The sequence below is a fragment of the Aliicoccus persicus genome (genome assembly GCF_900110815.1).
GTDB classification, from domain to species: domain Bacteria; phylum Bacillota; class Bacilli; order Staphylococcales; family Salinicoccaceae; genus Aliicoccus; species Aliicoccus persicus.
Map to the genome: position 1 here is coordinate 177213 of NZ_FOIT01000003.1, position 57031 is coordinate 234243.

The window sequence follows — 57031 nt, forward strand, 5'->3', positions numbered from 1 at the left end:
GGAGTTGCCGCACACTTGGGTCTTTGAACTGTGCGTCAGCTCGGATTTTTCAGAGTTGCCGCACACTTTGGACTTCGAACTGTGCGTCAGTCCGGGAAAATATGAGCTGAATACACTTTACGTTCCAATGAGAGTCGCTCACTGACACGCAGATGGAAAAAATAATCCTGTGTTACTGATCTTTATCTCGTGAGGAACAGTAACCGACAAAAGTGTTCCACAACCCTTGATTTTTTCCTATGAGGAACACTTCACAACTAAAATTGTTCCACAGCTACCGATTTCAGCTACCCGTGGAACCCCAACCACCTCAACCCCAAGCACTTATCACAATATATCCATTGATTAAACGACAAAACATTCTTAAAATAGAATATAGATAGTAGTGGAGGGATTTTATGAGTCATATTAGATTGGATATTACAAATGTACGTGATTACTTAAATATTGAAGAAATTGAAAATCTTGAGCCATTCGTGCGCACGACTGAAACGATGATTCAAGATAAGTCGGGTCCTGGCCATGAATTTTTAGGATGGGTAGATCAACCTTCTAATCATGACAAAGATGAGCTCAACAGAATTAAAAATGCAGTCGATAAAATTCACAGTGATTCTGAAGTTCTAGTCGTCATCGGTATCGGCGGTTCTTACCTCGGTGCAAAATCAGCAATAGAAATGCTGTCACCAACGTTTAAAAAGCAAAATACCGAAGTGATATTTGCCGGTCACCAACTATCAAGTCATTATTTAAATGAACTGATGGAATACGTAAAGGACAAGAAGTTCTCAATCAACGTCATTTCGAAATCTGGAACGACGACTGAGCCTGCGATTGCGTTCCGTCTCTTCAAAAAGCTATTAGAGGAAACGCATGATGATGCAGACTCACGTATCTATGTAACAACCGATAAAGAAAAAGGTGCCTTAAATGAGCTCGCATCAAAGAAAGGGTACGAGATGTTTGTTGTGCCGGATGACATCGGCGGACGCTATTCTGTACTAACTGCCGTCGGTCTCTTACCGATTTTAGCGGCGGGCATCGACATTGATGAGATGCTAGATGGCGCCGCGGCAGCAGCAATAGATACACAAGAAACAACATTAAAAGATAACCATGCGTATGTGTACGCGATTATTCGTAATATTTTATACAACAAGGGCTATCAGACTGAAATGCTTGTCAACTATGAGCCGCGCTTACAGTATTTAAGCGAATGGTGGAAACAACTCTTCGGTGAAAGTGAAGGTAAAGATTATAAAGGCATTATGCCGCACAGTGCCAACTTCACAACTGACTTGCACTCTCTCGGTCAGTATATTCAAGAAGGTAGACGCTCGCTATTTGAAACAGTTATTCAAGTAGACGAACCGCTCAGTGACATCACGATCGAAGCGGATGAAGATAATTTGGATAAACTGAATTACCTCACAGGCATGACTATTTCCGAAGTTAATCAACGTGCTTTGGAAGGCACGGTGCTCGCGCATGTCGATGGTGGTGTACCAAACCTTATTATTAAAATACCAAAACTGGATGCATACACGTATGGATATCTCACGTACTTCTTCATGAAAGCTTGTGCAATCAGCGGATACTTACTCGGTGTAAATCCATTTGACCAGCCTGGTGTTGAGGCATACAAAACGAACATGTTTGCACTTTTAAACAAGCCTGGATTTGAAGCGCTTCATGATGAATTAAATGACAGACTCTCTTAAAGTGTTATATAATCGTAATGCATTGTTTTTTAGTTTAATGGGAAAAAAAGGTGAATGAGATGCTTGATTATTTACGACATTTGATGACAGAAGAAGGAATGACTGAATTGTTTCAAACATTTGAAGCATTTGGTGTATTTTCAGGATTCTTTTTAGTTTTATTGGAATCATTTATTCCGATCCTACCTCTTTTTGTTATTGTCGTATTGAATATCAACTCATTCGGTTTTATCCTCGGATTTTTAATCAGTTACTCAGCGACAGTTACCGGAAGTTATTTGCTTTTCACGGTTATACGAAAGCTATTCAGACGTCGTGCGCAACAATACATTAGAAAACGTCGTCAACTGCGCAAGTGGTTGGATTTCTTAAACAGAAATAGTTTTGTTTTCTTGTTTATAATGTTGGCATTGCCATTTACACCGACGTCGCTGATGAACGTGCTCGCTGCCATTGCGGATATAAAGCGCGTGGCTTATTTATATATCTTGCTCGGTGCTAAGTTATTTATGATATTATCCATGGCAGCTGTCGGCTATGATGTTGCTGGATTTTTCAGTTCACCATCGCGATTGATATTATCAGCATTATTGCTTGTAGCGCTGTACTTTATCTCGAAGTGGTATCAGCAATATGTAAGAAAAAAGATACAAGGATAGGAACAGTATGAAAAAGACAATCATAGAATGGACAATTTCAATAGGACTCGCGGTTGTGCTTGTTTTTGTTATCAAAACTTTTGTTTTTGATACGTTTAGAGTGGACGGCTCGAGTATGAATGAGACGTTTCAAGATGGTGACCGCGTCATTGTGAATAAGTTTATGAACTTTTTTAAAGATGAATATGACACAGGTGATGTCGTCGTATTTCATGCAAACAGCGAAGATCTACATATCAAGCGTGTGATCGGTACGCCTGGAGATACGGTACGTGTTGAAGATAATGAACTCATCATAAATGACGAAGTGTACGTTGAACCATATATTGATCATCCATTTGGTTTGCGGACCCATGAATACTTAGTGTCTGATCTTAATGGTGAAGAAATTCCGGAAGATAAGTATATTATGATCGGTGATAATCGTACGAATAGTCGTGATAGTAGACATTATGGTTTGGTAGATAGAGAAGCAATTATCGGTGAAGTCGTGCTCAGAATTTGGCCGCTTAGTACATTTACATACAATTTTAAATAAAGAAATTTTGAGGTGTCTCGTGTGAAGAAAGAGTTAATCGAATGGGGGATTACAATACTCATTGCAGCAGTAATCGTGATTGTAGTCAGAACATTTTTATTTGATTCATTTAAAGTCGATGGTCATAGCATGGATCCAACATTTAAAGATGGTGATCGTGTGATCGTCAATAAAATACAAGATCGATTTACCGACTATGAAAATGGCGATTTAATCGTCTTCCGTTCAGAAGAGGGGCCACCTTATGTAAAACGAATTATTGGAATTCCTGGAGATACTGTCATGATGGAAGATAAGCTCGTCTATGTGAATGGCGAGCCAATTAATGAAACATACGTTTACTATACAAATGACTCATATATGGATGATTTCACGCTTGAAGATTTAGGTGTAGATGGTGAAGAAATCCCAGAAGATGAGTATTTAGTACTGGGCGATAACCGACCGCTCAGCCGAGACAGTCGTGATTTCGGTTTAATTGAAAGAGAAAGTATTATCGGTGAAGTTCAACTTAGATTTTGGCCATTGAATCAAATGACAGTCAATTTTAACTAAACATAAGCATTCCACGCATATTATCTGTGGAATGCTTTTTTACAATATTGAGGTGACATGATGGGAACAATTGAATTTTGGACAGGTCGTAGTGGTGTCGGTAAATCACAGCGAATGTTTAATGAAATTTTTGAAGAGAATAAAGAGTCACCACTCGGTCCATACATATATATCATTACGCCAACACAAAACACTTTGCGATATGAAACGGAACTGACACAACATGAACTAGGCGGTAGTATGCGGACTGGCGTGTTTAGTTTCAACCGTTTTATTTGGCATGTGATGAACGAAATGGTTTTTGAGAGAAAAGACAGTGTTTCTGATCATTCGCAAATATTATTACTGTTCCAAATTATGAATGAGCTGAATGAGGCGGGACGTCTACAATACTTTAAAGATACGGCAAATGAACTAGATTTTAGTTCGAAGGTGCTCGACATGATTAAAGAGCTAATCCGGTATAACGTAAGTGCGGACATGCTTAAAGAAGTAGATTATTCACATCAATCCACACAAGATAAAATGCACGACGTCATCTTGATTTATGAAGCATTTCAAAAAAGAACAGAAGCGCTGAATATTGAAAACTTTAATATGAATCAGCAGTTGATCGAAATATTACAGAGCGGACAAGTATTGAACACAATTCAAGATGCGACAATTTACATCGACGGTTTCCACAACTTTACGGAAAGTGAAATCCAGTTGATTGTTGAGCTGTCGAAACATGTAAAGAAAGTGACGATTTTGCTTTTACATCTAGACGTGTCACAACAACCTGAGCTATTTAGAAAAACTAACTTCGTCATCGAACGCATTCGTGAATTAACCGGAAACATAAAAGTAACCGTCATTGCAGAAGAGACGCACCGTGCAAAGACTGCAGGGTTAGTTCAGCTTGAAGCACGCTTGCTCGAAGATAAACCGCTCACAAATTACGAAGGTTTATCGTTTATTCACGCACAAAATGTGAATCAAGAGATGACTGAAGTTGCGAGACAAATTGAGCATTTAACATATACACATGATGCCAATTACTCAGAGATTGCCGTACTTTATCGGGATGCTGAAATGTTACCCGCGTTACGTGCAAGTTTTGAACGCTTTAACATTAACTATCAGTTCGATGTGAAAGTTCCGATGTATCGCCATCCATTTATAAAGTTCATTTTGGCATTGCTTGATTGTTACCAAAATGAATTCAATCAAAAGTCATTTATTAATCTGTTAAAGCTCGGGTTTTTAACCGATAAAAAAGACCTACCACTCATCTACACGTTGGAAAATTTAATCTTAGAGCGTGGCTTAACAGGGCAAGCGTTGCGTGATGATCGATACTTCGGTGGTACGCGAACGATAAATGAAGATGGGGATGAAATATATTCATTTGAAGATGCAGAGATGGCTGCATGCATTGAGTTAAAAAATAATGTCATTGAACTATTGGACAACCTGTACGAGTTGTTTGATGACGAGATGAATGCTGTTGATTTTGCAGAGGCTATTTATAACTTTTTAGAAACAGAAGGCATCCATGAGCAGTTAAATGAAACGCTGGATGACTTGGTTGAAGAAGACCCACTGCGTCACAGTGAGACAGTTCAAGCATATCGTTTATTGGTAAAATTGCTTGATGATTTCGTGCGTTTATTTAAAGATGAAGTGCTCGATGTAGACGTATTGATTGAGGCATTCACCGAAGCGATAATAAATTCACAGTTTAACTTGTTGCCTGCAACAATTGACCAAGTGACAGTCGGTAACATGGATCTAGCAAAAGTTGAAAATAAGAAGTATGTCTTTCTCGTCGGGATGACACAAGAAAATATACCGACGGATTCACGAGACACAAATGTTTTATCCGATAGAGAGAAAGAAGATTTTAGAGCACATAATATACAGTTTTCGCCAACATCGACGGAGCTATCGAATGATGAACGATTCGTATTCTACCATGCAGTAACAAGAGCGACTCACGGATTATTCATCAGCTGGTCGGATTATAACAGCAATGGTGAGTTGACGAAAGTCAGCCCATTCGTCTCACAGTTAATGCCAAATAAAAACACAAATGTATTGAATTATAATTTCCACCGCGTCTCTGAATACAATTTACAACCGAGTCGCTTACTATCATCGATTGAGACTGTGATACCAGAAGTGTACGGAAAGCTTGAGCGATTAGTGGGAGAATTAAAAACAATAAATAAGAAATTTTCAGAGCTCCAAGCAGATACAGGCATTGTCCAAATTAACTCGCAGTGGCTAAGAATTTTAAGATTGCTGCAAGACGATGACATACAAATTGCAGGATCTCATACATTCAATGAAATCATGAGTTATTTAACATACAAAAATATCTCACAGCAATTGGATATAGATGTGGCTGAAGCACTCTATAAAAAACCGATGCATGCAAGTGTGTCCCGGTTTGAATCGTTTAATCGCTGCCAGTTCCAACACTTTTCCAACTACGGATTAAAGCTTAAAGTGAGACAACCCTATGCGATTGAATCACTCGATACCGGCGTGCTCATTCATGATTCACTCGAGATGTTATATGAAGAACATGACCGCATGTTATCAAACATAGAAGATGAACATCTCGAAGGTGTGATTACAGACATCGTTGACCGTGCCGCAAAGCGTATCTCTTTCGATATTTTTGATCGCAGCGTCATCAATCAAATGATAAAAAAGCATACATCAGAGCGCATTTTCAATGTCGCACGATTTTTAAAAGCGATGGAACCGCTCAGTGGTTATGAAACGGCAGAGGTCGAGCTCTCATTTGGTATGGGTGATACAAGATTTCCTGCCTTAAAGCTCACGTCTAAAGATGATCATGAAATTAACTTGCGCGGTAAAATTGACCGTGTTGAAATGTTTACGGACGATACGCTCGCATATGTCAACATCATTGACTATAAATCGAGTGGACGTGGTGTAAATAAACAAGACGTACTCATCGGTGTCGAGATGCAGCTCCTCACGTATATGTACTATGTATTGAATCACTATAAGGCAGATGCAACATTGATACCAAATAGTCTCTTGTATTATCCGGTGAAAAAACCGCGTCTCAGCGATAGTTTCAATCTGATGGATGAAGGGGCAGAGCAACTTGTATTTAAAGAGTTAAGACCGGATGGGATGTTCGTCGCGAACTCACAATTGCTTGAAGACAACGATAGTCTTGCTAACATGGTGAAACCAAATGCCCGACTGCCTGAGTTTATGCCATTTCGTTTAACGAAAGATGACTCGACGATTCACGGAAGTGAATTCAAATCTAAATTCGTTTCTACCGATGTGCTGAAGCGGTATATGGATGAAGTCATAAATAATTACAAAAATGTTACGGATAATATTTATAAAGGGCACACAAAGATCAATCCGCTTGAACCAAGAACAACGAGTGGTCAGTTACCGTGTTCAATGTGTGATTTCCAAAACGCATGTCGCATAGATCCTGTAATGGATCAGCATTTAAGACGTCCTTACGATGTGGACAAACATACGGTGGCTCAGTTTGAAGAGGATATGAAAGGAGATGCATGATGAGTATTAAGTTTACTGAAAATCAACAATCTGCAATATATACAAAAAATACAGATATACTCGTTGCAGCTGCAGCAGGATCCGGTAAAACAGCTGTACTCGTCGAGCGCATCATCCAAAATATTCTTGCAAAAATGAACGGTGATGATGGAATCGAAATTGATGAGCTGCTCGTTGCGACATTTACGAATGCGAGCGCACGTGACATGAAGGATAAAATCGAACGTGCCTTGCGCGAGCGTCTCGCAAGCAGTGAAGATGTGGTGACTCTTAATTATTTAAATGAACAGTTGCTGAAGATGAACAAAGCACATATCTCAACATTGCACAGTTTCTGTTTGTATTTAATTCAAAATCATTATCAACTGATCGGATTGACACCAAATGTTCGCACCGTCGATACGATAGAAGGCGAATTACTGCTCGAACAAGTGATAAAAACAACGATTGAACGTAAATTGAAGTCTGATGACGCAGCATTTACGTCACTCACACGTGTCTTCTTGGGCAATAATGATATCAATTCATTGATGGAAATTGTCAAATCGGCATACCGCAATGCAATTGCAAACTCGGATGTCGATGCATTTTTAAACAACATGAAAGATGAATACATCGATGATACTTTTTTAGATGATTTAAACACACGCTATTACAAACATCTTGACGATATCGTCAGTGCAATGGCATCAAGCTTACAACGTATAAATGAACATTTTGACCATCCGTCGGTTGCTGAAGATTACGAACAACATGAAAAACATCGGATATTCAATAATGTAAAGAAAAAAATCGGTAAGATGAATGATGAACTCACCTTAATAAAAGCAGAACTTCAAGATGAAAATTTAAAGACGAAAAGACTTACAGAGTTTAGCGCGGCAGACCTAAGTAATTTTGAAAACTATATCGACATGATGAATCCTTCAAAATCGATCATTATCAGTACTGCGAATTTATATACTAAGCTTCTCAGTACATTCACATCATCATTCATTCAATCGAGAAATGATTATCGTGATGACCTAAGACACATGAATCCGATGCGCAATGCATTCATTGATCTTGTGATTACAGTTAAAGATGAATTCATTAAACAAAAGCGTCGCATGGGTGTCATAGATTTCAATGATTACGAGCATCTTGCTTTAGAGATACTTACTCACAATGACGTGAGAGAAATGTATCAGAATAAATTCAAAGAAATCATGATCGATGAGTATCAGGATACGAACCCAGCACAAGAAGCGATTATTGCACGCATGAAGTCACCGTCTAATAATAACTACCTGTTTATGGTCGGTGATGTAAAGCAATCCATCTATAAATTTAGACAGGCAGACCCAACGATTTTTATCGATAAATTTAAACGCTATCAATCGACAGATGACGGCACATTGATTACTTTGAATAACAATTTCCGATCATCATACGGCGTCATTAACTTAACGAATCGTGTGTTTGAACGCATTATGGATGAGTCGGTTGGGGATGTAACATATGACGAGACGCAAGCGCTTATTTACAGTAAAAATAGCGACAGTAACTCTGAGGATCATGCGTTTATAGAAAACTATACGCAAACAGATGAAATTCCGAATTTTAAAGAACATTACGTCGTCGAGCGTATTAAAATGCTGAAAGAAAGTGGCGAAAAATATAAAGATATCGTCTTGTTAACCCGAGCAAAAACACATCATATAGAACTTCAACAGCTCTTGAGAAAGTACGACATACCGTCGCATATTGAATCAGATAAAGGCTATTTTGAAAGCACTGAAATTCGTACGATAAAAAGCATACTGCACGTCATTGATAACCCGTTGCAGGATGATCATCTTGTCGGTGTAATGCGCTTGCCGTACTTTGATTTTGATGTAAATGAAATTTCAAAGATCAGAGCTAGTAGCGAGCATATGTATTTGTATGAAGCACTATCCGAATATAAAAATAATTTCGATGATGCACTTGCGAATCGAATTGAGCAGTTTATTTCACGTGTTGAATATTTCCGTACAGAATCACAATATTTAAGTGTGCATGAATTAATTGAGTTAGTCTATCGTGAAATCCGACTCACTGAGTTTTTCAGTGCGATGTACAATGGAGAAGTAAGAAAAGCGAACTTGCATCAATTCCAGCATCAGGCACGACTGTTTGAAGCGAGACGTCACATCACATTATTTGAGTTTTTAAGTTATATCAATGAGCTGCTAGACGAAGATAAAGACATGGGTGAGACGTCAATACTCACCGAATCTGATGATGTTGTCCGCATCATGACGATCCACAAGTCAAAAGGGCTCGAGTTTAAAAATGTCATTTACTATCACATAGAAAAAGATATCGTCAATCCGCAGCGCAGTGAGCCGAGTATACACTTGCACAACACATATGGACTTGCGGTGAAAACATTTGATGCAGAAGATAACACGATGCTCCGCAATATGCACTCAGTGTTGCTAGCAGATACGATGAAAGAAGAGTTATACAGCGAAGAAATCAGACTGATGTATGTGGCGTTTACACGTGCAGAAGAGCGTTTAATTCTACCGCTCAACCATAAAAAAGATCATTCGCTTAAATACAGTGTCGATCCTAATCAATTGGTTATTGAGAGAAACATTCGTTTGAACTTACAGAGTTTCAAAGATTATTTAACACCAATAGGGAAATATTTAAGAAGTAAAGATGGACGCAATGAAGTGCGAGATGGCATCGTAATAGAACCTCAAATTGATATAGAGAATCTTAAAAACGATGATGAAGAGGAAGTGCGTTTATCGTCGAAAGAAATTTTAGATGACATTGTTGATACATTGCCACATATTTCGCAAGATGATGCACTTAAAGACCGTATAATGTATGAGTATGTGAGTCCGGATGGATTAGATAAGAAAGTCTTTAAAGAATCAGTCACTGAGATTAAAAGACGTCATGAAGTCCTACCAGATGAAGCGGCACCACGTCAGTTCAATCGCACATCACAACTGCCAACACCTGTATTTGTTGAAGAGAAAGCACAGGCAACAACGCTTGGTACGTGGATGCATGAATGGATGATGCTCGTTATCAAATATGCGGATGATATATCAAGTTCAGACGATAAAAAGTCAACATTATCAAAGCTGTTCGATGATCATGGATTATCAGAACGCATTAATTCATCTCAAAAATTTCAGTTTATCAATAATGCACTGAAATTTATGACGGATGCATCGATTCTCTCACTGCTAGATCATCGACTGGCGATATATACAGAACGCCCGTTCATCATGAATCAGCGTGCAATCGGTGAGGAAGTAGTGCCCGAACAGATGGTACAGGGAATCATTGATTTAATTATTGAAACAGATGACGCATGTACAATCATTGATTACAAGACAGACTATATTGATGATAAAATAAATGAGGACATGCTGATATTACGTTATTACAAACAAATTCAGCTCTATAAGCGGTCTTTGGAAAAATTAGTCGGCGATAAAAAGCCGATTCACGCATACTTATATTACTTTAATTGGAAAGGTGGCGCGATAAAAGTCGATGTTTAACAAACGATTTATAAAACTGTCACTTGCCTTCGCGCTTTTATTGTTACTTTTATTAAATGGTTTACATTATATGATGCCTTACAGTGTCATCAACCCATATGAATACTTTCAATCGAGCGAGCGCTCATTATACCAAGTGTTAAGTATATTTATTGGGGGAACGACTGTTACACTTGTTGCGATCATTATTGGCTACGCAATGAGTTATGTCGGTGGATCAAAACCATTTCGACTGTTCAAGACGGGCGGAGTACTCTTGATCGGTTCAATGTTAATTGCGATTTTCATATTCGGATTTGAACAGTTTCCATATATTTTATTTGCTGCACTTATCGCCGTGTTTTTCATACGGAGTCATTGGATGCTACTGCTCGTATCGAGTACGATCATTTATATTTTGTATATCATGTCGAGCATTTTGCCAAGCTATTTATCGACAGTCGTTTCAAACTACGATGTGATCTACTCAGCGATACAAGAAATCACTGAATACACACGTGTTTTTTCATCCACAGACTATTTCGCGATTCTAGCATTGAATACATCACTACTCACAGACAATTTCTTCTCGGCAATGTATGCGTCATTGTTCACAGTGTTGCCGTGGATACTCGTGGGTATGTTTGCACATAAATTGAGAATTGATGAGGTCATTGAAGAACATACAATGATGTCTTTCATATTGTTTGCAACATTGGTTAGCTCCAGCATTGCACTCAAGTTGATTCAAATGTTTGCACTTGGTTCTTATAGTGGAAATCTTATTTCTGATAATATTGCCGGACCATTGCTTGCCATCAGTTATTTTCTGTTAATCGCGTTTATCGTTAAAGTGTTGCCGGAGCGAATGACTTATCCGTTTGAAACACTCGGAAAATATGTTTTATCTGCGTACTTGCTGTCACATATTGCAAACTTCTTTATTTACTATGGCGTAGGTTTTTCTATGTATGGTGAAGTGTCGCTCTTACAATCAATCATAACGACGTTGATCATTTTTGTTGTATTGCTTGTTCTTGCGAATATCGCAGAGCGATATAAAATCACAATGTTAGAAAAATATATTTTTAAAGATTATTAAAGGTCAATTGTATGATGTTTTTGTTATAATGTATTAAAGCGAAAAGAGGGATGATATGAAATTTTTAACATTCATGCACGATGAAAAGACATATTATGGTGTTAAAGTAAAACGTGAAGATAAGGCTTGGGTATTGCCTAAGTTATTTGAATCATTTAGTGATGATCCAGACTATCCAAAATCATTAATCGAAGGTATCTCTAAGTATAATACGTTAGATTTTCAAGAGATTGTACGCAAGCTTGTAGATGAGGCAGAGCGCAGTGAAAATGCTGAAGAATTTAAAGTGAATTTCAATGATATTACATTTTTAGCACCTGTTTCACCGCCGAATAATGTCATCGCCTTCGGTCGTAATTATAAATCACATGCTGAAGAGTTATCGAATAATGTTGATGAATTATATGTATTTACGAAAGCAGCGACGAGTTTAGTCGGTGATAATGCAACGATTCCGAATCACCAAGATATTACGAATAGCTTGGACTATGAAGGAGAACTCGGCGTTGTCATCGGTAAGCGTGGTAAGAAAATTCATGAATCGATGGCACTTGATTATATTTATGGGTACACAATCATCAATGATATTACTGCGCGCGATTTACAAAAAGAGCATGTCGACGCATTTTTATCGAAATCACTTGAAGGTGGTTGCCCGATGGGACCATATATCGTAACAAAAGATGAATTGCCACAGCCAGAAAATACGACGATTGTTACGAAAGTGAACAATGATATCAGACAGGACGGTTCAACGAGTGAAATGGTCCTTAAAATCGATAAAATGATTGCTGAAATTTCAAAATACATCACCCTTGAACCTGGCGATGTCATTGCAACAGGAACGCCAGGTGGTGTCGGTGCGGGCATGAACCCACCACAATTTTTACAACCAGGAGATACCGTTAGAATTTCAATCAATGGCATTGGAACGCTAACGACTCATATAAGTAAGTAAATTAAATAGGAGAGGATTTTTAAAGTGACGACAGGTTTACTGCATACACATTTAGCTTCTACAGCAATCGTTATCATTCTTTACGCAATTGTTATGTATTTATATCGCAGTCAAAAAGGTGCGAACAAAACATCAACGACGATCCATATGATATTGCGAGTATTTTTAGTAATCATGTTATTCTCAGGTATTGGTATATATGTGTCTGCGATGGATTACATTTCTTCATTAGACAATGGCCATATGGAATACGGTATAAAAGCATTGCTCGGTATACTGACAATTGGATTTGTTGAGATGAGCTTAGTCAGTGCGAAAAAACAACGCAAAATTGTTAATATTATGATGATTATTTTTATCGTCATACTCCTAGCAACAATCGTACTCGGTAGTTATTTAGACATGGGTACGCTGAACTTCTTTTAATAACCTTTGAAAGGCGAGCGATCAGCTCGTCTTTTTTTATGAACATTTAATGAACTCCCGTGTTTTAATGAGAATTTATTGTATAATTATCTGTAACAAGATGAAGAGGTAATGATAATGAAAAAGTTTAGCATTGCGTTGTTAATGGCAATTCTTACAATTACGTCTATAAATGTGACGACGTTTGCAGAAACAGAAGAGGAAATGCCAGATCGAATGTATTCAATGGTCATTGACCGTTATTATAGTTTTTCAGATTCAAATAATGAAGGTGTCCAAGCTGGAGATCCAGCATATCCATTTGGTGGTGACTTTCTCGGCATTGTGAATTTTCTTGATAATATCGAAGAAATGGGTATGAATACGATACATATTTCGCCTGTGTTTAGTCATCATACCGATGACTATCTTGGCTATGCTGTCACAGACTTTTCAGTCGCCGATGCATTCGGTGGTAGTGAAGATTTAGACACACTGATAGAAGAAGCACATGATCGTGACATGAAAGTTGTCGTTGATTTTCCACTGACGATCAGTGAAACGTATGATGGTGATACTGATTTCGCTGTGGTCGATGCGCCAGAACTCAGTGAGTTACAAGCAGAATATTTCGACACATATGGCGTGGAAGCACTGGATATGACAGACGAAGCAACAGTTGCAGCAATTAGTGAAATCGTGGAAGATTTTGTCAATACGCATGACGTAGATGGTTTGAGCTTCTTCTTGACACAAGACGGTGTGGATGGCAGTGAATTTTTATCTGGATTAGAAGAAGTCGATACGTATGGTATTACGACTGTAGAAGAACTAGAGATCAGTGGATTTGACCATATAATGTTAGAAGAAACAAGAGCAGCAGTTGCACACTCATTCGCATACTTTGATCATGAAGTGATGGAATATCCAAGTGATCATTCACCACTCTTAATGGCGGACCATTGGTTTAGCAATCGATTTACATATGAGCCGGTCGAATTACGTGCATTTCCAGGCACACGTGTCATGCAGCTGTCGACATACTTGCTCGGTTATCCGGGACCAATTGGTTATTATTATGGAACAGAAGTTGCTTACAACGGGAATACGTTAGAAACGATACACCCACAGATGACATTTTGGTCAGACCAAGAAGTTTATGATTATGTGAGTGAACGTGCTGAAGTGTTCGAACGCTTCCCTAAGATGTTTAAAGGTGAGACTGAAACACTGCTAAATGAAGCAGGACACTATGTGGTCAAATATAATACGCCATCAGACGAAGCGGACTTTATCTATAGAATTAATGATACAAGCGAGACACGCGGGTTCAGCATGAACGAAGAAGAAATTGGCGAAGATATGATGTTGAGCGGCGTTCTCACTGGAGAAATTGCTAGAAGTAATAACGATGGAGAATACATTACTGTGTTGGACAGAGAGACGAGCGAGCTGTTTGCCATCATTGATAATGTCGGACTGAATAACTGGTATTTACTGGCGTCAGTATTAATCTTCGGTGGATTTGTCGTATTCTTATATATCGTTGCAAAGCGCGGCAAGTCTAATGAGAAAAAAGTTAAATAATAGAGCGTTTGGATTCCGGTGTGTCCGCTTTTTTGGAGGGTGTGCCGGAATTTTTTGTTGGGGTTTTGTCGGTGAGCACACTTGAGCTTATGAGCAATAAAGTTTCATTGGAACGAAAATCAATCTGCGTGTCAGTGAGCAACGCTCATAGGAACGCAAATCAATCTAAAGTCAGCATGAGATCAGCATGAGACAATATGAATCACAAAAAAAAGACACCCATCAGGGTGTCCATTGCTCAAAATATTATTCATCGCTTACCAAGTGCTTTGTACCCAATCATATTTACAACACTTTTCGGGCTAGAGAATGATGGGGCATATGCGGGTTCTAAGTCGTTCAGATCATATACTGTGCCACCAAACTTCATCACTGCGGCCAATGTATCAATCAGCTTGTCGACTTTGTCCTCGCCCATCGATACGGCGCGCAAGATTTTCCCAGTCGATTTCTCATAATACACTTTCACATGAATTTTCCGACTCTCCGGCATATATCCGGCCATATTGCGCTGGCTATGTTCAATGACTTCGACATCCATATCCAAATTATTAATCAATTTATGGCTCACACCAACACTGCCGATATGGAAATCAAACATGCGAATGATCTGTGCACCGAGTAATCCTTTAACAGGTGTTGCATCTCGACCATCTGCAATCGCTAGCCGCCCATCACCACTCTTCACCATTCCGCCACCATCGATGATTTGTGCGATCAAGTATGCCATGCGGTGTGCCGGCCAAGCGAGGGCGACGTTTACACGTTCATCAACATGCAGGTAGCGTGATTCCACCGCATCGCCGAGTGCAAAGACATTTTGAACATTTGTCTGGCACCATTCATTTATTGGAATGTGTCCACGCTCCGACAATTCAATATTTGTATCAGATAAAAATCCAGTAGATGGCGATATACCAACACCTGTAAATATCATGTCGACATTTAGTGTATTCCCATTCGATAAAGTGACGACATCTCCATCAGCTTTTTCTACTTCTGCATCAAGATAAACATCTACACCGCGTTCCTTTAAATGAATGAGTAATTCGTCTGCATAATCTTTTTCAATGACTGAATATATATGGGTACTCCTGTGAACGAGCGAAACTTTTAATCCACGTAAAACTAATGATTCTAGTACTTCTAAACTGACAAACCCGGTACCGACCACGAGCACATGAACGACTTCGTCAAGTATCAAGTTGTGCATGATGTCATCTAAGTCTTCAAGTTTATGAAGGCTGTGAACATTTTTGGCACCTTCAAATACCGCCAATTGATTCGGGTGGGCACCTGGTGATACGACAAGATAGTCATACACGTCTTCCATCACAGTATTCGTCGTTAAGTTTTTAACGACCACTTTGTTATTTGTCGTGTCCACATCAATAACCTCATGATATGTCCGAACATCAATATGTTTCTGTACAAACTTTTCTTTCGTATACGCAATCAAGTGATCGCGAGACTTCACTTCACCACTGATCAAATACGGCAATCCACAGTTTGCAAAACTGACGTCGCGATGTTTATCGTATATTGTAATCTCGATATCAGGATTAATGCGTCTGAGTTGTGCTGCAGTTGTTGCGCCACCTGCGACACCACCTATAATTACTACCTTTTGCAATTTCATCACATCCTAACGATTATTGCTTATAGTAAAATAATGCGACTGTTCCGTTACCTGTATGACTTGCAATCGTTGGTCCGATAAGTTTGATTTTAACTTCATCAATTTTCGTTTCCGCGAGCAACAATTCTTTTAATTTTTCAGCAGTGTCTAATGCATTTGCATGCGCAATATATGCCTTTCCACTCGCGCCTTCATCTTTTACCTTATTGATCATACTTTTAAGTACTTTTTTCTCACCACGATGTTTTTCAATTGGTACGAGTTTACCTTCTTCCACATGGAGAAGTGGGCGAATGTTTAGAAGTCCGCCTAAAAATGCAGATCCTTTCGATAAACGACCACCTTTTGCCAAGTAGTCAAGATCAGAAACTGTGAACAAATGTCTGATTGTTGTGAGCATTTCTTTCGTTTCAGTTACAACGTTATCAAACGATTCACCTGCGTTTACGAGATCACTTGCGCGTTCAACAGTATAACCGAGCCCGTAACTTGCACTCAACGAATCAAGGATTTCGATTTTTGCATCTGGAAAGTCTTCAAGCACAACGTCGCGAGCGATAACAGAGCTTTGGTACGTACCAGATAAACCACTCGAGAACGCAATGTATAAAATTTCGTTATCTCGTTCTAACAGTTCACGGAACAAGCTTTCAAATTCATCTGGATTGACTTGAGATGTTAGCGGACGATGACCCTCAGTAATTTTCTGTAACACTTCTTCACTCGTAATATCGATTTGATCCGTGTACTCGACATCATCAATTGTGATCGATAACCTTACTACTTCAATATTGCGCTTCTTCAAATCTTCACTTTTTATATCTGAACAACTATCTGCTACTAAAATCATTGTATTGCCTCCTTAAATATTTAAATTAAAGAAATCGATAAGAAAATGTGCAATACCATCTTCGTTATTCGATTTAGTTACATGATTCGCGATACTTTTTAAATCGTCGATTGCATTGTCCATCGCAACGCCGTGTGCAACATATTCAATCATTTCATTATCATTGTCCTCATCACCAAAGGCGATTGTATTCTCTTGTTTAATTCCCAGATATCCGCGTACGTAATCAACACCGACAGCTTTATTGATACCTTTCTTAACAATCTCTATGACAGGGTATGGTGCACCCCAGCGACGGTGTTCGATTAAATCGGCAAATAAATCATCCAAGTTTTGTCGAATGGAAGGTATATGTTCATCCTTTGCTTGAATTAATATACTTGTCGGACCTTCTGCTAACGTCTCGTTCAACTCACCAACACGTATTTCTGGCCGACCGGTTTTAAACATATCAAGGATGACTTCATCGTGATAATGCACATAAACTCTATCTTTGATTTCAGCAAGTATATTTTGGATCTTTAAATCGGGCACACGTTCAGATATTTTATGGACGACGTCTAAATCGAGTGTTTCGTGTACGACATCAAATGATCGATCTGAAGGGTGGTGTACAAATGCACCGTTAAAATTAACAATTGGTGTATCCATACTTAATTCTCTATAATAATCTTCACTCGCACGATATGGACGACCAGTGGAAATGATTAATTTGTGTCCTTGTGCTTTTAATTGAAGTAACACCTGTTTAGTGAGTGGTGTAATTTCTTTATCATCATTGAGTAAAGTGCCATCTAAATCTAGGCAAATTAAATGTGGCTCCATCTACGTACTCCTTTAAAAACATGTTTGTTTTATCATATCATTAAATTTTGTTATACTAAATATCAAATACATGAATTGTAAGGAGATGTTACGATGGATAAGGCTATGGAAGAGAGCATGATGGGTGCACTTGAGAACGTTATTGACCCTGAATTAGGTATAGATATCGTCAATCTTGGATTGGTTTATGGCGTACATTTAGATGACGAAGGACGCGCGGGTGTCGAAATGACTTTAACTTCTATGGGTTGCCCGATGGGACCTCAAATCGTTTCAGGCGTAGAGCAAGCACTTGCTGAGTTGCCAGAAGTAAAAGATACGACAGTAAATATCGTTTGGAACCCACCTTGGGACAAAGATAAGATGAGTCGTTACGCTAAAATTGCATTGGGTGTCAGCTAAATATACAGATAAAGGCCAGCAGGAATTAATTTTCCTGTTGGCCTTTTGTTTTAAGCAAATACACCATATAAAATTGAGAACGTTCCGAGTGCGAAACAGTAGTAACTAAAGATTACTAAGTTTCCACTTTGCATTATACCTTGCAATAACTTCACACCGAAGTATGTCGCAAATATACATACGATGAAGCTTGCTAAATACCCGAGGCCATACGTCGACATGTTCGGATCTGAAAAAATATCCCCAATTGAAATAAGTGCAGTACCGAGTGATACAGGGATATAGAGTAAGAATACGAATCTCAGTGCGTCTTTTTGATTTAATCCGACACCAATCGCACCGACTAACGTTGCACCACTGCGTGAGATTCCGGGCACAAGTGCAATACATTGTGCAAGACCGACAATGATTGCATCTTTTAACTTCAGCTGACCATCGCGTTTTTTTCCACGCTGATTTTTGATGATCCATAATGCAACACCTGTAAGTAATAACATTAGCCCGACGAATAATACTGAGACATGATCCCCGATATCATCTTTTAATAACAAGCCGAGTACGCCAACAGGTATTGTTGCGATGATGAGTAGAATCGTATATCTCATGTCTGTTGTCGCTTTATCGTCTCGTGCGCCTTTAAATATGTAACGCATCACGTTCATGAATATATCGATGATGTCCTTGCGGTACACGAAGATGATCGCGATGAGTGAAGCGGTATTTAAAAATATTTCAAACGATAAACCACTCGCCTCAATGCCGAAAAGTTCTCGTGCGATAACGAGGTGTCCACTCGAAGAAACGGGTATAGGTTCAGTGACCCCTTGTAAGATGCCTAAAAATATATAAGTAATAAATTCTGTTGTCGTCATAATTGCCTCCAAAAATAGTCTAACTAACTATAGAATATTTGATTTGAAATTGCGAATAATAATATGTAAATCTCTTGTAAAAATATGAAAAAAGCGTATAATTAAGTTATGGTCAAAAAAGGTCAAACTCTACAAACTCAAAAGAATGAGGTGTACGTATGGATATTAACAAAATGACCTACACGATGCAATCCGTCATAGAACAGGCACAGCAAATTTCAGTAGACCGGCAATTACAATCCATTGAAGGTGAAGCACTAGTATCCGCATTACTCAATGTGAGTGATAGTATGTCTAGAGATATTTTAGAACGTGCCAATATCGATGTAAACAAAATGAATGAAGAACTGGATGAAAAACTGAGTAAGTACAACGTCGTAAAAGGTGACAACGTACAGTACGGTCAGTATATGTCATCGAATTTTTCTAAAATTTATGACCGTGCCTTAAAGATCATGGATGAGATGGGTGATGATTATATCTCCCAAGAGCATGCATTGCTCGCTGCCATTGAAATCGATTCGACACTAAAGGAATTTACAGAAGGAAAAGTACATGTCATAGAAGCTATTATTAAAAAAATAAGAGGGGGTAATCATGTGACGACACAAAATCCAGAAGTTCAATATGAGGTATTGGAAAAGTATGGTCGTGACCTCGTTCAAGAAGTGCGCCAAGGTAATTTGGACCCGGTCATCGGTCGAGATGAAGAAGTACGCAACACGATTCGCATACTGAGCCGTAAGCGAAAAAACAACCCGGTATTGATCGGTGAACCCGGTGTGGGTAAAACTGCAATCGTTGAAGGATTAGCACAGCGCATCGTACGTAAAGATGTACCAGATTCGCTGCTCGATAAGACAATCTTTGAACTCGATTTATCCGCACTTGTTGCTGGTGCAAAATACCGTGGTGAATTTGAAGAACGATTGAAAGCCGTATTAAAAGAAATTAAAGATTCCGATGGTCGAATTATTCTTTTTATCGATGAAATTCACATGCTCGTCGGTGCTGGGAAAACAGAAGGTGCGATGGACGCAGGGAATATGTTAAAACCGATGCTTGCTCGTGGTGAGCTTCATTGTATCGGTGCGACGACATTAAATGAGTACCGTGAATATATCGAGAAGGATTCAGCTTTGGAGCGACGTTTCCAAAAAGTTGTTGTTCCTGAGCCGAATATTGAAGATACGATTTCGATTTTACGCGGATTGAAAGAGCGCTACGAAGTGCACCACGGTGTGCGGATTACAGACCGTGCCCTCGTGGCAGCAGCAGAACTTTCAGACCGCTACATTACTGATCGATTTTTACCAGACAAAGCGATTGATTTAATGGACCAAGCGAGTGCGACGATCCGTACGGAGATGGGTTCGAATCCGACACAGCTCGACCAGTTGAATCGCCGAGTCATGCAATTGGAAATTGAAGAAGCTGCGTTAAAAGGGGAGTCCGATTCCGTTTCGCGCATGCGACTCGAAGAATTACAAAAAGAACTTGCGGATGTCAAAGAAGAGCAAGCGACGATTCAACAAAAATTTGATCATGAGAGAGAACAGATACAACTGATCAATGAAAAGCGTGAATCACTCGATAAAGCCCGTCAAGAACTTGAAGATGCTGAAAACAATTATGAACTTGAACGTGCAGCAGAGTTGCGACACGGAAAAATTCCTGCGATGGAGAAAGAACTCGAGGATGCGATGTCTGAAATTCAAGATGCTGACGGCAACGAATCGCGTTTAATTCGTGAAGTCTTAACCGAAGATGAAATCGGCTATATCGTGTCGCAATGGACAGGTATTCCTGTTTCTAAGCTGATTGAGACAGAAAAAGACAAGTTGTTGAAGCTCGATGAAATATTGCATGAGCGTGTTGTCGGTCAAGATGAGCCTGTCGATTTAGTCGCGAATGCAATTATTAGAGCACGTGCAGGAATTAAAGATCCAGAGCGACCAATCGGTAGCTTCCTATTCTTAGGTCCGACAGGTGTCGGTAAAACAGAGCTTGCGAAAGCACTCGCTTCAACGATGTTTGATAGTGAAAAGCACATGATCCGAATCGACATGAGTGAATACATGGAAAAACATGCCGTATCTCGATTGATCGGAGCGCCACCAGGATACGTCGGTCACGAAGAGGGCGGTCAGCTTACAGAAGCGGTACGTCGCCAACCATACTCAGTCATCTTGATGGATGAGGTGGAGAAAGCACATGGCGATGTATTTAATATACTATTGCAAATGCTAGACGAAGGGCGATTGACAGATTCAAAAGGTCGCACGGTCGACTTTAGAAATACGATTATCATCATGACATCCAACATCGGTTCACCAATATTACTCGATAACGTATCAGAAGAGGGTACGATTGATGAAGAAACAAAAGAGATGGTCATGAACGAAGTGCATCGATACTTCAAGCCAGAGATTATCAACCGAATCGATGACATCGTTATGTTCAGTCCTTTATCTCAAGAACATATGACAATGATCGTCGATAAAATAATCGAAGAACTCAATGCGAGACTCGTCGCGCAGCATATGGATGTGACGATTAGCGATGCGGTGAAAGCGTGGATCGCAGAAGAAGCATATGAACCACAGTTCGGTGCCCGACCGTTGAAACGCTTTGTGCAGCGCTATATCGAAACACCACTGGCGAAGAAACTGATTGAAAAAGACATGGCCGAAGGATTACATGTCGACGTCGATTATGTCGATGGCGAGTTGAAGTTTGAGTTTGTTTAGATTGATGTGAATTGAATAGAATATAGAGAGGCCCCTATAATTGAACGTTTGACGTTCTATTATAGGGGTGTTTTTGTAGCCTGCTACTTCAGGCATGAAAAAAGGGTGAAGTAGCGGCTTTTTGTTTTTACTGCTACTTCAGACTGAAAAATGGTGGTGAAGTAGCAGCTTGTTGTTCCCCGCCAATTCAAGCCGAAAAAGTGAGTTGAATTGGCAGCTTTTTGTATTTCCTGCCAATTCAGGGCTGAAAAGGACTTTGAATTGGCAGCTTTTGAAATTCTCTGCCAACTCAAGGGTGAAAAATACTTTGAATTGGCAGCTTACATATTCATCGCTACTTCAGATAAAAAATCAGGCTTGAAGTAGCGACTATTTGAACTTATCACTAACTCAGGCCAAGAATTAGCTTTGAAGTAGCGAGGTTGAGAGTCTCGTGCTTACTCAGACAAAAAATATGAGGTGAGTAAGCACGGAATGTCGTCTCGTGCTCACTCAGATCAAAAAAGTGCGATGAGTAAGCACGGAATGTCGTCTCGTGCTCACTCAGATCAAAAAAGTGCGATGAGTAAGCATGGAATCTCGTCTTGTGCTCACTCAGATCAAAAAAACGCGGTGAGTAAGAACGGAATCTCGTCTCGTGCTCACTCAGACCAAAAAAGTGCGGTGAGTAAGCATGGAATGTCGTCTCGTGGTAACTCAGGTAGAAAAAGCGGCGTGAGTTACCACGATTTGGGATTTCATGATAACTCAGATCAAAAAGCGGGGTGAGTAAGCACGGCCCCCAATCTCAATCAAAAACTATACAAAAATCCCCACACAAACGCGTTGTGTGGGGCAACCATACAAAATCCAATTCCTTAATCCGCTCTGAATCGTTTCAAGAAGTCTTGTAATCTCGGGTTCTCTGAATGTTCAATGACTTCTGAGGCAGAACCGCTCTCGGCAATTTTACCGCCATCTAAAAATAGGACGCGGTCTGCAATTTCTAAGGCGAAGTCCATCTCATGTGTTACCATAACCATCGCCATTTCTTCTGTACGTGCTAAGTCACGGATAACCTCAAGTACTTCACCGACTAGTTCTGGGTCCAGTGCAGATGTTACCTCGTCAAATAGCATGATCTTCGGTTTCATCACAAGCGCGCGTGCCATTGCGACACGCTGCTTTTGCCCACCAGATAAACTAGACGGATACATATCAAGCTTGTCACCTAACCCGACGCGCGAGAGCATCTCTTTAGAGAGCTCGATCGCTTCATTTTTAGGCATCTTGCGCACGCTTGTCAATGGCATGACGCAGTTATTCAAAATCGTTTTATGTGGGAACAAGTTAAAGTGTTGGAACACCATGCCGATGTCATCACGAATGCCATGTAGGTGTTTATCGGAAGCGCGCACCATCTCACCATTTCCTTTTTCCATCTTCCACAAGTTCTCTCCATCGACGATAATGTCACCCTCAGACGGTTCTTCAAGCGTCATCAACATGCGGATAATCGTCGTCTTACCAGACCCCGATGGTCCAATAATTGCAATTTTCTCTGACGGATAAATATCTAAATTGATCCCTTTTAACACATGCACATCACCAAAGGATTTGTGCACATCTTTGTAACTGACAATGGGATTAGCATTGTAGTCCACTTCTTGTTCTACAACTTCCTCGTCTGTTTGATCCTGTGTTGTCATTTCTTCTTCTCTAGTGGCCATTATACTTCAACCCTTTCTCTAGCTTTTTTCAGTGACGGATTATTCCGTTTAATCTTGTCTTCCAACCAGCGGATAAGCAGTGCAGTTGGATAACTCATAACAAGGAATAAGAGCGCCGCAATAGTTAGTGGCTCTAAGTAAGACCAGTTTTGTGAACCGAAGTTTCTTGCAAGCTGTAAAATACCGAGTACACCGATAGTCGCTGCCAACGGTACTTCTTTAAATAAGATAATCAAGTAGTTACCTAGCATTGGTATCGTTGGTGGTATGGCTTGTGGCAGGATAATTTTTGTCCACTTATCAAACTTAGTCATATTGAGTGCTATCGATGCTTCAGTCTGTCCTTTTGGCACACTTTCAATTCCCGAACGATAAACTTCGGCAATATATGTGGAGAAGTGTACGCCGAGTGCGATTAAACCTGCCATAAATGGTGTGAAACTAATATCAACAAATTGCAACATCGGCAAGCCGTAATACACGAAAAAGATTTGAATTAACGGTGGTGTAGAACGGATAAATTCTCTAATCCAATAGAATATCAAGTTTACAAATCGAAATGGCGTGCTTTCAAGTAATAACCAAAAGAACCCTAAAACTAACGAGAGTGCGAAAGTGGTTACTGTAAGTAACAAGGTAATTTGTATACCTTGTGCAACGATTGGCAATGCTTCCATAAATGTTTCATTCGACCAATATGTCAAATCTATCGGCGTGTATTCATTGATGAAATTCTCTAACCAACCGACTTCACCCAATGTCAAAAAGTCTTTGCTCATTAAGTTGCAGCTCCTTTCTTCGCAATCTTCTCACCTTTTTTAGAGAGATAGATTAAAGGTAATGCAATGATGAAGTAAATAATTAACAAGATAAAGTAAACCATTGCACCTTCTGACAGATTCGATGATCGGTATACGTCACCAAAGTATAAAATATCTGTGACACCGATGAGTGAAACGAGAGAAGTACCTTTTAGTATTTGTATAGAATAGTTACCAAACTCAGGTAACATGAGTCGGAGTGCTTGGGGTAATATAACGAGTCTCATGCGCTGGAATCGCGTCATGTTTAAAGCTATACTCGCTTCAGTTTGACCTTTATCTACTGAGATGACTGAAGTTCTTACAACTTCAGAAAGGTACGCACCGTAGTTTAATCCGATGGCAATGACACCGATCCACCAGGCAGATGCAATATTTATGCCGAGCAACATCGGAATTGCGTATTGGAGCCAGAACAATTGAACGATAAGTGATGTACCTCTAAAGAATTCAACATAAACGGCCGTGATACCACGGATAATAGTAATATTAGACAAACGACATAGCCCTGCAACAAATGCCATCACATAAGAAAAGGCTGCCGCTGCTAAAAAGATCGAAGTCGTTACGCCAAAACCTTGAATGACGTACCGAATGATATCTGGTACAGACTCAAACATAAATTCTCTCCTTTCAAAAAATGAATAGCCCAGTATATCCTAAAGGAAGTGACTGGGCTATAGTATAAAACATAGAAGTATATTTCAATTTAAGCGCTTATAGGAATTTATGCTGCGTCTTCCTCATCTGCTTCTTCTTCATCTACTTCTTCTTCTTCAACTGCCTCTTCTTCATCTGTGTCTACATCTTCAGCATCATCTTCTGTATCTTCTTCAGAATCAGCTTCTTCTTCAGCTGGAGCACACAGTTCATCTACAGAAACTTCACCAACTTCAACTCTGTTTGCTTCAGCTGTGAAACCTTCAGCATTATCAAGTATTTCATCGATTGTACCATCTTCGATTAATACCTCAAGTGCTTCATTATATGCATCTCTTAATTCCTCATCATCAAGTGCGAATGCAACAGCACCATAACTTGGAATACCATTGATGTCTGGTTGTTCGAAATCTTCAACGATTTCTACTTCGTCGCTACCTAATGATTCGTAAGCCGCTCTTAATGTATTCTCTGTTGCAGCAGTAACGTCAGCATTACCTGATTGAACTGCAGCAAGCTGCCCTGGAATATCAGCAACTGATAATACTTGGTTGTCAATGTCCACGCCTTCTTGTTCTAAGAAGTCAAACTGCGTTGTACCTGACATCAGTGCAACAGTGATATCTGGATTATCTGCGATATCAGCATAGCTGTAAATTTCTTCAGGGTTACCTTCAGCAACAACTAAACCTTCACCGTATTGCATCTCTGGATTTGCAAACAATGCTGTTTCACAACGATCAGGTAAGATAGCCATACCTGCTGTAATCGCATCATATTGACCTGCTTGTACACCTGGGATAAGTTCTGCCCAGTCTGTTAAGCGCCCTTCCATTTCAGTGACACCCATCTCTTCAAATACAGCAGTAGCAATATCTATTGCTGCACCTTGTAACTCACCAGAATCAGTATCCATGTATGCATATGGTGGTTCATTAGAGAAACCAACGGATACACCGTTTTCTTGTAACTCTTGAACACGTTCACTTACTTCACCATCATCGCCATTTTCGGCTGTATCAGCGTCTTCATCTTCTTCAGTTGATTCTTCGTCAGAATCTTCCGCATCTGTATCTTCTTCAGACTCTTCGTCATCAGTTGATTCCTCATCCTCAGCAGATTCTTCGTCCTCGGTCGACTCTTCATCGTCAGTTGATTCTTCTGAATCTTCTTCTTCTGCTGTTTCTTCCTCATCTACGACCTCTTCTGTTTCAACATCCTCTTCATTATCTCCATTTTCAGCGTCGTCTCCCTCATCGGCACAAGCACCGAGTAGTAAAACTGCTGATAATGAACTTAACGAAAGTATCTTATATAAAGACACTTTACCAACCTCCTATAAAATAGTTATATATAATGCGTACCCTATGATACATGAGATAATCATAAAATGGCAAATTAATTAAAAATTCATGAAAAATGTATATTTAAAGATGTGATTGAAAGTTGCTCTATCAAAAGGCCTGTGTGGCTTTGACGGCTTTTTTCCAACCCTGGTAAAGTTCGTCACGAATTTCTTTATTCATTCTAGAATTGTAAGTTTTTGCCACCTTAACGTTCGAGAGCAAGGCATCTTTTGATGACCAGTAGCCAACAGCGAGACCTGCGAGATATGCCGCACCGAGCGCAGTCGTTTCATTTATTGCCGCGCGTTTGACAGAAACATCAAGAATATCTGCTTGGAATTGCATTAAAAACGCATTGTCACTAGCGCCACCATCTACTTTTAACGATCTAATGTCTGTGCTAGCATCCTTTACCATTGCATCCAACACGTCACGCGTTTGATAAGCTATCGCTTCTAATGTCGCTCGGATGATGTGCGCTTTATCTGTGCCGCGGGTTAAACCGAACATGGCACCGCGTGCTTCAGAGTCCCAATACGGTGCACCAAGGCCGGTGAAAGCTGGAACGACGTAAACACCGTTATTATCCGTCATCTTCATGGCATACTCTTCACTCATGTGTGCGTCGCTAAAGAAGCGAAGGCCATCGCGCAACCATTGTACAGCACTGCCCGTAACAAATATTGAACCCTCTAGTGCGTACGTTACTTGACCATCGATATTACATGCGATTGTTGTGATCAAACCGTTGTTGCTTTTAACAGGTGTCTCACCTGTATTCATCAGCATAAAGTTTCCGGTGCCATATGTGTTTTTAACGTCACCCTTATTCAAACACAGTTGTCCAAAGAGCGCGGCTTGTTGATCGCCAGCGACACCTGCAATCGGTAATGCGCGACCAAAGAATAACTGCGGTGCGATGTGACCATATACTTCACTTGAAGTGCTCACTTCAGGTAACAGTGAGGCTGGAATGTTGTAAATTTCGAGGAGTTCTTTATCCCATTCGAGTGTATGAATGTTATACATTAACGTACGACTCGCGTTTGTCATATCAGTTGCATGCACTTCGCCCTCTGTCAGTTTCCACATTAGCCACGTATCGATTGTGCCAAAGAGTAGCTCACCATTTTCGGCACGCGTGCGCGCACCTTCGACATGATCTAAAATATACTGCACCTTCGTTGCTGAGAAGTAGGGGTCAATGAGTAGTCCCGTTTTTTCACGAATCAACGCATCGTGTCCATCCGCTCTTAATTGTGCACAATATGATTCCGTTTGGCGCGACTGCCAAACGATGGCATTATGTATAGGTTGGCCCGTTTTTTTGTCCCAGATTACCGTTGTCTCGCGTTGATTTGTAATACCAAGCGCAGCAACTGCAAGCGGATCGATGTTTTTATCAGCAAGTACACCAGTCATCACACTGAGTACTGAACTCCAAATCTCGATTGGATTATGTTCAACGGCACCGGACTCAGGGAAGTGCTGTTCAATTTCCTTTTGATTGATACCGATGATTTGGCTGTTGTTATCGAATAGAATCGCACGTGTACTCGTCGTGCCCTGATCGATGACCATAATATATTTTTCAGTCATATTTACAACTCCTAAAATACAGTTTCTTCTATTATAAATGTATTTAGGCAAATAAAAAAACAGGCACATAAATATGCCTGTTTCATTATTTTGCTTCGTCTGGATTTTTGAGCATTAAATCCAATATGTACATTGTCAGTGTAATGAGCACAGCGAGAATGATTCCTAACTCAAAGTAAAATGTGCCGCCACCTTGTAAACTGTTTAAGATAAAGTTCACCATTTGCGTTAACATTAACGCCCAGATAAACGTTACGATGTATTTCATGTGACAATTGCCTCCACTCAGTAATTTCTATTACAACTATTTTAACACAAATAGCAACATTAAATATATTAATAATCTAAAAAAATTAATGGAAATTATATTGTAATCGCTTACAGATTCATTTATAGTAGTTTAGTGATGATTATTGGATGAAATCATCGTTTTCCAAACATTGTAAATTTGTTCCGCCGAATTCTGACAATTATAAAATATAGTTTGCATTTGAAATATCTAAGCATTAAAATAGTTCTATGCTATAGAATACGTTTGCAATCATGATGTTGAAATATTGTCAATATATATTCGCGAAGTTTGCATTGTATAGTATTAGAAAGAATAGGTGATGGGAATGGCTGAAAATTTATTAGAGGTTAACAATCTGACGACATCATTTAAAATTGGCGGCACTTATTTTGCAGCTGTTGATGATGTGTCTTTAACGATTAAACCGAATGAAGTGCTCGCGCTTGTAGGAGAGTCTGGTTCAGGTAAAAGTGCGACTGCTTTTAGCATCATGGGACTACATACGAAAGCAAGAATTGAGGGTGAAGTTAATTTCTTAGGTAAAGACTTAACGAAATTTGGCCCAAATCAGTTTAATAAGATTCGTGGTGGAGAAATCGCAATGATTTTCCAGGACCCGATGACAGCATTAAACCCACTGATGCGCATTAAAGCACAAATTGTAGAAACGTTGACAATTCACGGAAAAAAATCCAAGAATGAAAACGAAAAATATGCAGTGGAATTATTAGAGCGCGTTGGTATCGCTCGTGCAGAACAAGTGGCAGAAGCATATCCACATGAATTATCAGGTGGTATGAGACAGCGTGTGGTTATTGCAATAGCGATTGCAAACAGACCAAAATTATTAATTGCCGATGAGCCAACAACAGCACTTGACGTGACGATCCAAGCACAAATTTTAGATTTAATTCGCGAATTACAAGAAGACTTAGGGTCAGGTGTATTGCTGATTACACACGACTTAGGTGTTGTCGCAGAGATGGCAGACAGAGTAGCTGTTATGTATGCAGGAGAGATTGTTGAACTTGCGCCAGTTAGAGAAATCTTCAAAAATCCGAAGCATCCATATACACGTTCATTGTTGACATCAATTCCATCAGAAGAACAAATGGGTGGAAAACTACACGTGATTCAAGGCGTCGTACCGGCATTGCATAAACTTGATCGGACAATATGCCGTTTTTCTCCGCGTATTCCATGGATTGATGCATCGGAACATGAAGAGAATCCTGAGTTAAGAGAGGTAGAAGAAGGGCACTGGGTAAGATGTACGTGCTACAAAAACTTCTATCTTAAAGAAACAAATGCAGAAGATCTTGCAGAATTAGAGAATCAGGAACTAGAAAGAGACGCAGTTGGAGGTAATGAAGATGAGCAATAATATTTTAGAAATAAAAGATTTAAAAGTTCATTACCCAGTAAGAGGTGGATTTTTCAACACAATTAAAGACTACGTAAAAGCAGTTGATGGTGTTTCTATTAATGTTCCTGTCGGAACAACTTACGGCCTAGTCGGTGAATCTGGTTCTGGTAAAACAACAACTGGTAAAGCAGTCATGGGGCTAAACCACGTGACAGAAGGAACGATTATGTTCAATGGACATGAATTGACTGGTAAAGGTAAGAAAGTAGATAACCATAAAGATATTCAAATGATTTTCCAGGATCCCTATTCATCTTTAAACGTGCGTAAGCGTGTATTTGATATCATTACAGAACCGCTTAACAACTATGAGTCTTTAACGAAAGCTGAACGTGTAAATCGTGTACTTGAATTACTTAAAATCGTTGGTTTACCACCGAGTGCGATTTACAAATATCCACACGAATTCAGTGGTGGTCAACGTCAAAGAATCGGTGTTGCGCGTGCAATCGCACTGAGACCGAAATTAATTATCGCTGACGAACCGGTGTCTGCTTTGGATGTATCCGTTCAGGCGCAGGTACTTAACTTTATGCAGGAAATTCAAAAAGAGATGGATCTGACGATGTTATTCATCGCACACGACTTAGGTGTCGTGCGTCACATGTGTTCATATTTAGGTATTATGTATCGTGGACGCTTAGTTGAAGAAGGAACGGTGGATGATATTTTCAATAATCCTCAACACCTTTATACGAAGCGGTTAGTTGCAGCGATTCCAGATATAGATGTGGATCATGTCGAGAAGAATTTAGTTCTTAGAAATCAGTTAAAAGAAGAGTATGAACAGAACTTCGCGGATTACCTAGATGAAGAAGGACGCGCGTTCCCTCTACAGCAAATCTCAGATACGCATAGAGTTGCGTTACCGGTTAGGAGTTGATTATAGATGATAAAATTTACTATTAGACGTTTACTTATCACATTTCCACAACTCATCTTGCTCAGTGTTCTCGTATTTATACTGGCGTCGCTCATGCCAGGGGATGCACTAAGTGGTTTAATCGACCCAGATATTCCACGTGAACAAGTCGAGCTTATGAGAGAGAGACTTGGTTTAAATAATCCATGGTATATCCAGTACAGAGACTGGGTATGGGCAATGGTTTCAGAAGGTGATTTCGGTCGTTCGATTTTCCACCAGAGACCTGTTATGGATTTAATTGGCGATAGAATTTGGAATACGGTTTGGTTATCACTGATGACAGTGTTCTTTATCTATGCGATCGGTTTACCTTTAGGTTTAATCTCAGGTCGTTACAATGACACAATCACAGATAGCATCATCACAGGTTACACTTACCTTGGATTTGCTACACCAACATTCGTATTCGCATTAGTTTTACTTTACTTATTTGGATTCGTTTGGCCAGTTTTCCCAACGAGTGGTTCGGTACGTGCCGGCATACCTCCGGGATCATTAGACTATGTATTAAGTAAGATCAATCACCTCGTCTTACCGTCCTTATCCGTCGCGCTGATCGGGCTTGTCGGTACGGTACAGTACTTACGAAGTGGTGTAATTGAAACAAAACAAAAAGATTACGTTATTCTTGCACGTTCAAAAGGTGTTAAAGAAGGTAAAATCTATAGTAGACACATTTTCAGAAACTCGATCATTCCAATTGCGGCATTCTTCGGTTATGAAATTACAGGTTTACTAGGTGGTTCAGTAATCATCGAGCAGATCTTTGGTTACCCAGGGATGGGTCGTCTGTTCTTAGAATCAATCAGTACACGTGACTACAGTGTTGCGAATGTCTTAATCTTATTCTATGGATTCTTAGCAATCGTCGGGGCGCTTTTATCGGATATTATCCTGAGTATAATCGACCCGCGTATTCGCATTAAGTAAAGGAGGGGCAATTTTATGAGTACAGAAAATAATAATCTTTACGATAACATTAACGTGGGAGATTTACCAAAAAGTACACCAGGTTGGAAAATAGTTGTCCAGGAAATCCTTGCGGATAAACTTGCACTGTTTTCATTAATTATCTTCACGTTGATTACATGTTATGTATTTGGATTAACGCTATTCTTAAGTTTAAGAGATATCGTTACAGTAGATTTATTTGCAATTAACGTTGCGCCGAATGACGAGTGGCGCTTAGGTACGGACTACGGTGGACGAGACATTTTCGGTCAGTTAATCATCGGAACACGTAACTCACTTGCAATCGGTATTTTAGTTACATTACTATCAGTTGGTTTCGGTATTGTTTACGGGGTGATCTGTGGATACTTCGGTGGGCACATCGATAACGCGATGATGCGTTTCGTTGACTTCATGATCATTCTTCCATTCTTAATGATCGTTGTAGTATTCGTAACAATCGTACCAAGCTATGATATATTCACTTTCTCACTCATGATGGCCGTCTTTTTATGGATGGGGACCGCACGTTTGATACGTTCCTTAGCCTTACAAGAGCGAGAACTGGACTACATCAATGCCTCGCGCACGATGGGTTCCAGCCACTTTAAAATTATCTTTACGCAGTTGTTACCAAACTTAGTTGGTATCATCATCGTAAACGGAACTTTAAGTTTAGCAGCAAACATCGGTATCGAGGCCGGACTATCCTTCATCGGATTCGGTTTCCCTGAAGATTACCCTTCACTCGGTACACTGATGGCATACGCGCAAAACACTCAGACACTCCAACACCGCCCATGGGTTTGGATGCCTGCCGCAATCTTGATCCTAATCCTGATGTTATGTGTACGTAACGTCGGTGAAGCACTCCGCCGTGCAGGGGATGCGCGTCAGCGTCAAGGTTAATTGTTGTTGTGTAGTTTTTAGTAAAGTTGATAAAGAGCACCAACCCACAAGTGATGTGGGTTGGTGTTTTTTTTGTTTGGTGTTTTTTTTTGATTGTTATCGTAAACTTGTGAGTCGACAAGTTTACAGTAGGCCCTCTCCCATAAAGTTATGAGTCGACAAGTTTACAGTAGCCCCTCTACCATAAATTTGTGAGAGGACAAGTTTACAGTGGACCCTGTACCATAAATTTGTGAGACGACAAGTTTACAGTGGACCCTGTACCATAAAGTTGTGAGACGACAAGTTTACAGTAAGCCCTCTACCATAAAGTTGTGAGACGACTAGTTTACAGTAAGCCCTCTACCACAAAGTTGTGAGACGACAAGTTTACAGTAGGCCCTCTCCCGTAAAGTTGTGAGACGACAAGTTTACAGTAAGCCCTCTACCATAAAGTTGTGAGACGACAAGTTTACAGTAAGCCCTCTACCATAAAGTTGTGAGACGACTAGTTTACAGTAAGCCCTCTACCACAAAGTTGTGAGACGACAAGTTTACAGTAGGCCCTCTCCCGTAAAGTTGTGAGACGACAAGTTTATAGTGGATCCTCTATCATAAAGTTGTGAGACGACAAGTTTACATTGGACCCTCTACCACAAAGTTGTGTGACGACAAGTTTATATTGGACCGTCTGTCGTAAAGTTGTGACCCCTCAAGTTTATGAAAGATAAAAGATTTTATATAAAATCTACCGATTTTTATAAGTTAAAAAAATAACTCATCTTTTACAGGCATATATATAGTGAGGACCTTTTTAAATTTATAAAAATAGGAGGAAAATATGATTTTAACAGAAAGAAAACCAAGTGAAGAATTACTGTACTACAGAGCGTTGAGTAAAAGGGTAGATTTGAGTAAAAACCAGCAACTAAAATTGAAAAGACTTGAAAGTGGCTATGAAGGTGAGTGCACTTACGATGAAGTTTACGAAAGTATAATCAGTCACTTACCTGTATTCCGCGATGTTTACTTAGAAATTGAGGGGAGTCATGTACAATGTGACGCACTAATTGTACATGATAATGGATATTTGCTACACGAGATAAAAAACTATAATGGAGAATTTCACTATAACGGAAATCAATGGTTATTAAGAGGTAATGAGGTAAGTGAAGACCCGATCATTCAACTTGAGCGAACAAGGAAAAAATTTATCAAATTAAAATATTCAAACAATGTTCAGTTTAATATAGATGGTAAAGTTGTTTTCACTCACATAGATTTTTCGCTAGAACTAATTGATACACCTTCGACTGACAAGATCATTCTTAGAAACCAATTGAAACGTCATCTTTCAAGTTTAAAAGATTTGACCTACAATGATCAATCTCTTAATAGAGTTGAGCTAATTAAAAACAATATTGTTGCTAATCCATTTCATAATGAGAAAGCTAATTTCTCTGATTTAAAAAAAGGTGTTTACTGTCGTAATTGCTCTAGTTTTAATATACAAAAATCAAAATTCCATTTTCAATGTAAGAATTGTCTATCAAAGTACACGATTCATACAATAGTATTACAAGCAATAAGTGACCATAAGTCTTTATTCAATAATAGAGAATTTATTAAAAAAGAGATTTACGATATATTGAACGGTTCAATCAGCATGCAAACAATCTACAATGTTCTAAAAATTTATTGTACAAAACAGGATAAAGGTCGTCATACAACTTATAGATTTAAGTACCATGACTTCGATGAAGCAGAAAAGTCAGTTCCAAAACAATTCAGATACAAAGATCACGTTAAACTAGTTTAAATGCTCAAAGGAAAAAGAAGTGACACCTAAGGGTAGAAATGCAACTCAGAATTAATCTAAGAATTATTAATTACTGTAATCATTTCTTCTCAAATGACTAAAATTAATTTCTCCATCCTCACTAATAATCTGAAAATTCACACAATAAATCACGCATAAAAGAGTAAAACATTTCATTTTACACTACTCAAAAAAGAAATTTACTTAATATTCCAATCGTTGCTTAAAGAATAAAATTATTCTGAGAATTCGAGTGTAATCACTTTAGAATTATGAGATTTATGTTAGAATTATATATGTAACTCAAATATATTGAACATTATGGATCATTACATAATTTCAAAAAATAAGGAGAGTTTTTGAAAATGAAAATTTCTTTATCTAGCAAGAAATTAATGTCAACAGTTTTAGGGACAGGTGTTGCTTTAACTGTGCTTGGAATAGGAAATTCTGATGTAAATGCACAGGAAGATGCAGATGTTTATGATTATGCTGATTTTCCACAAAGGGTAACTAACGATGCTGAACCAACAGGTGAAGGTGAGTTAAGAGTCGCGTATGTTTCTGATACACCGTTTGAAGGTACATTAAACTATAACTTCTACCAAGGTGCACCGGATGCTGCGTTTATCGATTACTTTGATGAATCCGTATTAACGATCGACGAAAACCAAATATTTACTCAAGATGGTGCATTAACCTTTGAACTTAACCATGATGACAACACAGTTACGTTTACTTTAGAAGAAGGTATTCTGTGGCATGATGGCGTTGAAGCAACAATCAATGACTACGTTGCATCTTACGAAGTAATCGGTCACCCTGACTACACAGGTGTACGTGGTTCAACACCAGGTTTCACATTAATAGAAGGTTACAATGATTACCGTGCAGGTGATGCAGATTCAATCAGTGGTATCGAAGTGATCGATGATTACACAGCGACGTTCCAGTATGAAGAATTACCACCATCATTATTATCAGGTGGATTCTGGTCTTACTTATTCCCATCTCACCACTATGAAGGTGTAGAAGTTGCGGATATGCCAGATGCACCACAAACACGTGAGAACCCAATCGGTATTGGACCTTACAAAGTAGATTCAATTACATCAGGTGAAGCAGTCGTTTATGAACGTTTCGATGACTACTGGAGAGGTACGCCTCAGTTAGATTCAGTCGTTGTTCAAACGGTATCACCTGCAGCAATTGCAAACTCAATGGCGAATGGTGATTACCATATTGCGAGCGGGTTCCCTACAGATCAGTTCCCGGATGTAGCAGATATGGAGGGTGTTGAGTGGTTGGCTCAGTTAGATCCAGCATACACTTACATCGGATTCAAACTTGGTCATTGGGATAACGAGGCGAATGAAGTAGTTTATGACCCAGAAAACGCTAAGATGGGTGACGTAAATCTTCGTAAAGCAATGTGGCATGCAATTGACAACGATACAGTGGGTGAGCGTTTCTACAACGGTTTACGTTGGAAAGCAACTTCATTAACAACACCTTATCACGCGACATATCATAAAGATGATTTAGAAGTACCTGAGTTCGATGTAGACTTAGCAAATCAAATCCTTGATGAAGCTGGTTACGAGTACGATGGTGATTTCAGAACGACTCCAGAAGGTGAACCATTAACAATCAACTTTGCTTCAATGAGTGGTGGGGATACTGCTGAACCATTAGCAAACTACTACATCCAATCATGGAGAAACATCGGCCTTGATGTTCAGTTAACAAACGGTCGTCTGATCGAATTCAACACATTCTACGATATGGTTGAGAACGATAATGAAAGTGTCGATATCTACCAAGGTGCTTGGGGTGTAGGTACGGATGCGGATCCTTCTGGTTTATACGGAAGAAATTCAGCGTTTAACTACACGCGTTATGCTTCTGAAGAAAATGATGAGTTAATGGCTAAAATCAACTCACAAGATTCTTTAGACATTGACTACCGTACTGAAGCGTTCCACGAGTGGCAAGAATTAATGGCTGAAGAGATTCCAGTAATCCCAACACTTTACCGTGCAATCGTAATGCCAGTTTCTGAAGACGTTGTCAACTACTCACTTGAATTCGGATTTAACGAAGACACATTACTTTACAATGTCGGATTATCTGAATCAGAATAAGAAATAAATTTCAACTGCCCTGAGCATAATGCTCGGGGCTTTTTTATCGTCTGAACATATATGTACCAATGTATTCATATGTATTTTCTGACTATTTTGAATTAAGAGATATCGTGTAAAGATAAACAATAAATCGCTTTCAAATTAAAAAAAGATGAAAATAATTCAAGATTTTGATTGCATCTGTAAAAAATTATGATAAACTACATGTATAAGTTCAGGTGGAGATACAATTTTATGCATCGAAACACTAACTTATCTTTTATAACAAGAGGAGGAGCTTTTTCATGAGGTTTTCTAAGAAGAAGTTAATGTCAGCGGTACTTGGTACCGGAGTAGCACTTGCAGTATTAGGGGTAAATGGTGCAGATGTTAGTGCACAGGATGAAGTTTTCAACTACGATGATTTCCCAAAAACAGTATCTAATGATGCTGAACCAACAGGTGAAGGTGAGTTAAGAGTTGCTTATGTTTCTGATACGCCATTTGAAGGTACTCTAAACTGGAACTTCTACCAAGGTGGACCAGATGCAACATTTATTGGTTATTTTGATGAGTCAGTATTAACGATTGATGACAACCAAATCTTTACTCAAGATGGCGCACTAAACTTTGAACTTGACTACGATAACAACTTAGTAACGTTCACGTTAAATGAAAATGTCGTATGGCACGATGGTACGCCGGCAACGATCAATGACTATGTTGCTTCTTACGAAATTATCGGACACCCTGACTACACAGGTGTACGTGGTTCAACACCAGGTTTCACTTTAATTGAAGGTTATAACGAGTACCGTGCGGGTGAAGCAGATTCAATCAGTGGTATCGAAGTAATCGATGACTACACTGCGACATTCCAATATCAAGAATTACCACCATCATTATTATCAGGTGGATTCTGGTTCTACTTATTCCCATCTCACCACTATGAAGGTGTAGAAGTTGCGGAAATGGCTGATGCACCACAAACGCGTGAGAACCCAATCGGTATTGGACCTTACAAAGTAGCGTCTATTACACCGGGTGAAGCGATTGTTTACGAACGTTTCGATGATTACTGGAGAGGTACTCCACAATTAGATTCAATCGTAATGCAAGTTGTATCTCCAGCGGCAATTGCAAACGCAATGGCAAATGGTGACTACCATGTAGCGCCTGGATTCCCTACAGATCAGTTCCCTGATGTAGCAGATATGGAAGGCGTTGAGTGGTTAGGTCAGTTAGACGCTGCATACACGTACATTGGTTTCAAACTTGGTCATTGGGATGACGAGGCTAAAGAAGTAGTTTATGACCCAGAAAACGCTAAGATGGGTGACGTAAATCTTCGTAAAGCAATGTGGCATGCGATTGACAACGATACAGTGGGTGAGCGTTTCTACAACGGTTTACGTTGGAAAGCAACTTCATTAACAACACCATTCCACGCAACATATCATAAAGATGATTTAGAAGTACCTGAGTTCGATGTAGACTTAGCGAATCAAATCCTTGATGAAGCTGGTTACGAGTACGATGGTGACTTCAGAACGACGCCAGACGGAGAAGAGTTAGTGATTAACTTCGCTTCGATGAGTGGTGGAGATACTGCTGAACCATTAGCGAACTACTACATCCAATCTTGGAGAAACATTGGACTTAACGTTCAGTTAACAAATGGTCGTTTAATCGAATTCAACACATTCTACGATATGGTTGAAAATGATGACGAAAGTATCGACATCTACCAAGGTGCTTGGGGTGTAGGTACAGATGCGGATCCTTCTGGTTTATACGGAAGACAAGCAGCGTTTAACTACACGCGTTATGCAACTGAAGAAAATGATGAGTTATTGGCTAAAATCAATTCACAAGAATCTTTAGACATCGATTACCGTACTGAAGCGTTCCACGAGTGGCAAGAATTAATGGTTGAAGAGATTCCAGTAATTCCTACACTTTACCGTTCATACGTAACACCAGTATCACTTGATGTTGTTAACTGGTCTGAAGAGTTCGGATTCAACGAAGAGTACTTACTATACAATATTGGTTTAGCGCCACAAGAATAATAAGTACTTATAAAGATAAGTTAAACACCCAACATTTGTTGGGTGTTTTTTTGTGCTTAGATCGAATATAAGTAATTATGTATTAAAAGAATAGTCTGAAAAAAATATAAATAGTTATTTTGAGTAAAATTTCTCTTTATCAATCTTTAATATGAGAATTAAATAAAAAAACATTTAAAATTAAGTTGCATCATTAAAATTTTATGATAATATTGTTGTATAAGATAAACGGTATATACATATATATACATAGGACATCTTATGAACATAGAGTACCTGAATAAGGAAGGAATTTTTTTTATGAGGTTTACGAAGAAAAAGTTGATGTCCGCAGTACTTGGTACTGGAGTCGCTCTTGCAGTTTTAGGAGTAAACGGTGCTGATGTGAGTGCACAAGATGATGAACATCCAATTTTTAACTATGAAGATTTTCCGAAGACAGTATCAAATGATGCTGAACCTTCAGGAGAAGGTGAGTTAAGAATTGCATATAGTTCAGATGCGCCTTTTGAGGGCACATTTAACTGGGCGTTCTATACGAATGTCGTCGACTCAAGAATTATGGGTTATTTTGATGAAAGTGTCTTCACAATCGATGAAAACCAAATGTTCACTCAAGAAGGTGCCATGCAGTTTGATATCGATGAAGAGGAAAGAACAGTCACATTTACATTACAAGAAGGTGTCCTATGGCATGACGGCGTTGAAGCGACAATACATGACTATGTCGCATCGTATGAAGTGATCGGACACCCTGATTATGAAGGTGTGCGAGGTTCAACGTTAGGATTCTCATTACTAGAAGGATTCAATGAATATCGTGATGGTGAAGCAGATGAGATTAGTGGCATCGAAGTCATCGATGACTACACAGCTGTATTCCATTATGAAGAAATTATTCCATCATTATTATCCGGTGGATTCTGGGCCTACTTATTCCCAACGCATCATTATGAAGGTTTAGAAGTGGGTGAAATAGCAGAATCAGATCTCACAAGACAAACACCTATTGGTATAGGACCATATCAAGTATCATCGATCAGTCCTGGTGAGTCTGTGACCTATGAGAGATTTGATGACTACTGGCGCGGTACACCATCCATGGATGGTATCGTCTTAGAAATCGTGTCACCATCAACTGTAGCAACAGCAATGCAGAACAATGATTATCATTACACAATTGCGTTCCCTGTGAACCAATTTCCTGATGTTGCTGAAATTGAAGGGGTGGAATGGCTCGCGAATATGAGTTCAGTTTTATCTTATGTTGGATTTAAACTGGGTGAGTGGGACGATGAAGCAGGTGAAGTCGATTATAAGCCAGAAGAGATGAAGATGGGAGACATCGAGTTGCGTCGTGCAATGTGGCATGCGATTGATAACGAAACGGTTGCTGAGCGTTTCTACAACGGTTTGCGTTGGGAAGGTACGACATTACTGCCACCTTACTATGCATCATACTTCGATGAAACAATTGAATCTCCAGAGTACAGCCCTGAAATTGCTGAAGAGATTTTAGATGAAGCAGGATATGAATATGATGGTGATTACCGACTGACACCAGAAGGTGAAGAATTAGAGATTAGCATGGCGTTTATTGGTGGCTCAGATGTTGCTGAAGCGTTGGCAAACTATTATATTCAATCGTGGAGAAATGTCGGATTAAATGTGAGTTTATACAATGACCGTATGTTAGAGTTCAATGCCTTCTATGACATGGTGGATGAGGATGCTGAAGGTATCGATATCTATCAAGGCTCATGGGCATATGGTTCGGATGCAGATCCTGCACACTTCTATGGACGTGGTGCACGCAACAACTATCCGAGATATGCGAGTGAGGCAAATGATGAGCTGTTAGAAAAGATCAACTCACCAGAAGCATTTGATAACGAGTATAGAACGGAGCTATTCTATGAATGGCAAGAATTGATGCGTGAAGAGATGCCGGTTATTCCGATTCTTTACGGATCAGGTGTCCACCCTGTATCGACTGATGTCGTGAACTTCACAGTGGAGTACGGATTTAATGAAGAAACCGCATTATATAATATCGGCTTAGTTGAAGAAGAAGAATAAGGCCGATAAAAAACGATATTATTTGTAACTGCCTTCTGTCCATCGGATAGAGGGTAGTTTTTCATTTAAAGAGAAATATATTCTGTTGAAATTAGTTGCTTAAAGATGATTAAAAGTACGTTTATATTTTATTTATGTTAATAATATGTTAAATTAGTACCAAGTCATAAGATTAGGTGTAAAAAGGTGAGAATATGAAAAATGTAGGTGTACTCGGCATCGGGTCATATGTGCCCGAACGTGTGTTTACAAATTTTGATTTCGAAAAAATCATGGATACGAGCGATGAATGGATTACAGAAATGACAGGTATCCGTGAGAGACGTTATGCTGATGATGATACAGATACGAGTGATTTAGCATTTTATGCAGCAGAAGAGGCAATGAGAAATGCAGGTGTCACACGTGATGAAATTGATCTTTTACTCGTTGCGACAAGTTCAGGAGACCATAGATTTCCGAGCGTTGCTGCGATGCTCCAAGAAAGACTTGAATTAAAGCATATTGCAGCGATGGATCAGCTTGCTGCATGCACGGGTTTTATCTATAGTATGGTAACGGCACAACAGTTTATACAGACAGGCGCTGCCAGTAAAGTGCTCGTTGTCGGTGCTGAAAAATTAACGAAGTTGACAGATTTTAGTGACCGTTCGAGTGCGATGCTATTTGGTGATGGTGCTGCGGCAGTTGTGATGGGTGAAGTTGCAGAAGGATATGGAATCAAATCATTTGAACTCGGCAGTAATGGTTCAGGCGGACAACATTTGTATGAAGATAAAGAAAACGGGTATTTAAGAATGAATGGTCGTGAAGTATTTAAATTTGCAGTGCGACAAATGGGCGAATCGAGTGTGAATGTTGTTGAAAAGGCAGGACTTCAATCAGATGATGTTGATCGACTCATTCCACACCAGGCGAATATCCGTATTATGGAAGCAGCGCGTAAGAGAATGAATCTGCCAGTCGAGAAGATGAGTCACACAATCGATAAATATGGAAATACGTCGGCGGCTTCAATCGGCTTGAGCATTCATCATGATATTAAGAATGGTTTAATTCACGACGGAGATAACCTCGTTTTAGTCGGCTTTGGGGGCGGCTTAACATGGGGTGCGATTTGTATGACATGGGGTAACAATAAGGAGGAAAATAATGAGTAAGAAAAGAGTAGTAATCACTGGCGTTGGTGCTTTAACACCGATTGGAAATACAGCAAGAGATACATGGGAAAATGCATTAAAAGGGACAAACGGAATCGATAAAATTACCCGTATCGATACTGAAAAATATAATGTTTCACTTGCAGGTGAGTTAAAGAACTTTGACGTTGAGGATTACATTGAAAGAAAAGAAGCGCGTAAGATGGATAGATTCACTCAGTACGCAATCGTCGCTGCTGATGAAGCGATTAAAGACAGTGGCCTCGAGATTAATGAAAGTAATAACGAGCGTGTCGGTGTGTGGATTGGTTCAGGAATCGGTGGTATCCAGGCGCTTGAAGATGGATTTATAGTATTGGATCGTAAAGGGCCGCGTCGCGTAAGCCCGTTCTTCGTACCGATGATGATTCCAGATATGGCAAGTGGTCAAGTATCGATTCGACATGGTGCAAAAGGACCGAACGGTGCGACAGTAACTGCTTGTGCGACTGGTACAAACTCAATCGGTGATGCATTTAAAATTATCGAGCGTGGAGACGCAGACGTGATGATAACAGGTGGTACAGAGGCGCCGATCACTAACATGGGGATTGCCGGATTCCAAGCAAGTCGTGCGCTTAGTCTAGAGAGTGATCGTGACAAAGCATGCCGTCCATTCGATAAAAACCGTGACGGATTCATCATGGGTGAAGGTGCGGGTGTCGTTATTATAGAAGAACTCGAGCATGCGAAGGCACGCGGTGCAAAAATCTATGCTGAGTTAGTTGGCTACGGTATGACAGGAGACGCATACCACATTACAGCGCCAGCTGAAAATGGTGAGGGCGGTCAGCGTGCAATGAAACTTGCGATGAAAGATGCTGGCATTGAAAAAGAAGAGCTCGGTTACATTAATGCACACGGTACAAGCACGCCATATAATGATCTATATGAAGCGGTGGCGATTAGTCACGTGTTTGGTGAACATACTCAGAAATTACTCATTAACTCAACGAAATCGATGATGGGTCACTTGCTCGGTGGAACAGGAGCGGTTGAAGTAATTGTGACGGCATTCTCACTACAAGAAGGAAAAGTACATCCAACAATCAACGTGAGAGAGCAAGATGAAGAAATCAAACTGAACGTGTGTAAAGACGGCGTTGTCGAGGCACCAGATCTGAAGTATGCCATGACAAACTCACTCGGATTCGGCGGACACAACGCGTCGCTCGTATTGAAGAAATGGGAAGATGAATAATTATTTGATTATTGATGATTGATTGAGACTGGAGGAGCTGATCCTCCAGTCTTTTTTTTGTGGTTGTTGGTGGGGTTGCTGGTTTGAGAGGAGGCAGGTTGCGTGAGTGGGGACTATTTGGTATGACCTGCCAATTCAAATGGAAAAACGACTGCGAATTGGCAGTATTTTGCTTTTCCTGCCAATTTAAAGCTAAAATCCACTGTGAATTGGCAGCAATTGATTATAACTGCCGATTCAAGAGAGAAAAATGCTCTGAATTGGCAGGGTAAGATTTTACTAGATACTTCTCAGAGCAAGTGATGTCTTCTTTCTCTCTTATGCTCACTCACACCAGAAAATCCCGGTGAATGAGCACGGATTCCGGTTTCATGGTAACTCGCGCCCAAAAATCTCGGTGAGTGAGCACGGATTCCGAATTCATGGTAACTCACGCCTAAAAATCTCTGTGAGTTACCACGATTTCCGGTTTCATGGTAACTCAAGCCCAAAAATCTCTGTGAGTTACCACGAGAAGATCAATCCTCTATAATCACTCCGGATTTTTATCCCACTCACTCAGGAATTTTTTCCTTAAGAGCGTTTTAGATGTCTCCCAGAATTAATGATTAACGTGATTGATGTCACAATCCAAATCAACAAAAGAACTTATAATGAATGTAGCAAAGGAGGCGTATACACTTGTTAAAAGAACTAAAGCAGTCAATTTTGAACAATTCGACGATTGATACTCGGAATATGTCTACAGAACAATTCCTGACTCATGTGATTTTGCTCATTCATACGCACCCAGATTTAGAGTTTGAAAAAGTAAAACCATACTTGATTGAATTTTTTAATGGTTCACCTAAAGCACCAACTAATAAAGATCATCCTATAAATATTCTGGTAAAACACCAACAAAGATTTTCGAAACACATTAAAGTCATAGAATCATTACTCGAAGACTATGCTAACAATCAACAGGACATATCTTTTTATCTGAATGCATTAAAAAATATAAATAATTATTTTAATGTGAAGGAGAAGTTGCTGTTTCCATTGCTCGAACGATATGGCCAATATCAGTTGCCGCGCAGGATATGGGAGATGGACGATTATTTGCGTGTGTCGTTGCAAGCGATGCAGAAACGTGTGGAAAAGCTCGAATCGGTTCATCCAAGACACATCCATTCGACATTTCGGGAGATTCAAACGACTTTTAATTATTTAAAAGATAGTGAGCAGTACATACTCTACCCGCTATGTGATGCGTTGTTTACAGAAGAAAATTGGCAGCAAGTGGCACGGGAGGCGACAGCTTTTCATTTTGATATGTTGGATTACGTGGAGAACGAAGAGGTTATTAATCCAAGTCAAAATCTAGATGATAAAATTCAACATCCCTTTGGAAATGGATTTTTAACAATGAAAGAAGTTAATTTGATTTTGAACAGTTTGCCGCTAGAGTTGACTTTTATAGATGAACGTGGCATTTTTAAGTACTTTAATCATATTGTTGAAGCGCAAGATATGCTATTTATCCGAACACCGCTATCGATCGGTCGACATGTTGCCAACTGCCATCCACCTAGAAGTCTTAAGAACATGATGAAAGTTATCCGACTTCTGAAGTCTAGGGAGGAAGAGCAAGTAGCAATGTGGTTTAAAAGGGGAGAAGTGTTTATCCATGTGACTTACGTTGCTGTTTTTGATGAAGATGATACATTCAAAGGCGTTTTAGAATACGTACAGGATATAAATCCGTATGTGGAGCTACCTCGGGCGACGAAAAAGCATGTTTAGCGATTAGAAAATGATCTGCGTGTCAATGAGCGTTGCTCACAGACACGCAGAAAGATTTGACGGACTATGAGATGCACTCACGGACGTGCAAATGGATTTGACGGACTATGAGATGCGCTCACGGTCTTGCAAACGGATTTGACGGACTATGAGATGCGCTCACGGTCTTGCAAACGGATTTGACGGACTATGAGATGCGCTCACGGTCGTGCAAATGGATTTGACGGACTATGAGATGCGCTCACGGACGTGCAAATGGATTTGACGGACTATGAGATGCGCTCACGGTCTTGCAAATGAATTTGACGGACTATGAACTACTCTCACTGACGCGCAGATTGATTTGCGTTCCAATGAGCGTTGCTCACAGACACGCAAACGGATTTGCATTCCAATGACCCTAGCTCATAGACACACAAACCCACACACAAACCAAGAGTCAAACAACAACAATCTACTTCCTTCTTCTACTCCGACCAAGACCGATGGCATTTTCCATCTTGTCTACCATTCGATTCGCCTTAATCGACGCGCGCTCAGCACCAGCATCTAAAATACTATCTAATTCGCCACTGTCGATGAAATAGTTCACGCGTTCTTGGAAACCGGTCAAGAAGTCGGCCACAACTTCGCCCAGTTCGCTCTTGAACGTACCGTAGTTCGAATCTTTATATTTCTCTTCCAACTCTTCAATAGACATGCCACTCAAGCTGCTATAAATAACAAGCAAGTTAGAAATTCCTGGCTTTTCTTCCTTATCATACTTAATTTCAGAACCCGAATCTGTCACTGCACTGCGAATTTTCTTTGCAGCAGCTTTAGGATCATCCAACAAGCTGATGTATGACTTCGGATTGTCATCACTCTTACTCATTTTTTTCGACGGATCATTCAAGCTCATAATGCGTCCGCCGAACTCTGGCAATTTCGCCTCAGGTACTGTCAAAATATCGTTATACTTATTGTTAAAACGCTCCGCTAAATCACGCGTTAATTCCAAATGTTGACTTTGGTCATCACCGACTGGCACGACATCTGCGCCGTAGATTAAAATATCAGCCGCCATTAAACTTGGATATGTCAACAAACCGACTGAAATGCCATCTTTCGTCGCTTGTTTGCGGGCTTTATCCTTGTATTGCGTCATGCGTTCAAGCTCTCCAATATATCCGATACACTGCATTAACCAAGCGGCACGTGCATGTGCTGGGACTTCGCTTTGGATAAATAGCGTCACCTTTTCTGGATTAAGTCCACTTGCCAGATAAATTGCAGCAAGCTTTATTGTATAATCTCTTAATTTTAAACGGTCTTGCGGTACTGTGATGGCATGCTGATCAACGATACAAAAGTATGCATCATACGATTCTTGCATCTCTGCAAATTGTTGATACGCACCGATGTAGTTACCGATGGTTGGTATGCCACTGGGTTGTACACCCGAAAATAATGTTTTCATACTTAAGCCCCTTTTCAAATCATTCATAAGTCTATAAAATAGTATACATAAGGTTATTATACACGAAAACATATTGTGTCTAAATATTTAAAATTCTTGAAATATTGAAAATTTATGCATAATATAACAACATTTTCATTTCTTTTTAATGTTAATAATCTATAATTGAATCACAGTAAGTAATAAGTTGCAAAGAGACGGATTGTCTCTGGACAAAATTTTAGCATTGGAGTGTGAGATTATATGGTAACTTTATTTACTTCTCCAAGTTGCACATCTTGTCGTAAAGCGAAACAATGGTTGAAAGAACATGATATATCGTTTAAAGAAAGAAATATATTCTCAGATAAATTAACACTTGATGAAGTTAAAGAGATTTTGAGAATGACTGAAGACGGAACTGAAGAAATCATCTCAACACGTTCTAAAACATTCCAAAAATTAAATCTGGATATTGATAGTTTACCGATGAAAGAATTATATCAAATTATTATGGATAACCCAGGCATTTTAAGACGTCCAATCATCATTGATGAGAAAAGACTTCAAGTGGGTTACAATGAAGATGAAATTCGTCGTTTCTTACCGAGACAAGTTAGAACATTTCACTTAGAAGAAGCAATGAAGCTTGCAGACCTATAATGAATTAAGTATAAAAGAACTCTGAATATATATTCAGAGTTCTTTTTTTAGTTTTAAGGGTCTCTTATTGGGAATATGATATGGAAGTATTGTATAATAAAAACTAACCATATCTAGGAGGTGTTTCTGATGAGAATAGAACGTGTGAATGATTCAACAATCAAACTCTTTATCACGTATCAAGATATCGAAAAAAGGGGATTTAACAAAGAAGACCTTTGGACGAATCGTAAAAAAGGTGAGGAATTTTTCTGGTCATTGATGGATGAAGTTGACCATGCAGAAAAGGAATCATTTAATTTTGAAGGCCCATTATGGATTCAAGTCCACGCCTTCGATAAAGGGGTTGAAGTCGTCGTAACGAAACGTGATGAACGTGACTTTAGTGTTGATATTTCAGAAGAAAACCCCGAGGAAAGTGAATTGATGGACTTGCTTGAAGAAGCAAATGCCGAAAATCAAAACGTCTCCCACAACACGGGATCATTATGGGAAGAGCCGCTCATGATTAAATTTGATGATTTTGATGATTTAATCAGATACAGTTATCAAGCGGATGTAGATGAGCTATTGTTTGAAGACTTACTCATCACTTTCAACAACAAATACTATTATCTAATGTATATAAATCGTGGCATGTCTTATCGTACAATTTCAGGATTAGAAGCAAAAGCTTTGGAATTCGGTAATGCGGCAGATGAAACATATGAAATGGTTTATGAATATGGAACTGCAATTATGAGTTACAACGTTCGACGACAAGTTAAAAAATATTTTGAACTTCACAAGTAAAAAAAATAACTTATAAAAAATCTCCTTATATTATATGAGGGGGTTTTTTTATGTTTATAGCACTTGATGAAAATAAGCAGCCAGTATCGGTTGACGAAGCAAAACGCGGTGGGGCATATTTTTGTCCTGTTTGTGATTCCAAAGTGACGTTTAAAGCAGGTACCGTACGTATTCCGCACTTTTCGCATTACCGTATTGAGCAATGTATCCGCTATTTATACAAAGCCGAATCTATTCAACACTTGCAAGCAAAACATGATTTGTACTTACACATTAAAGCATCACGAGACGTCGATATGGAAATCTATTTGAGTGAAATTGAGCAAATTCCAGATCTTTTAATGGATAAAACAGCAATCGAAATTCAGTTGTCGACAATTTCCATTGATTTGTTGCTAGCCCGCACGCGTGGGTATGGGACGTTAGGCATGAATGTCGTCTGGTTACTGGATGAACATGCGTTAAATCCGGAACAACCGACGCAGTTTCAACTGTCAACGATGAAGTCTCACCATTTATTTACGTATGATATAGACGCGCAAGCAGTGTATCGGTACGAAATGATTTATTTTGATGGCTTCAAGTGGCATTACATGCGTGAGAAGATCGATGCAACATTGCTTGATCAACCACCCACATTACGCCCACAAAAATTCCATAAAGTATCTGAGACAGTGGCTAAAAAATTAATTAAAAGGGCGAAGCAAAAGGGCAGTGTACAAGACGTCACGCTTGGTGCGTTGTATCAGTTAGAATGGCAGTTAAAAGATATTCCTAAATGGATGATGACGGTAACGCCGAACGAGCGTTGGATTCTAAATTCTCCACTAGAATGGAAGCTTTTCGTATATCAATCTATAAAAAATCAGTCGTTTGACCTAGATAATTTTATGGGTTTTATCAGACTAAGGACGCTATATGACGTACCAAACAAACTAGAAATCGCGCAATCACTGATGCAGGACTATTATTTGTTAAATATTTCACAAAATGTTACGGAACTTGAAATTTCTAGTTAAAAATGTGAAAATGTAACTATCAACCTTTGGAGGGATTTAGAAATGTCAAAAGTTATGAAACGTGAAGAACAACGTGTTGAAGACACGTGGAATTTAGCATCAATATTTGAATCAGATGATGCGTTCGAAAGAGAACTAAAAGATATTGAAAAATACTTAGATAAAGGCGAAAAATTTAAAGAAGGCATCGATTCAAAAGAGATGCTATTAGAAGCACTAGAAACAGAGCGTGAAATTTCTGAGAAAGCTTCAAAATTATATGTGTATGCACATTTAAAGCATGACCAAGATACGTCTAACGATACTTACACAGCAATGGAAGGTCGCGTGCGTAGCGTCTTGGTAAAAGTGAATACAGCGTGGAGTTTCTTAACACCGACGATCATGAACATTGATGAGGAAACGTTAAATGAGTGGGCACAAGATGACTCTTTAAAAGAGTTCAAATTTGATTTAGAAAAATTGAATGCGAAACGTGCACATGTGTTATCTGACAAAGAAGAGAATATTTTAGCACAATCAAGCGAAGTGACGGGCAGCCCGACACAGACGTATATGATGTTTAACAATGCAGATTTAGAATTTCCTGACGTTGTAGATGGAGAGGGGAACAAGCACCCATTATCACAAGGGACTTTTATTGATCATGTGAAGTCAGATGACCGTGTCCGTCGTCAAAGTGCATATGAAAATCTATATGCAACGTACAGAGGTTTCGAAAATACAATTTCATCAACGCTTCAAGGTGTCGTTTCAGCACATGCATTTGAGGCGAGTGTGCGTGGTTATAAGTCGAGTCGTCATCAAGCGTTATCGAAAAACTTTATCCCTGAGAGTGTCTATGACAACTTAGTTAAAACAGTAAATGACAACTTGCATTTACTTCACAAATATACTGAATTGCGCAAGCGTATTTTAGGTCTTGATGAGTTAAAGATGTACGATATGTACACACCGCTTGTCAGAGATGTTGAGTTTGATATGACATATGAGAATGCGAAAGAGTGGATGTTAAAATCTCTTGAACCGATGGGTGAGGAATTTACAGACATCGTTAAAGAAGGTTTAGAAAACCGTTGGGTAGACGTTTATGAAAACAAAGGGAAGCGCTCAGGTGCATACTCTTCAGGTACGTACGGTACGAATCCATTCATCCTGATGAACTGGACAGACTCTGTAAACAACTTGTTCACATTGACACACGAGTTCGGCCACAGTGTACACAGCTACTTATCACGCAAGTACCAAAACTCTAATCAAGCGGGCTATTCAATTTTCGTTGCAGAAGTTGCGAGTAACTTCAACGAAGCATTGCTTGCAGATTACATGATGAAGAATTTAGAAGACGATAAAAAGAAAATGTACTTGTTAAATGAGCAATTGGATGGATTCCGCGGTTCAGTATTCCGTCAAACGATGTTTGCTGAATTCGAACACGAAATTCACACGATGAAAGAGTCGGGTACACCGTTAACAGCAGGTGCGCTGAACAAGTTATATGGAGATTTGAACAAGAAATACTTCGGTGATTCAGTGAGTTATGACGATAATATCGCAACAGAATGGGCACGTATCCCACACTTCTACATGAACTACTACGTATATCAGTATTCAACTGGATATGCAGCAGCTCAAAGTTTAGCAGACCAAGTGTTGCGCGGAGGAAAAGATGTCGCTGAGCGATACATGAACGAGTTCTTGAAGAAAGGTTCATCAGACTATCCGATCAACGTGCTTAAAAATGCGGGTGTTGACATGACGACGACAGAACCGATTGAGAACGCGATGAAAGTGTTTGAAAGACAGCTAAATGAATTAGAAGCTTTACTCGATAAAGCAGAATAATAATATTGTGCGATCACCAACTGTTTGGTGGTCGCGTATTTTTCTTATTATGTATGGCCTATCAATTGAAACCATTTGTGGACAGGCGTATATTTGAATTAGAGAATTCTTCACACAGACTTACCCCTTTGTTTGTTAGAATTCAAGAAACAACCCCTTTATATGAATATGCTCACAGCATGTGCTGTGAGTATTTCTTTTTGTCTAATTTCTATTCATCATTAATACAAAAATCATACAAGATTCCCTGTGGCGTCGCGTGAGCCTGTAGTCTCACTGCGGACGCTATTCCCCAAGGAGTCAAGTATGATTTTTTTGTAAGTCATAGCGTATTTCTCTCATCTTTTTCCACAAAAAATCCGGCCCCAGAAGAGGGACCGGACTTCACTCAATTCGAATGCACTTTATAATATTTTCCATAATCTGTTTCAAACGATGTAATCAATCGTTGCATCTGCATTTTGTTTAATTCTTTCAACAATAGACCCGGTCGCCAACCGTAAACTTCTTGTAATTCAGCGAAGCTGACGATCTCAAATTTTTCAATGTATTCAAAAATTGTCGGCAGCTGCCTCTTGTTAATATTAAAGTCGATGAGTCCATTGACGATATGTGTAAATATGTAGTACGGATGTGTACCTTCAATTTTAATGCCTGCTTCGTGGACATCACCACCAAAAAACACAAATGAAGGGTTTTCTTCAATGTCCATCTCTCTATACACACTCAAGTCGCGCTTGAGCAGTGCGCGCACCGTATCGTTCTGCATATCTTCAATGAATACATCTAAATCAAGCCCAGCGAGTCGTGCACTTGAGCGTATGATGTCTTCTGTGCAAATCGAGCGGTTTGGTGCCAATCGATTTAACAAGAAACGCAAGAAATTTCTCGCTTTTAGTTGACCTTGCAATTCAGCGGCTTTATAAGCCAAAGCAATGTTATCCATGTCGCCTGATGATTGTGCTTGGCATTTCGTTAAAACTTTTAATGACGGCGATAAAATTTTGCGTAAAATAATATAGTCACGATATTCGATCATCAATTTGTTAATGATTGGTTCAACTCTTAAACAATCTTCACAAAAGGGATCGAAAAAGTAAAAAATCTCTACGGATTTATCGGTCGTTTCCACGAGTGGAAACAAGTCTTGTAGTTTTTCTGATTTCATCGAATATCACCTATCAATTATGTTCATCTACTGGCGTGTTCACCATAATTTGACCCACTTGCTCATAGCGGTCCATCAACGCCTTTTGTAGTTCCTCTTCTAAACCAACATCTTGCATTGCACGGCGCATATTTTTAAGCCATGCTTCTTTTTCTATGTCAGTAATACGAAACGGCATGTGTCGTGCGCGCATCATCGGGTGGCCAAACTCTTGTATATATAAATTCGGGCCGCCAAGAAACTGTGTTTGAAATAATTTTTGTTTATATGCGATTTCATCCCAGTTTTGTGGGAATATTTTTAGTAAGATCTCATCTTGTGAAACATAGCCATAAAATGTGTCTATCATTCGGTGAAGGCGTTCTTCTCCAACTTTTTCAAATAATGTACTCATTCTACTTTCTCCTTATACAATGTACGATAAAACCGCTCGCTCTTCGGTAAGTCTGAGCGTGCTTCAATTTGATTTCTCTCTAAAAATTGTTTGAAATAAATCTCTCCGCTATCATATGCGAGTGCTTCGAATTCTAGCTCATAGTCAACTGTGTTTAAGTATGTACTCTTATCAAGAACGAGTAATCCAGCATCTACCACAGTTTCAAGTCGTTCCGTATGTAAACGGCCTTGTACTTTCAGTGCAGATATATCAATATGATGCACGTTCAGTTCGTCGGCGATATTTTGTGGCATCTGTTTTAATAGATTGCTATTTATTGGTTCTTCTATTGTACCATCAAACTCTAAAATTCCGCCCGAAACAGGCTTCTTCAAAGTCATCATATGTGTTTTTCCAATGACACGAACGCGCAACATCATGCGATTTCGACGCAAGTCAAAGTCATCAGTATCGATGTATATGTTCTCTTGTGAAATTAAAGACGCGTTAACAAAGTAGGTGACTTTCAAACGGTCAAATGTTTTTTTATCGAGTAACGTCTTAAATTCAATTTCCAAATGTGCCATGTGGTCAACTCCTTAATAGATATTATGATTAATATTAAAACTCATGTAAAGCAAACTGATTTTATGATGATTGCTATGTTAAAATAATAGAGCGAGGTGAAGTAAATTGGATATATATGTTACTGAAATTAAAATTGAAAACGATGAAATGAAATTATTTACTGATAAAACAACAGCAGGCATGACATTAGCCAATCGAATGATTGTTGATTCTGACAATTTTTCTTTTATATATTTGCTAGATGATGGAGAAATGTTTAAACGATTGCACTTCGTTCAAGAGACGTGGTCAATGCTCGAAGATCATAAAGGGAAGCAAATGATTGTGAACGATGATATCGTACTCACAGACTTCTGGGATGAGCTCAATGATTTACTTGAGAATATTGAAGGCAACAACAATTATGGGCAAGCATTTGAGGAAGCGGTAGTCAGTGTACTGAGACAATAATGTTGAAGGATGATTGCATATGGATAAGTGGGATATTTTTTTATCGCCTTACGAACAGGCCATTCAAGAGTTAAAAATCAAGTTAAAAGGCATCCGTAAGGACTATCAAGTGAATCAACAGACCTCACCGGTAGAATTTGTAACCGCACGCGTCAAACCGATAAAAAGCATCATTGAAAAAGCGAATGTGCGCAACATTCCATATGATCGCTTGCGTGAAGAAATGTACGATATCGCCGGTGTGCGCGTCATGTGTCAATTTGAAGATGATATCGAAGTGATTTGTGAGCAAATTAGAAATCGTACGGATATGATTGTCGTTGAAGAACGCGACTATGTAACTGAGATCAAATCAAGTGGGTATCGTTCTTACCATATGATTTTAAAATATCCGGTCGAGACAATTGACGGTACGATCGTAATCTTAGCTGAGTTACAAATCCGTACGCTCGCCATGAATTTTTGGGCAACGATTGAGCACTCGCTCAACTATAAATATCAAGGTGAGTATCCACCAGAAATTCAACGTCGCCTACAAAATGCGGCACAAGCAGCACAACTGTTGGACCGAGAAATGTCAGAGATCCGTGAAGAGATTATGGAAGCACAGAAGTATTTTTCAAAGAAACGAAAATAATGATGATGAGGTGTCGTTCTATGCGTTATTCAGTCGTTGTGAAAACCGATTCAGAATCTGCAGCAATTTCAGAATTGTTACACGAAAAATTAGAGAAGATTAATTTTAAAAGAGATGATGACGCACCAGAGATTGTGATTTCAATTGGAGGGGACGGCACGTTGCTTCATGCATTCTCTAAGTATAAATCCATGTTGGAAAAAGTGGCTTTTATCGGTGTGCATACCGGACACCTTGGCTTCTATGCAGATTTTAGGCCACATGAACTGGATATATTAGTCGACCGACTCGCATCAAATCGTATTGATGTCATCGATTACCCATTGTTAGAAGTGGACTTGTTTTTCCATGACGGCTCAAAAGATTCTAAGCTCGCATTGAATGAAGCGACGTTAAGAACCCATGATGGGTCCACACTCGTTTCAGACGTCTCTATAAAAGAAAATCACTTTGAGAGATTTCGTGGCGATGGCTTATGTATTTCAACACCGAGTGGTTCTACTGCGTACAACAAATCACTCGGTGGGGCACTCGTCCACCCATCTTTCCGTGCGATGCAAATGACAGAGATTGCATCGATTAATAACAGGGTATTTAGAACTGTAGGGGCGCCACTCATTTTACCAGCGCATCATTACATTAAAATGTCACTCGTGAATGCTGGACATTATAAAGTGACTGTGGACACGAATCATTTTCTATATGACAGACTCGAACGCATTGAATGTCGTGTGGCAAAAGAATCTGTGCGCTTCGCACGCTTGCGCTCATTGCCATTTTGGCAACGTGTACACAACTCATTTATTGCCGATAAACTTTAGTCGCAGGAGGTCGCTATGACAGAACAAGAGAACACTGAACTAAATGAAGAACAGCTACAATTAATTGAACAACTTCGTAGTGATGATCGTGCGACTTTTAAAGAAACATTTTTAGACTTGCACGAATATGAACAGAGTGAGCTTTACATCGCGATGGACGACGAAGAAAAGGCACGTCTATACGCTGTGTTATCACCTGAAGAAGTCGCAGAGTTCTATGATTCTATCGATATCGATGACGTGGATCACGACTATTTATTTGAAACGATGGACTCTCGCTATGCAGCAAAAATGTTGGAAAGCATGCAATTTGATAATGCCGTAGATATTTTAAATGAACTATCAAGAGAAAAGATGACTTCACTGCTCGCTTTAATGCAACCGGAGTCTCGTGCTGAAATCAGCAGTTTAATCAACTATGAAGCCGATACTGCCGGCGGTATTATGACGACCGAGTACGTCAGCATCGAATCAACGATGACCGTCAGAGAAGCAATGCGTTACTTAAAAGAAGCTGCACCAGACTCTGAGACAATCTACTATGTGTTCGTCGTCGATCAAGAAAAACTCGTCGGAATTATCAGTTTAAGAGAGTTGATCATCTCTGATGACGATGAATATATCGGAGACGTCATGATTGAGCGTGTCGTCAGTGTCAACACAGGCGTCGACCAGGAAGAAGTTGCGCAATTAATGCGAGACTACGACTTCCTAGCCATTCCGGTAACCGATTATCAAGGGCACCTACTCGGTATCATCACGCACGATGACATCATCGACGTTATCGACGAAGAGGCGAGCGAAGACTATGCACGACTTGCCGGTTTAACAGACGATGAGAACACAAATGAGAACGCGTTCTCTACAGCAAAGAAACGACTCCCATGGTTGGTCGGCTTAACGTTCATGGGAATGATTACTGCAACGATGTTGACGACGTTTGAAGATACGTTGCAACAAGTCGCGGTGCTCGGGGCCTTTATCCCCATTATTGGTGGTATGGCAGGTAATACAGGCACACAATCGCTCGCGGTCGCTGTACGTGGTATTTCGAGTGGTGAAATCAAGGATGCAAGTAAGACACGAATTGCGATGCGTGAGATGGGTTCAGGTTTTATTACAGGAATCGTTTGTGGGGCGATTCTACTCGTTATCATTACGCTGATGTACCAAGAAGTGATGCTCGGCGTAATCGTGAGCGTCAGTTTAATTATTGCGATGACGTTTGCAACTTTGACAGGGACACTCGTGCCGATGTTTATGAATAAGATCGGCATCGACCCAGCGATTGCCAGCGGTCCTTTTATAACAACGGGGAATGACATCATCAGCTTGCTCGTCTATTTCAGTTTGGCGAATATGTTTATCCATACGCTGCTTTAAAATAGTTGATTTTTGTGTGATTTAATAGTAAATTAGCACTAGGTACTAAATACAAAATATGAATTTAAAAGGAGCTCGACCATGAATTTAGAAGGTAAAACGTATGTAATTATGGGTGTTGCCAACAAGCGAAGTATTGCATGGGGTGCTGCACAAGCATTAGATAAGATGGGTGCGAAACTCGTCTTCACAATTTTAAATGAACGCTTCCGTAAAGAACTCGATAAACTACTCGTAGAACTGGAAGGCGATCACGACGTTGTTGTTGAGTGTGACGTACAAGATGACGCAGCAATCGAGAGCGCGTTTAAAGAAATCGGAGAAAAAGTTGGGAAAATCGACGGCGTGATGCATGCCATTGCATTCGCACCACGTGAAGATTTGATTGGCGAGTACGTAGAAACAAGCCGCCAAGGATTCCAAACAGCATTAGATATTTCAGCGTATTCATTAACAGCAATTGCGAACCAAGCGAAAGAAATTTTCAACGAAGGTGCATCAATCGTAACGATGACATATCTAGGTGGAGAGCGCGCAGTACCAAACTATAACGTGATGGGTGTAGCGAAAGCTGCACTAGACTCAAGTGTTCAATACTTAGCATCAGACCTCGGACCAAAAGGATTCCGTGTCAATGCAGTATCAGCAGGGCCAATCCGTACGCTTTCTTCGTCAGCGGTTGGTGAGTTCAAATCAATCCTAAAAGTAATCGCAGAGCGCGCACCGTTACGCCGCAACGTCGATCAGCTAGAAGTCGGTAATGCAGTTGCATTCCTACTGTCTGATTTAGCGAGCGGTATTACAGGTGAAGTATTGCATGTAGACTCAGGGTATCATATTTTATAAATTAATTTTGGTTAGTGGGACAGCGACCGCGGGGCGGTCGCTGTTTTTTGGTTGGTTTGTTGGGTTAAACCCATCTGGGTGTCAGTGAGCGAGTCTCATTGGAACGCAAATCAATCTGCGTGTCAGTGAGCAAGTTTCATTGGAACG

46 protein-coding genes are annotated in these 57031 nt (G+C 39.6%); 32 read left to right on the top strand and 14 right to left on the bottom strand.

Annotated elements, in window-relative coordinates; genetic code table 11:
• Positions 1 to 398 precede the first annotated feature (398 nt).
• The 10 genes from BMW30_RS06280 (at position 399) to BMW30_RS06325 (ending at position 14622) form a co-directional block, all read left to right on the top strand.
• Positions 399 to 1721 carry a glucose-6-phosphate isomerase gene (locus tag BMW30_RS06280; protein WP_091474961.1) on the top strand — a complete coding sequence of 441 codons (1323 nt, stop codon included), beginning with the start codon at positions 399 to 401 and terminating at the stop codon, positions 1719 to 1721.
• A gap of 59 nt (positions 1722 to 1780) precedes the next feature.
• The gene (locus tag BMW30_RS06285) at positions 1781 to 2380 is read left to right on the top strand and encodes a TVP38/TMEM64 family protein (RefSeq protein WP_091474963.1); all 600 of its coding nucleotides are present in this window, start codon (positions 1781 to 1783) and stop codon (positions 2378 to 2380) included.
• 7 nt (positions 2381 to 2387) lie between these two features.
• Positions 2388 to 2918, top strand: a complete 531-nt coding sequence (lepB, locus tag BMW30_RS06290; RefSeq protein WP_091474965.1) for a signal peptidase I — start codon at positions 2388 to 2390, stop codon at positions 2916 to 2918.
• Between the two features lie 21 nt (positions 2919 to 2939).
• On the top strand, positions 2940 to 3473 hold the full coding sequence (gene lepB, locus BMW30_RS06295) for a signal peptidase I (RefSeq protein WP_091474967.1): 534 nt from the start codon (positions 2940 to 2942) through the stop codon (positions 3471 to 3473).
• A gap of 60 nt (positions 3474 to 3533) precedes the next feature.
• Positions 3534 to 7037, top strand: a complete 3504-nt coding sequence (locus BMW30_RS06300; protein ID WP_180366237.1) for a PD-(D/E)XK nuclease family protein — start codon at positions 3534 to 3536, stop codon at positions 7035 to 7037.
• On the top strand, positions 7037 to 10591 hold the full coding sequence (gene addA / locus BMW30_RS06305) for a helicase-exonuclease AddAB subunit AddA (RefSeq protein WP_180366238.1): 3555 nt from the start codon (positions 7037 to 7039) through the stop codon (positions 10589 to 10591). The genes BMW30_RS06300 and addA overlap by 1 nt, the downstream gene beginning before the upstream one ends.
• Positions 10584 to 11672 carry a DUF418 domain-containing protein gene (locus tag BMW30_RS06310; protein WP_091474972.1) on the top strand — a complete coding sequence of 363 codons (1089 nt, stop codon included), beginning with the start codon at positions 10584 to 10586 and terminating at the stop codon, positions 11670 to 11672. Before addA ends, BMW30_RS06310 begins: the two co-directional genes overlap by 8 nt.
• 55 nt (positions 11673 to 11727) lie before the next feature.
• The gene (locus tag BMW30_RS06315; protein WP_091474974.1) at positions 11728 to 12630 is read left to right on the top strand and encodes a fumarylacetoacetate hydrolase family protein; all 903 of its coding nucleotides are present in this window, start codon (positions 11728 to 11730) and stop codon (positions 12628 to 12630) included.
• Positions 12631 to 12654: 24 nt separating this feature from the next.
• Positions 12655 to 13056, top strand: coding sequence for a DUF1516 family protein (locus BMW30_RS06320; RefSeq protein WP_180366239.1), 402 nt, complete (start codon positions 12655 to 12657; stop codon positions 13054 to 13056).
• Positions 13057 to 13173: 117 nt separating this feature from the next.
• On the top strand, positions 13174 to 14622 hold the full coding sequence (locus BMW30_RS06325) for an alpha-amylase family glycosyl hydrolase (RefSeq protein ID WP_180366240.1): 1449 nt from the start codon (positions 13174 to 13176) through the stop codon (positions 14620 to 14622).
• Positions 14623 to 14872: 250 nt separating this feature from the next.
• Here the strand turns inward: BMW30_RS06325 and BMW30_RS06330 are convergent, their stop codons facing one another.
• Genes BMW30_RS06330 through BMW30_RS06340 form a run of 3 tightly spaced genes read right to left on the bottom strand, consistent with a single transcriptional unit; the run spans position 14873 to position 17936 of the window.
• The gene (locus BMW30_RS06330; RefSeq protein ID WP_180366241.1) at positions 14873 to 16255 is read right to left on the bottom strand and encodes a CoA-disulfide reductase; all 1383 of its coding nucleotides are present in this window, start codon (positions 16253 to 16255) and stop codon (positions 14873 to 14875) included.
• Positions 16256 to 16274: 19 nt separating this feature from the next.
• Positions 16275 to 17111 (bottom strand): DegV family protein, encoded by an 837-nt coding sequence (locus tag BMW30_RS06335; RefSeq protein ID WP_091474981.1) that lies wholly within the window; start codon positions 17109 to 17111, stop codon positions 16275 to 16277.
• Between the two features lie 12 nt (positions 17112 to 17123).
• Complete coding sequence (locus tag BMW30_RS06340; RefSeq protein WP_091474983.1) at positions 17124 to 17936, bottom strand: Cof-type HAD-IIB family hydrolase; 813 nt, start codon at positions 17934 to 17936, stop codon at positions 17124 to 17126.
• A 93-nt stretch (positions 17937 to 18029) separates the two neighbouring features.
• On the opposite strand from BMW30_RS06340, the gene BMW30_RS06345 reads away from it, so the two are divergent.
• Complete coding sequence (locus BMW30_RS06345) at positions 18030 to 18338, top strand: metal-sulfur cluster assembly factor (protein WP_091474984.1); 309 nt, start codon at positions 18030 to 18032, stop codon at positions 18336 to 18338.
• 50 nt (positions 18339 to 18388) lie between these two features.
• On the opposite strand, the gene BMW30_RS06350 is transcribed toward BMW30_RS06345, so the two are convergent.
• On the bottom strand, positions 18389 to 19210 hold the full coding sequence (locus BMW30_RS06350) for an undecaprenyl-diphosphate phosphatase (RefSeq protein WP_091474987.1): 822 nt from the start codon (positions 19208 to 19210) through the stop codon (positions 18389 to 18391).
• A 158-nt stretch (positions 19211 to 19368) separates the two neighbouring features.
• Here BMW30_RS06350 and clpB point away from each other — a divergent pair, with 158 nt between their 5' ends.
• Entirely contained in the window at positions 19369 to 21960 is a 2592-nt protein-coding gene (gene clpB, locus BMW30_RS06355) for an ATP-dependent chaperone ClpB (protein WP_091474989.1), read from the top strand.
• An 857-nt stretch (positions 21961 to 22817) separates the two neighbouring features.
• On the opposite strand, the gene BMW30_RS06365 is transcribed toward clpB, so the two are convergent.
• From BMW30_RS06365 to BMW30_RS06390, 6 genes are all read right to left on the bottom strand, one after another.
• On the bottom strand, positions 22818 to 23669 hold the full coding sequence (locus BMW30_RS06365; protein ID WP_281242146.1) for an amino acid ABC transporter ATP-binding protein: 852 nt from the start codon (positions 23667 to 23669) through the stop codon (positions 22818 to 22820).
• Entirely contained in the window at positions 23669 to 24448 is a 780-nt protein-coding gene (gene ehuD, locus BMW30_RS06370) for an ectoine/hydroxyectoine ABC transporter permease subunit EhuD (protein WP_180366242.1), read from the bottom strand. The genes BMW30_RS06365 and ehuD overlap by 1 nt, the downstream gene beginning before the upstream one ends.
• On the bottom strand, positions 24448 to 25110 hold the full coding sequence (locus tag BMW30_RS06375) for an amino acid ABC transporter permease (protein WP_091474993.1): 663 nt from the start codon (positions 25108 to 25110) through the stop codon (positions 24448 to 24450). The genes ehuD and BMW30_RS06375 overlap by 1 nt, the downstream gene beginning before the upstream one ends.
• A gap of 107 nt (positions 25111 to 25217) precedes the next feature.
• Entirely contained in the window at positions 25218 to 26474 is a 1257-nt protein-coding gene (gene ehuB / locus BMW30_RS06380) for an ectoine/hydroxyectoine ABC transporter substrate-binding protein EhuB (protein ID WP_245705642.1), read from the bottom strand.
• Positions 26475 to 26604: 130 nt separating this feature from the next.
• Positions 26605 to 28095, bottom strand: a complete 1491-nt coding sequence (gene glpK / locus BMW30_RS06385; protein ID WP_091474995.1) for a glycerol kinase GlpK — start codon at positions 28093 to 28095, stop codon at positions 26605 to 26607.
• Positions 28096 to 28180: 85 nt separating this feature from the next.
• A complete protein-coding gene (locus tag BMW30_RS06390; RefSeq protein WP_091474997.1) occupies positions 28181 to 28363 on the bottom strand; it encodes a DUF2929 family protein in 183 nt (60 codons plus the stop codon).
• A 349-nt stretch (positions 28364 to 28712) separates the two neighbouring features.
• Here BMW30_RS06390 and BMW30_RS06395 point away from each other — a divergent pair, with 349 nt between their 5' ends.
• From BMW30_RS06395 to BMW30_RS06445, 11 genes are all read left to right on the top strand, one after another.
• The gene (locus tag BMW30_RS06395; RefSeq protein WP_091474999.1) at positions 28713 to 29771 is read left to right on the top strand and encodes an ABC transporter ATP-binding protein; all 1059 of its coding nucleotides are present in this window, start codon (positions 28713 to 28715) and stop codon (positions 29769 to 29771) included.
• Positions 29761 to 30696 (top strand): ATP-binding cassette domain-containing protein, encoded by a 936-nt coding sequence (locus BMW30_RS06400; RefSeq protein ID WP_091475001.1) that lies wholly within the window; start codon positions 29761 to 29763, stop codon positions 30694 to 30696. The genes BMW30_RS06395 and BMW30_RS06400 overlap by 11 nt, the downstream gene beginning before the upstream one ends.
• A gap of 6 nt (positions 30697 to 30702) precedes the next feature.
• Positions 30703 to 31668 carry an ABC transporter permease gene (locus BMW30_RS06405; RefSeq protein ID WP_091475003.1) on the top strand — a complete coding sequence of 322 codons (966 nt, stop codon included), beginning with the start codon at positions 30703 to 30705 and terminating at the stop codon, positions 31666 to 31668.
• Positions 31669 to 31683: 15 nt separating this feature from the next.
• Entirely contained in the window at positions 31684 to 32598 is a 915-nt protein-coding gene (locus BMW30_RS06410) for an ABC transporter permease (protein ID WP_091475005.1), read from the top strand.
• 820 nt (positions 32599 to 33418) lie between these two features.
• On the top strand, positions 33419 to 34396 hold the full coding sequence (locus BMW30_RS06415) for a nuclease-related domain-containing protein (RefSeq protein ID WP_091475006.1): 978 nt from the start codon (positions 33419 to 33421) through the stop codon (positions 34394 to 34396).
• Positions 34397 to 34761: 365 nt separating this feature from the next.
• Positions 34762 to 36540, top strand: a complete 1779-nt coding sequence (locus BMW30_RS06420) for an oligopeptide ABC transporter substrate-binding protein (RefSeq protein WP_091475008.1) — start codon at positions 34762 to 34764, stop codon at positions 36538 to 36540.
• 287 nt (positions 36541 to 36827) lie between these two features.
• Entirely contained in the window at positions 36828 to 38594 is a 1767-nt protein-coding gene (locus BMW30_RS06425; protein ID WP_091475010.1) for an oligopeptide ABC transporter substrate-binding protein, read from the top strand.
• Positions 38595 to 38894: 300 nt separating this feature from the next.
• Entirely contained in the window at positions 38895 to 40673 is a 1779-nt protein-coding gene (locus tag BMW30_RS06430) for an ABC transporter substrate-binding protein (RefSeq protein WP_245705643.1), read from the top strand.
• Between the two features lie 194 nt (positions 40674 to 40867).
• Entirely contained in the window at positions 40868 to 41833 is a 966-nt protein-coding gene (locus BMW30_RS06435) for a beta-ketoacyl-ACP synthase III (RefSeq protein ID WP_091475014.1), read from the top strand.
• Positions 41823 to 43073, top strand: coding sequence for a beta-ketoacyl-ACP synthase II (gene fabF, locus BMW30_RS06440; RefSeq protein WP_377910962.1), 1251 nt, complete (start codon positions 41823 to 41825; stop codon positions 43071 to 43073). Before BMW30_RS06435 ends, fabF begins: the two co-directional genes overlap by 11 nt.
• Positions 43074 to 43754: 681 nt before the next feature.
• Positions 43755 to 44858, top strand: a complete 1104-nt coding sequence (locus BMW30_RS06445) for a PAS domain-containing protein (protein ID WP_091475018.1) — start codon at positions 43755 to 43757, stop codon at positions 44856 to 44858.
• Positions 44859 to 45312: 454 nt separating this feature from the next.
• Here BMW30_RS06445 and trpS read toward each other — a convergent pair whose 3' ends face one another.
• Positions 45313 to 46317, bottom strand: a complete 1005-nt coding sequence (gene trpS, locus BMW30_RS06450) for a tryptophan--tRNA ligase (protein WP_091475020.1) — start codon at positions 46315 to 46317, stop codon at positions 45313 to 45315.
• Positions 46318 to 46560: 243 nt separating this feature from the next.
• Here trpS and spxA point away from each other — a divergent pair, with 243 nt between their 5' ends.
• From spxA to pepF, 4 genes are all read left to right on the top strand, one after another.
• On the top strand, positions 46561 to 46959 hold the full coding sequence (gene spxA, locus BMW30_RS06455) for a transcriptional regulator SpxA (protein ID WP_091475022.1): 399 nt from the start codon (positions 46561 to 46563) through the stop codon (positions 46957 to 46959).
• Positions 46960 to 47088: 129 nt separating this feature from the next.
• A complete protein-coding gene (locus tag BMW30_RS06460) occupies positions 47089 to 47751 on the top strand; it encodes an adaptor protein MecA (RefSeq protein WP_091475023.1) in 663 nt (220 codons plus the stop codon).
• Positions 47752 to 47801: 50 nt separating this feature from the next.
• On the top strand, positions 47802 to 48770 hold the full coding sequence (locus tag BMW30_RS06465) for a competence protein CoiA (RefSeq protein WP_091475025.1): 969 nt from the start codon (positions 47802 to 47804) through the stop codon (positions 48768 to 48770).
• Between the two features lie 42 nt (positions 48771 to 48812).
• Positions 48813 to 50615: an oligoendopeptidase F gene (gene pepF / locus BMW30_RS06470; RefSeq protein ID WP_091475027.1), complete on the top strand. Its 1803-nt coding sequence runs from the start codon at positions 48813 to 48815 to the stop codon at positions 50613 to 50615.
• A gap of 388 nt (positions 50616 to 51003) precedes the next feature.
• Here the strand turns inward: pepF and BMW30_RS06475 are convergent, their stop codons facing one another.
• Genes BMW30_RS06475 through BMW30_RS06485 form a run of 3 tightly spaced genes read right to left on the bottom strand, consistent with a single transcriptional unit; the run spans position 51004 to position 52746 of the window.
• A complete protein-coding gene (locus BMW30_RS06475) occupies positions 51004 to 51783 on the bottom strand; it encodes a DsbA family protein (protein WP_091475029.1) in 780 nt (259 codons plus the stop codon).
• A 13-nt stretch (positions 51784 to 51796) separates the two neighbouring features.
• A complete protein-coding gene (locus BMW30_RS06480; RefSeq protein WP_091475031.1) occupies positions 51797 to 52177 on the bottom strand; it encodes a globin domain-containing protein in 381 nt (126 codons plus the stop codon).
• The gene (locus BMW30_RS06485) at positions 52174 to 52746 is read right to left on the bottom strand and encodes a CYTH domain-containing protein (RefSeq protein WP_091475033.1); all 573 of its coding nucleotides are present in this window, start codon (positions 52744 to 52746) and stop codon (positions 52174 to 52176) included. The genes BMW30_RS06480 and BMW30_RS06485 overlap by 4 nt, the downstream gene beginning before the upstream one ends.
• A gap of 106 nt (positions 52747 to 52852) precedes the next feature.
• On the opposite strand from BMW30_RS06485, the gene BMW30_RS06490 reads away from it, so the two are divergent.
• The 5 genes from BMW30_RS06490 (at position 52853) to fabI (ending at position 56884) form a co-directional block, all read left to right on the top strand.
• On the top strand, positions 52853 to 53197 hold the full coding sequence (locus BMW30_RS06490) for a UPF0738 family protein (protein WP_091475034.1): 345 nt from the start codon (positions 52853 to 52855) through the stop codon (positions 53195 to 53197).
• A gap of 19 nt (positions 53198 to 53216) precedes the next feature.
• Positions 53217 to 53834, top strand: a complete 618-nt coding sequence (locus BMW30_RS06495; protein WP_091475037.1) for a GTP pyrophosphokinase — start codon at positions 53217 to 53219, stop codon at positions 53832 to 53834.
• Between the two features lie 20 nt (positions 53835 to 53854).
• On the top strand, positions 53855 to 54655 hold the full coding sequence (locus tag BMW30_RS06500; protein ID WP_091475039.1) for an NAD kinase: 801 nt from the start codon (positions 53855 to 53857) through the stop codon (positions 54653 to 54655).
• Between the two features lie 15 nt (positions 54656 to 54670).
• A complete protein-coding gene (gene mgtE, locus BMW30_RS06505; RefSeq protein WP_091475041.1) occupies positions 54671 to 56038 on the top strand; it encodes a magnesium transporter in 1368 nt (455 codons plus the stop codon).
• Between the two features lie 81 nt (positions 56039 to 56119).
• Positions 56120 to 56884 (top strand): enoyl-ACP reductase FabI, encoded by a 765-nt coding sequence (fabI, locus tag BMW30_RS06510; RefSeq protein ID WP_091475043.1) that lies wholly within the window; start codon positions 56120 to 56122, stop codon positions 56882 to 56884.
• The last annotated feature ends 147 nt before the right edge of the window (positions 56885 to 57031 follow it).

Excerpts from the sequence above, each read along its gene's own strand:
- BMW30_RS06280 (WP_091474961.1), top strand. The coding sequence starts at position 399 with ATGAGTCATATTAGATTGGATATTACAAATGTACGTGATTACTTAAAT.
- BMW30_RS06285 (WP_091474963.1), top strand. The coding sequence starts at position 1,781 with ATGCTTGATTATTTACGACATTTGATGACAGAAGAAGGAATGACTGAA.
- lepB (WP_091474965.1), top strand. The coding sequence starts at position 2,388 with ATGAAAAAGACAATCATAGAATGGACAATTTCAATAGGACTCGCGGTT.
- BMW30_RS06300 (WP_180366237.1), top strand. The coding sequence starts at position 3,534 with ATGGGAACAATTGAATTTTGGACAGGTCGTAGTGGTGTCGGTAAATCA.
- addA (WP_180366238.1), top strand. The coding sequence starts at position 7,037 with ATGAGTATTAAGTTTACTGAAAATCAACAATCTGCAATATATACAAAA.
- BMW30_RS06310 (WP_091474972.1), top strand. The coding sequence starts at position 10,584 with ATGTTTAACAAACGATTTATAAAACTGTCACTTGCCTTCGCGCTTTTA.
- BMW30_RS06315 (WP_091474974.1), top strand. The coding sequence starts at position 11,728 with ATGAAATTTTTAACATTCATGCACGATGAAAAGACATATTATGGTGTT.
- BMW30_RS06325 (WP_180366240.1), top strand. The coding sequence starts at position 13,174 with ATGAAAAAGTTTAGCATTGCGTTGTTAATGGCAATTCTTACAATTACG.
- BMW30_RS06335 (WP_091474981.1), bottom strand. The coding sequence starts at position 17,111 with ATGATTTTAGTAGCAGATAGTTGTTCAGATATAAAAAGTGAAGATTTG.
- BMW30_RS06340 (WP_091474983.1), bottom strand. The coding sequence starts at position 17,936 with ATGGAGCCACATTTAATTTGCCTAGATTTAGATGGCACTTTACTCAAT.
- BMW30_RS06345 (WP_091474984.1), top strand. The coding sequence starts at position 18,030 with ATGGATAAGGCTATGGAAGAGAGCATGATGGGTGCACTTGAGAACGTT.
- BMW30_RS06350 (WP_091474987.1), bottom strand. The coding sequence starts at position 19,210 with ATGACGACAACAGAATTTATTACTTATATATTTTTAGGCATCTTACAA.
- clpB (WP_091474989.1), top strand. The coding sequence starts at position 19,369 with ATGGATATTAACAAAATGACCTACACGATGCAATCCGTCATAGAACAG.
- BMW30_RS06365 (WP_281242146.1), bottom strand. The coding sequence starts at position 23,669 with ATGGCCACTAGAGAAGAAGAAATGACAACACAGGATCAAACAGACGAG.
- ehuD (WP_180366242.1), bottom strand. The coding sequence starts at position 24,448 with ATGAGCAAAGACTTTTTGACATTGGGTGAAGTCGGTTGGTTAGAGAAT.
- BMW30_RS06375 (WP_091474993.1), bottom strand. The coding sequence starts at position 25,110 with ATGTTTGAGTCTGTACCAGATATCATTCGGTACGTCATTCAAGGTTTT.
- glpK (WP_091474995.1), bottom strand. The coding sequence starts at position 28,095 with ATGACTGAAAAATATATTATGGTCATCGATCAGGGCACGACGAGTACA.
- BMW30_RS06390 (WP_091474997.1), bottom strand. The coding sequence starts at position 28,363 with ATGAAATACATCGTAACGTTTATCTGGGCGTTAATGTTAACGCAAATG.
- BMW30_RS06395 (WP_091474999.1), top strand. The coding sequence starts at position 28,713 with ATGGCTGAAAATTTATTAGAGGTTAACAATCTGACGACATCATTTAAA.
- BMW30_RS06400 (WP_091475001.1), top strand. The coding sequence starts at position 29,761 with ATGAGCAATAATATTTTAGAAATAAAAGATTTAAAAGTTCATTACCCA.
- BMW30_RS06405 (WP_091475003.1), top strand. The coding sequence starts at position 30,703 with ATGATAAAATTTACTATTAGACGTTTACTTATCACATTTCCACAACTC.
- BMW30_RS06410 (WP_091475005.1), top strand. The coding sequence starts at position 31,684 with ATGAGTACAGAAAATAATAATCTTTACGATAACATTAACGTGGGAGAT.
- BMW30_RS06415 (WP_091475006.1), top strand. The coding sequence starts at position 33,419 with ATGATTTTAACAGAAAGAAAACCAAGTGAAGAATTACTGTACTACAGA.
- BMW30_RS06420 (WP_091475008.1), top strand. The coding sequence starts at position 34,762 with ATGAAAATTTCTTTATCTAGCAAGAAATTAATGTCAACAGTTTTAGGG.
- BMW30_RS06425 (WP_091475010.1), top strand. The coding sequence starts at position 36,828 with ATGAGGTTTTCTAAGAAGAAGTTAATGTCAGCGGTACTTGGTACCGGA.
- BMW30_RS06430 (WP_245705643.1), top strand. The coding sequence starts at position 38,895 with ATGAGGTTTACGAAGAAAAAGTTGATGTCCGCAGTACTTGGTACTGGA.
- BMW30_RS06435 (WP_091475014.1), top strand. The coding sequence starts at position 40,868 with ATGAAAAATGTAGGTGTACTCGGCATCGGGTCATATGTGCCCGAACGT.
- trpS (WP_091475020.1), bottom strand. The coding sequence starts at position 46,317 with ATGAAAACATTATTTTCGGGTGTACAACCCAGTGGCATACCAACCATC.
- spxA (WP_091475022.1), top strand. The coding sequence starts at position 46,561 with ATGGTAACTTTATTTACTTCTCCAAGTTGCACATCTTGTCGTAAAGCG.
- BMW30_RS06460 (WP_091475023.1), top strand. The coding sequence starts at position 47,089 with ATGAGAATAGAACGTGTGAATGATTCAACAATCAAACTCTTTATCACG.
- BMW30_RS06465 (WP_091475025.1), top strand. The coding sequence starts at position 47,802 with ATGTTTATAGCACTTGATGAAAATAAGCAGCCAGTATCGGTTGACGAA.
- pepF (WP_091475027.1), top strand. The coding sequence starts at position 48,813 with ATGTCAAAAGTTATGAAACGTGAAGAACAACGTGTTGAAGACACGTGG.
- BMW30_RS06475 (WP_091475029.1), bottom strand. The coding sequence starts at position 51,783 with ATGAAATCAGAAAAACTACAAGACTTGTTTCCACTCGTGGAAACGACC.
- BMW30_RS06480 (WP_091475031.1), bottom strand. The coding sequence starts at position 52,177 with ATGAGTACATTATTTGAAAAAGTTGGAGAAGAACGCCTTCACCGAATG.
- BMW30_RS06485 (WP_091475033.1), bottom strand. The coding sequence starts at position 52,746 with ATGGCACATTTGGAAATTGAATTTAAGACGTTACTCGATAAAAAAACA.
- BMW30_RS06495 (WP_091475037.1), top strand. The coding sequence starts at position 53,217 with ATGGATAAGTGGGATATTTTTTTATCGCCTTACGAACAGGCCATTCAA.
- BMW30_RS06500 (WP_091475039.1), top strand. The coding sequence starts at position 53,855 with ATGCGTTATTCAGTCGTTGTGAAAACCGATTCAGAATCTGCAGCAATT.
- mgtE (WP_091475041.1), top strand. The coding sequence starts at position 54,671 with ATGACAGAACAAGAGAACACTGAACTAAATGAAGAACAGCTACAATTA.
- fabI (WP_091475043.1), top strand. The coding sequence starts at position 56,120 with ATGAATTTAGAAGGTAAAACGTATGTAATTATGGGTGTTGCCAACAAG.